The 57671-nt window shown below is 69.4% G+C and carries 58 protein-coding genes, 1 other RNA gene and 1 pseudogene (2 of these 60 running past the window's edge); 49 read left to right on the forward strand and 11 right to left on the reverse strand.

Translation table 11 applies throughout. The annotated features are described in order from the left end of the window. From metZ to V9G19_RS18015, 3 genes are all read left to right on the forward strand, one after another. Positions 1-74, forward strand: partial view of an O-succinylhomoserine sulfhydrylase gene (gene metZ / locus V9G19_RS18005; protein WP_462286917.1) — the 3' end only. It extends 1126 nt beyond the left edge of the window; only the last 74 of its 1200 coding nucleotides appear in the window; the start codon falls outside the window, past its left edge; the stop codon is at positions 72-74. Between the two features lie 72 nt (positions 75-146). Further along, entirely contained in the window at positions 147-380 is a 234-nt protein-coding gene (locus V9G19_RS18010) for an AbrB/MazE/SpoVT family DNA-binding domain-containing protein (protein WP_462286791.1), read from the forward strand. Next, positions 364-792 (forward strand): PIN domain-containing protein, encoded by a 429-nt coding sequence (locus V9G19_RS18015; protein ID WP_462286792.1) that lies wholly within the window; start codon positions 364-366, stop codon positions 790-792. Before V9G19_RS18010 ends, V9G19_RS18015 begins: the two co-directional genes overlap by 17 nt. A gap of 1 nt (position 793) precedes the next feature. Here V9G19_RS18015 and V9G19_RS18020 read toward each other — a convergent pair whose 3' ends face one another. The 5 genes from V9G19_RS18020 to V9G19_RS18040 all read right to left on the reverse strand — a co-directional run bounded on the left by V9G19_RS18020 (position 794) and on the right by V9G19_RS18040 (position 5031). Then, entirely contained in the window at positions 794-2026 is a 1233-nt protein-coding gene (locus tag V9G19_RS18020; protein WP_462286793.1) for a hypothetical protein, read from the reverse strand. After that, on the reverse strand, positions 2023-2526 hold the full coding sequence (locus V9G19_RS18025) for a SigE family RNA polymerase sigma factor (RefSeq protein WP_462286794.1): 504 nt from the start codon (positions 2524-2526) through the stop codon (positions 2023-2025). The genes V9G19_RS18020 and V9G19_RS18025 overlap by 4 nt, the downstream gene beginning before the upstream one ends. Before the next feature lie 140 nt (positions 2527-2666). Next, on the reverse strand, positions 2667-3419 hold the full coding sequence (locus V9G19_RS18030; RefSeq protein WP_462286795.1) for a YaaA family protein: 753 nt from the start codon (positions 3417-3419) through the stop codon (positions 2667-2669). Between the two features lie 40 nt (positions 3420-3459). Continuing rightward, positions 3460-4260 (reverse strand): hypothetical protein, encoded by an 801-nt coding sequence (locus tag V9G19_RS18035; protein ID WP_462286796.1) that lies wholly within the window; start codon positions 4258-4260, stop codon positions 3460-3462. 264 nt (positions 4261-4524) lie between these two features. Beyond that, positions 4525-5031 (reverse strand): alpha/beta fold hydrolase, encoded by a 507-nt coding sequence (locus V9G19_RS18040; RefSeq protein WP_462286797.1) that lies wholly within the window; start codon positions 5029-5031, stop codon positions 4525-4527. A 168-nt stretch (positions 5032-5199) separates the two neighbouring features. On the opposite strand from V9G19_RS18040, the gene V9G19_RS18045 reads away from it, so the two are divergent. The 5 genes from V9G19_RS18045 (at position 5200) to V9G19_RS18065 (ending at position 10883) form a co-directional block, all read left to right on the forward strand. Continuing rightward, positions 5200-5712: a winged helix-turn-helix transcriptional regulator gene (locus V9G19_RS18045; protein WP_462286798.1), complete on the forward strand. Its 513-nt coding sequence runs from the start codon at positions 5200-5202 to the stop codon at positions 5710-5712. A gap of 10 nt (positions 5713-5722) precedes the next feature. Beyond that, complete coding sequence (locus tag V9G19_RS18050; protein WP_462286799.1) at positions 5723-7204, forward strand: RNB domain-containing ribonuclease; 1482 nt, start codon at positions 5723-5725, stop codon at positions 7202-7204. A gap of 543 nt (positions 7205-7747) precedes the next feature. Beyond that, the gene (locus V9G19_RS18055; protein ID WP_462286800.1) at positions 7748-8233 is read left to right on the forward strand and encodes a hypothetical protein; all 486 of its coding nucleotides are present in this window, start codon (positions 7748-7750) and stop codon (positions 8231-8233) included. Positions 8234-8360: 127 nt separating this feature from the next. After that, the gene (locus tag V9G19_RS18060; RefSeq protein ID WP_462286801.1) at positions 8361-9098 is read left to right on the forward strand and encodes a transposase; all 738 of its coding nucleotides are present in this window, start codon (positions 8361-8363) and stop codon (positions 9096-9098) included. Between the two features lie 279 nt (positions 9099-9377). After that, entirely contained in the window at positions 9378-10883 is a 1506-nt protein-coding gene (locus tag V9G19_RS18065) for an IS1380 family transposase (protein WP_462286802.1), read from the forward strand. 345 nt (positions 10884-11228) lie between these two features. Here the strand turns inward: V9G19_RS18065 and V9G19_RS18070 are convergent, their stop codons facing one another. Together V9G19_RS18070 and V9G19_RS18075 are read right to left on the reverse strand one after the other, a co-directional pair. Continuing rightward, the gene (locus V9G19_RS18070; protein WP_462286803.1) at positions 11229-11603 is read right to left on the reverse strand and encodes a transposase; all 375 of its coding nucleotides are present in this window, start codon (positions 11601-11603) and stop codon (positions 11229-11231) included. 17 nt (positions 11604-11620) lie between these two features. After that, on the reverse strand, positions 11621-12334 hold the full coding sequence (locus tag V9G19_RS18075; protein ID WP_462286804.1) for an IS110 family transposase: 714 nt from the start codon (positions 12332-12334) through the stop codon (positions 11621-11623). A 522-nt stretch (positions 12335-12856) separates the two neighbouring features. On the opposite strand from V9G19_RS18075, the gene V9G19_RS18080 reads away from it, so the two are divergent. The 10 genes from V9G19_RS18080 (at position 12857) to V9G19_RS18125 (ending at position 21507) form a co-directional block, all read left to right on the forward strand. Next, positions 12857-13291, forward strand: a complete 435-nt coding sequence (locus tag V9G19_RS18080) for a hypothetical protein (protein ID WP_462283544.1) — start codon at positions 12857-12859, stop codon at positions 13289-13291. A gap of 87 nt (positions 13292-13378) precedes the next feature. Then, positions 13379-14854 carry a DDE-type integrase/transposase/recombinase gene (locus V9G19_RS18085; protein ID WP_462283670.1) on the forward strand — a complete coding sequence of 492 codons (1476 nt, stop codon included), beginning with the start codon at positions 13379-13381 and terminating at the stop codon, positions 14852-14854. Beyond that, positions 14851-15666, forward strand: a complete 816-nt coding sequence (locus V9G19_RS18090; protein WP_462283669.1) for an ExeA family protein — start codon at positions 14851-14853, stop codon at positions 15664-15666. The genes V9G19_RS18085 and V9G19_RS18090 overlap by 4 nt, the downstream gene beginning before the upstream one ends. A gap of 393 nt (positions 15667-16059) precedes the next feature. Further along, a complete protein-coding gene (locus V9G19_RS18095; protein WP_462286805.1) occupies positions 16060-17106 on the forward strand; it encodes a hypothetical protein in 1047 nt (348 codons plus the stop codon). Between the two features lie 198 nt (positions 17107-17304). Next, positions 17305-18237: a metal ABC transporter substrate-binding protein gene (locus tag V9G19_RS18100; protein WP_462286806.1), complete on the forward strand. Its 933-nt coding sequence runs from the start codon at positions 17305-17307 to the stop codon at positions 18235-18237. Then, positions 18230-19039, forward strand: coding sequence for a metal ABC transporter ATP-binding protein (locus V9G19_RS18105; RefSeq protein ID WP_462286807.1), 810 nt, complete (start codon positions 18230-18232; stop codon positions 19037-19039). The genes V9G19_RS18100 and V9G19_RS18105 overlap by 8 nt, the downstream gene beginning before the upstream one ends. Beyond that, positions 19039-19986, forward strand: a complete 948-nt coding sequence (locus tag V9G19_RS18110) for a metal ABC transporter permease (protein ID WP_462286808.1) — start codon at positions 19039-19041, stop codon at positions 19984-19986. Before V9G19_RS18105 ends, V9G19_RS18110 begins: the two co-directional genes overlap by 1 nt. Beyond that, positions 19973-20422 carry a Fur family transcriptional regulator gene (locus V9G19_RS18115; RefSeq protein ID WP_462286809.1) on the forward strand — a complete coding sequence of 150 codons (450 nt, stop codon included), beginning with the start codon at positions 19973-19975 and terminating at the stop codon, positions 20420-20422. The genes V9G19_RS18110 and V9G19_RS18115 overlap by 14 nt, the downstream gene beginning before the upstream one ends. Before the next feature lie 14 nt (positions 20423-20436). Further along, positions 20437-20818, forward strand: an RNA gene (gene rnpB, locus V9G19_RS18120) — RNase P RNA component class A. A gap of 29 nt (positions 20819-20847) precedes the next feature. Beyond that, entirely contained in the window at positions 20848-21507 is a 660-nt protein-coding gene (locus tag V9G19_RS18125; protein ID WP_462286810.1) for an MBL fold metallo-hydrolase, read from the forward strand. Between the two features lie 17 nt (positions 21508-21524). Here the strand turns inward: V9G19_RS18125 and V9G19_RS18130 are convergent, their stop codons facing one another. Beyond that, positions 21525-21707, reverse strand: coding sequence for a methionine aminopeptidase (locus tag V9G19_RS18130; protein ID WP_462286811.1), 183 nt, complete (start codon positions 21705-21707; stop codon positions 21525-21527). A 56-nt stretch (positions 21708-21763) separates the two neighbouring features. Here V9G19_RS18130 and map point away from each other — a divergent pair, with 56 nt between their 5' ends. Continuing rightward, on the forward strand, positions 21764-22627 hold the full coding sequence (gene map / locus V9G19_RS18135) for a type I methionyl aminopeptidase (protein WP_462286812.1): 864 nt from the start codon (positions 21764-21766) through the stop codon (positions 22625-22627). A gap of 4 nt (positions 22628-22631) precedes the next feature. Here map and panB read toward each other — a convergent pair whose 3' ends face one another. After that, the gene (panB, locus tag V9G19_RS18140; protein ID WP_462286813.1) at positions 22632-23501 is read right to left on the reverse strand and encodes a 3-methyl-2-oxobutanoate hydroxymethyltransferase; all 870 of its coding nucleotides are present in this window, start codon (positions 23499-23501) and stop codon (positions 22632-22634) included. Between the two features lie 253 nt (positions 23502-23754). On the opposite strand from panB, the gene V9G19_RS18145 reads away from it, so the two are divergent. The 18 genes and pseudogenes from V9G19_RS18145 to V9G19_RS18230 all read left to right on the forward strand — a co-directional run bounded on the left by V9G19_RS18145 (position 23755) and on the right by V9G19_RS18230 (position 40915). Then, on the forward strand, positions 23755-26079 hold the full coding sequence (locus V9G19_RS18145) for an immune inhibitor A domain-containing protein (protein ID WP_462286814.1): 2325 nt from the start codon (positions 23755-23757) through the stop codon (positions 26077-26079). 149 nt (positions 26080-26228) lie between these two features. Next, a complete protein-coding gene (locus V9G19_RS18150) occupies positions 26229-27566 on the forward strand; it encodes a glutamine synthetase family protein (protein WP_462286815.1) in 1338 nt (445 codons plus the stop codon). A gap of 104 nt (positions 27567-27670) precedes the next feature. Then, positions 27671-30715, forward strand: a complete 3045-nt coding sequence (locus V9G19_RS18155; RefSeq protein ID WP_462286816.1) for a bifunctional [glutamine synthetase] adenylyltransferase/[glutamine synthetase]-adenylyl-L-tyrosine phosphorylase — start codon at positions 27671-27673, stop codon at positions 30713-30715. Positions 30716-30778: 63 nt separating this feature from the next. Further along, positions 30779-32123, forward strand: a pseudogene (gene hisD, locus V9G19_RS18160) (histidinol dehydrogenase). Next, the gene (locus V9G19_RS18165) at positions 32120-33286 is read left to right on the forward strand and encodes a histidinol-phosphate transaminase (RefSeq protein ID WP_462286817.1); all 1167 of its coding nucleotides are present in this window, start codon (positions 32120-32122) and stop codon (positions 33284-33286) included. Before hisD ends, V9G19_RS18165 begins: the two are co-directional and overlap by 4 nt. A gap of 6 nt (positions 33287-33292) precedes the next feature. After that, entirely contained in the window at positions 33293-33892 is a 600-nt protein-coding gene (hisB, locus tag V9G19_RS18170; RefSeq protein ID WP_462286818.1) for an imidazoleglycerol-phosphate dehydratase HisB, read from the forward strand. A 3-nt stretch (positions 33893-33895) separates the two neighbouring features. Continuing rightward, entirely contained in the window at positions 33896-34546 is a 651-nt protein-coding gene (locus V9G19_RS18175) for a hypothetical protein (RefSeq protein WP_462286819.1), read from the forward strand. Continuing rightward, positions 34543-35187, forward strand: coding sequence for an imidazole glycerol phosphate synthase subunit HisH (gene hisH, locus V9G19_RS18180; RefSeq protein ID WP_462286820.1), 645 nt, complete (start codon positions 34543-34545; stop codon positions 35185-35187). Before V9G19_RS18175 ends, hisH begins: the two co-directional genes overlap by 4 nt. A gap of 280 nt (positions 35188-35467) precedes the next feature. Beyond that, positions 35468-36211: a bifunctional 1-(5-phosphoribosyl)-5-((5-phosphoribosylamino)methylideneamino)imidazole-4-carboxamide isomerase/phosphoribosylanthranilate isomerase PriA gene (priA, locus tag V9G19_RS18185; protein WP_462286821.1), complete on the forward strand. Its 744-nt coding sequence runs from the start codon at positions 35468-35470 to the stop codon at positions 36209-36211. After that, on the forward strand, positions 36208-36987 hold the full coding sequence (locus tag V9G19_RS18190) for an SseB family protein (RefSeq protein WP_462286822.1): 780 nt from the start codon (positions 36208-36210) through the stop codon (positions 36985-36987). The genes priA and V9G19_RS18190 overlap by 4 nt, the downstream gene beginning before the upstream one ends. A gap of 363 nt (positions 36988-37350) precedes the next feature. Next, positions 37351-38055, forward strand: coding sequence for a translation initiation factor IF-3 (gene infC / locus V9G19_RS18195; RefSeq protein WP_462286823.1), 705 nt, complete (start codon positions 37351-37353; stop codon positions 38053-38055). Positions 38056-38137: 82 nt separating this feature from the next. Beyond that, on the forward strand, positions 38138-38332 hold the full coding sequence (rpmI, locus tag V9G19_RS18200; protein WP_462286824.1) for a 50S ribosomal protein L35: 195 nt from the start codon (positions 38138-38140) through the stop codon (positions 38330-38332). 60 nt (positions 38333-38392) lie between these two features. Continuing rightward, complete coding sequence (gene rplT / locus V9G19_RS18205; RefSeq protein ID WP_462286825.1) at positions 38393-38782, forward strand: 50S ribosomal protein L20; 390 nt, start codon at positions 38393-38395, stop codon at positions 38780-38782. Between the two features lie 56 nt (positions 38783-38838). Then, positions 38839-39600 (forward strand): TrmH family RNA methyltransferase, encoded by a 762-nt coding sequence (locus tag V9G19_RS18210; protein WP_462286826.1) that lies wholly within the window; start codon positions 38839-38841, stop codon positions 39598-39600. Between the two features lie 25 nt (positions 39601-39625). Continuing rightward, positions 39626-39871: a hypothetical protein gene (locus V9G19_RS18215; RefSeq protein ID WP_462286827.1), complete on the forward strand. Its 246-nt coding sequence runs from the start codon at positions 39626-39628 to the stop codon at positions 39869-39871. 89 nt (positions 39872-39960) lie between these two features. Further along, positions 39961-40536 carry a hypothetical protein gene (locus V9G19_RS18220; protein WP_462286828.1) on the forward strand — a complete coding sequence of 192 codons (576 nt, stop codon included), beginning with the start codon at positions 39961-39963 and terminating at the stop codon, positions 40534-40536. Beyond that, the gene (locus tag V9G19_RS18225) at positions 40536-40733 is read left to right on the forward strand and encodes a GntR family transcriptional regulator (RefSeq protein ID WP_462286829.1); all 198 of its coding nucleotides are present in this window, start codon (positions 40536-40538) and stop codon (positions 40731-40733) included. Before V9G19_RS18220 ends, V9G19_RS18225 begins: the two co-directional genes overlap by 1 nt. Continuing rightward, entirely contained in the window at positions 40730-40915 is a 186-nt protein-coding gene (locus tag V9G19_RS18230) for a hypothetical protein (RefSeq protein ID WP_462286830.1), read from the forward strand. The genes V9G19_RS18225 and V9G19_RS18230 overlap by 4 nt, the downstream gene beginning before the upstream one ends. 31 nt (positions 40916-40946) lie before the next feature. On the opposite strand, the gene V9G19_RS18235 is transcribed toward V9G19_RS18230, so the two are convergent. Both V9G19_RS18235 and V9G19_RS18240 read right to left on the reverse strand, forming a co-directional pair. Continuing rightward, the gene (locus V9G19_RS18235; RefSeq protein ID WP_462286831.1) at positions 40947-41123 is read right to left on the reverse strand and encodes a hypothetical protein; all 177 of its coding nucleotides are present in this window, start codon (positions 41121-41123) and stop codon (positions 40947-40949) included. A gap of 36 nt (positions 41124-41159) precedes the next feature. Then, complete coding sequence (locus V9G19_RS18240) at positions 41160-41945, reverse strand: lipoprotein ABC transporter permease (RefSeq protein WP_462286832.1); 786 nt, start codon at positions 41943-41945, stop codon at positions 41160-41162. Between the two features lie 70 nt (positions 41946-42015). Between V9G19_RS18240 and V9G19_RS18245 the strand changes: the two genes are divergently transcribed. The 12 genes from V9G19_RS18245 to pheT all read left to right on the forward strand — a co-directional run. Next, positions 42016-43422 carry an FAD-binding oxidoreductase gene (locus tag V9G19_RS18245; protein WP_462286833.1) on the forward strand — a complete coding sequence of 469 codons (1407 nt, stop codon included), beginning with the start codon at positions 42016-42018 and terminating at the stop codon, positions 43420-43422. Then, complete coding sequence (locus V9G19_RS18250; RefSeq protein ID WP_462286834.1) at positions 43419-44696, forward strand: class I SAM-dependent methyltransferase; 1278 nt, start codon at positions 43419-43421, stop codon at positions 44694-44696. The genes V9G19_RS18245 and V9G19_RS18250 overlap by 4 nt, the downstream gene beginning before the upstream one ends. A gap of 111 nt (positions 44697-44807) precedes the next feature. Further along, entirely contained in the window at positions 44808-45878 is a 1071-nt protein-coding gene (locus V9G19_RS18255) for a LacI family DNA-binding transcriptional regulator (RefSeq protein ID WP_462286835.1), read from the forward strand. Between the two features lie 3 nt (positions 45879-45881). After that, complete coding sequence (locus tag V9G19_RS18260; RefSeq protein ID WP_462286836.1) at positions 45882-48170, forward strand: alpha-galactosidase; 2289 nt, start codon at positions 45882-45884, stop codon at positions 48168-48170. Between the two features lie 13 nt (positions 48171-48183). Beyond that, a complete protein-coding gene (locus V9G19_RS18265; RefSeq protein ID WP_462286837.1) occupies positions 48184-49113 on the forward strand; it encodes a carbohydrate ABC transporter permease in 930 nt (309 codons plus the stop codon). Positions 49114-49129: 16 nt separating this feature from the next. Then, on the forward strand, positions 49130-50071 hold the full coding sequence (locus tag V9G19_RS18270; protein WP_462286838.1) for a carbohydrate ABC transporter permease: 942 nt from the start codon (positions 49130-49132) through the stop codon (positions 50069-50071). A gap of 40 nt (positions 50072-50111) precedes the next feature. After that, on the forward strand, positions 50112-51494 hold the full coding sequence (locus V9G19_RS18275; RefSeq protein ID WP_462286839.1) for an ABC transporter substrate-binding protein: 1383 nt from the start codon (positions 50112-50114) through the stop codon (positions 51492-51494). A 155-nt stretch (positions 51495-51649) separates the two neighbouring features. After that, positions 51650-52204 (forward strand): RNA polymerase sigma factor, encoded by a 555-nt coding sequence (locus V9G19_RS18280; RefSeq protein ID WP_462286840.1) that lies wholly within the window; start codon positions 51650-51652, stop codon positions 52202-52204. Next, positions 52197-53111 carry a hypothetical protein gene (locus V9G19_RS18285; RefSeq protein ID WP_462286841.1) on the forward strand — a complete coding sequence of 305 codons (915 nt, stop codon included), beginning with the start codon at positions 52197-52199 and terminating at the stop codon, positions 53109-53111. The genes V9G19_RS18280 and V9G19_RS18285 overlap by 8 nt, the downstream gene beginning before the upstream one ends. 255 nt (positions 53112-53366) lie before the next feature. Further along, positions 53367-54083 carry a hypothetical protein gene (locus V9G19_RS18290; protein WP_462286842.1) on the forward strand — a complete coding sequence of 239 codons (717 nt, stop codon included), beginning with the start codon at positions 53367-53369 and terminating at the stop codon, positions 54081-54083. Between the two features lie 234 nt (positions 54084-54317). Beyond that, the gene (gene pheS / locus V9G19_RS18295) at positions 54318-55412 is read left to right on the forward strand and encodes a phenylalanine--tRNA ligase subunit alpha (protein WP_462286843.1); all 1095 of its coding nucleotides are present in this window, start codon (positions 54318-54320) and stop codon (positions 55410-55412) included. Between the two features lies 1 nt (position 55413). Next, positions 55414-57671, forward strand: the 5' portion of a protein-coding gene (gene pheT, locus V9G19_RS18300) for a phenylalanine--tRNA ligase subunit beta (protein WP_462286844.1). The gene runs 295 nt beyond the window's last position; the window shows 2258 of its 2553 coding nt (coding positions 1-2258); the start codon lies at positions 55414-55416; its stop codon lies off the right edge, out of view.

Below are 57671 nucleotides of genomic sequence, written 5' to 3' on the forward strand. Positions count from 1 at the left end.
TGTCGGTGGGCCTGGAAGACCCGCAGGACATCATCGCCGACCTCGCGCAGGCTTTCGCTGCTTGCTGCCCTTGAAGATGACGGCGTCGCGGCCGGCCGAGCTGATCTCGCTCGTCGTGCGTGGCAGTCCGCTGGTAGCCTGCTGGTATGCGGACGACCATTGACAAGGCAGGGCGCATTGTCATCCCACGTGAGCTTCGCGCGAGCGTGGGGCTGCTTGCTGGGGAAGTAGAAGTGCGGGTCGTGGGTTCTGCCGTGATCATCGAGGCGATCGCGACCGACGAGGTGGTCGAGGAGGACGGGTTTCTCGTCTTGGCCCATCCGGGCCCGAAACTGACGGTCGACATCCTCCGGGACCTGCGCCTTGGCGACCAGCGCTGACCTTGTCCTCGACTCCAGCGTCGCCCTGGCGTTGATCATCCCCGAGCACGAGGCTAGATTGGCCGCGCTGGCGAGAACGCGCGGCCTGAACTTGGGCCTCAGTGGCCACGCCGTATTCGAGACCTTTTCCGTGCTCACGCGGCTGCCCCCGCCGCATCGCTTGAGCGCCCACGTCGCCCGTATTGTCATCGAGCGGGACTTCCCGGCCACGGTTCACCTCGACCCGGACAGCGCCATCAGGGCCCTGTCGCGGTTGGAAAGCTCGGGCATCGTGGGCGGCGCGGTCTATGACGGGCTGGTCGCTCTCGCCGCCGCCAGCCATCAAGTCCTTCTGCTGAGCGCTGACCGCCGAGCCGCCGCGACCTACGCCAGCCTGGGAATTGCCTTCGAGCTCCTTGCCTTCGGCGCCTGAATCAGCCGAGGATGCCGCGGAAGAACTTCTGCACCGCCGGCTCGATGTCCGCGCCGCCGCCGACCACATAGGCCTTGACGCCGCCGGAGTCCTTGGCCCACGGCGCGGTGTTGGCGACTGTGGCCGGGGTCATGACGACCGACTTCCCATCCGGTGAAACGATGCTGGTGGGGGAGTATCGATCCCACCTGACCCGGTTGTCGTCCGCGGCGCCCAACGAGCGCAGTCCGAGATAGACGGCGTCCTGATCTCCGGTCCAGCGCTCCGGGGGTCGCGCGCGATGGGCCCCCGCCGTTCCGAGGCCGACCGCCGCTGCATACGCGGTGGCCCGATCCGCGCCGACCTGCCCGGACCAGAGCAGGGTGGCGCCGGTGTTGGAGTAGACGCACACCGACAAGGCGCTGGGCTCCAGTCCCTCGGTCCAGGTCGAATCGACCTGTTGGTTCGGTGGGCTCGTGGGACAGCCGTTGGCGTCGATGTCGACCCGCTGCGCCGAGCCCAGAATCCGCTCGCGCAGAGCGGGATCCGAGCTGAAGACGCTGACCGTGACGTCGCCGATGATGCGGGTCTCGCGGACGACGCCGTCGGCATACGTCTGGGTTCCGGGCTCGATCCCGGCGGCGTCGAACCACACCGCCTCCACGCTCGGCCGCGCCTCAAGAGAGCCCCCGCAGGCGTCGGTCATCATCACCGGCCGTCCGACATAAGGGGTGTCGGGCACGAACTCGTAGTCCGAACTCCCGGGGATCGTGAACGCCCGGCCGCCGGAGCAGTCCAGTGGCTGGTCGCCGTTCCAGTCGGCGCGCATCGGCGCGCCACCCCAACCCCAGGTCGGAGGGACCCAAAGCTGCACTCCGTCATAGGATTCCGGTCGCCAATTCGCCGGTATGCCGCTCGGCCGCGCCCCTGTCCCGATGGTCCGGTGCGCGTCGCTTGACGGGCTCGACGAGGCGGTTGCCGAGGCGGACGTGGCCGTCGAGGGGCCGCCGGCGAGCGGGGGAGTGCCCGCGTCGGATCCGCCACCGCGGGCGAGCTGGTAGCCGACCGGAACCGCCAGCGCCACCACGGCGGCGGCCGCGGGCAGCAGCCAGCGCCGGCGGGCGCGGTCGCGGGTCGTCGAGGTCGAATCACCCTGTGCGGCAGGCAGTTCGACCGGCGCGCTCTGGGCGTGGTGAGCTAGGCCAGCGCGGGTGATCCGCTCGAGGTCGTCATCGGCATACGGCTGCTTGGTCATGGGGTGTCCTGGGTCAACTCGGTCCGCAGCCGGATCAACGCGCGGCGGATGTGCGAGCGGGCGGTCGCCTCCGGGCAGCCGAGGAGCGCGGCGATCTGGGCATAGTCGAGGTCCTCGTAGAACCGGAGCACGACGGCCGCCCGCTGCTTGGGCGGCAGTGCCGCGCACATCCGCCAGACGGCGTCGTGCTCGGCGATGTGTTCGGCGTGGCCGGGTGCGGTGTGGTGGGGCGTGACGGTGTCGGCGCGGACCTCGGCGACCGGCGTCTGCCGCTTGCCGAAGCGCCGCCAGCCGGAGACGTGGGCGTTGACGATCGCCCGCCGCACGTATGCCGCCGGGTCGCCCTCGCGGGACAGGCGCGGCCACGCCGCGAAGGTGCCGGCGAGCGCGGTCTGGACGGCGTCCTGCGCGCTCTCCCGGTTGCCGGTGACCAGATAGGCGAACCGGAGCAGATCGGGCAGCCGGGCGCGCACCCACGGCTCGTAGTCGACCTCGCTCACACCGGTCACCATGCCCTACTCACGCCGCAGCCGGCTGCCGCGTTGCACTCGGTCGGAGGTCGACGCCGGCGGGCCGAGGCCGTCCTGCAGAAGGTGCCGTATACCTCACCTGTTGCAGGTCACCCCGGGGTCGGCGAGGTTCATGTTGCGCGAGCGGTGGCTTCCAGGACCCACGGGCGGCCCGGGCGTTCCGGCTCGTGCAGGGCCAGGCGGAAATCATTCTCCAGCAGGGGCAATAGGCCGGCCGGCCGGCGAGGGTCACCCGCAGACTCGCACAATGCGCGCGTGACCAGCCCGCGGGTGTGCTTGGCCATGTGGCTCGCCCCGGGAACGCGGACGGCGACCCAGCGTTCGGCGAGCGGGCCGCGGGGAGTCCAGGTGGCGGCATAGCAGCCGGAACGGCAGTCGATGATCAGCCCGGGGCCGGCTGCAGCCGAGAGCACCGGGTCGAGGGACTCCTTCCAGCGCGTGGACAGCTTGCCGACGCCGGGGAGTTCGGCGCCGATGGCGGTGCGGTAGGGCGCGATCCGGTCACCTGGCCGCAGGGCGCCATACATGGCGGAGGAGATCACCACGCGCCTGGCCAACCGCCGCCGGCCGCCGGCGGATAGCGTCGCGGCGGCCAACGCGTCATACAGGACACCGGTATAGACCTCGATGGCCGGGCGTGCCGGGGCCGAGCGCAGGCGCAGGTTGGCGTCCACCTCGGCGCCCAGCGTCGACGGCACCCCCAGGACCCGCAGCGCATCCGGCAGTGCCGAGGCCTCGATGAGCCCGTCGACGATCTCCTCGCGCCGGCCGGTCAGCTCAGGGAAGGACAGCGCCTCGATCCGCATCGGTGCGCCCCGCTTCGGCCGGAACTTCGTCTCCGAGGGCGGCAACAGGATGAGCACGCCGCCACTGTAGGAGGATCAGGTCAGTATCGGGATCAGATCAGTCCCAGGGGTTGGCGTTGGTCTGGTCGTTGGCGACCCAGGCCCGGCCGAGGTTCTTGGTCGCGCCCCAGGCATACCAGCCCCAGGCGTCGTGGAACTCGGCCATCCGCCACCCGGTCCCGAATTGCGCCGAGCAGACGGCATTGGCGCTGGCCAGGCTGATCAGGGAGGCGCCGACCACCTCGCGGCTGGCCGCATAGTCGCCCCTGGACCACGAGTTCGTCTCCGCCGGGTAATACGCGTGCAGCCCGGGGGGCTCGCTCTCGCCGGTGCGGTGGAAGCACAGCACCGGGAGCTTGTTCGTCACGAGAGTGTCGCCGTAGTGGGCCCCACGGCCTTTCCAGGTCATCACGCGGACGTAGTCCGAATTGGTTTCGTTGGCTGCGACCGCCCAGGTCAAGGCCCGGCCCGTGGTCGTGTTCCACGGGTTGGCCCGCTGGTCGTCGATGGAGACCCACATCGTCATCGGGTTCCCCTGACCCAAGTAGCCGGACCCGTCGGTCCCGTTCTCGTGAGCTTCGGCCATGCGCGCGTTCTCGCCGAACCTGCTCTTGCAGACCCGATCGGCGGCTGCCCGGCTCGTCAACGACGTGCCGGGCACCGCATAGGACGCGCGGAGCTTCTTGCCTGACCAGGCCGGCCACTGAGAGGTCCACCAGGTCGGCTTCGGCACGTCAGCGACCGCGCACATGACCGGCAGGGTCGTCGTGCAGGGCGTGTCGCCGGCCACGGCGTCGGTGCGGTAGTCGGGCCGAATCCAGGGGAAGCCCAGACCGCGGTATTCGTGCTGGTAGCGCATCGACCAAGTCATGCCGGTGCAGGCTTCCGCGCTTGCGGTCGTTCCGGCTCGCGGGCTCGAGGCGAACTGAGCTGCTGCTGGCAGCATCGCGGTAGGCAGCAACGCGACTGCCGCTGCAGCGGTGAGCGAGATTCTCCGCATGGCATTTCCCTTCTCTCCAGGGCACCGCCGGGTCGCTGTGCCCGTGCTTCTGAGCGTCCTCCCGGCTCCGTGCGTGCGCAATGGAGTGAGCGACCCATCGGGCATCGAAGTTGGCGGACGTGCTCAGCTTGCGTGGGCGGTCGCGGCGATCGCGTCGGACAGCCCGGCGAACTGATGGCCGCCGCGCGGGTATTGGCGCACTGTGGCCGAGGGCAGCCGGGCCGCGTTGCGCGCGAGGTGGTCGAACGGCACGACGTCGTCGTCGCGACAGTGGTGCAGCGTCAGTGTGGCGTTCGGCTCCGGTCCGGTCACGGCATACTCGGTCACGTCCCAGCCGTCCGGGCCCCAGTCCGGCATGGCCAGCAGCACCGCCCGCCGGGGAGCGGTGGCCATCCCGCTGAGCACGTGCAGGAGCACGGAGGCACCGAAGGAGTGTCCGACAAGGACATCGGCGGTATCGAGGGTGGCCAGGGCGCTGCGCACCGACTCGGACCAGGCGGTGAGCGACATGTCCTCGTTGGGCATCCGGGGCATCACCAGGTCGGCGCCGAGCTGCGCGGCGATCCCGGCCGCCAGGGACCCGTCCTCGGCGTAGCCGCCGGCGCCGTGCACGAATAGCAGCCGGGTCACGTCGCATTCACCGCCTGCCCCCCGTGGCGGAGGGCAACCACCCCGCCGTCCTCGGCCGTCGTGAAGCCGTCCAAGGAGACGAGCATCGAGTAGATGAGCCTGGCATGCCGAACCTCCGAATCTGATTGCGTTATGCAACCAGGTATGACGCTAGCCTATTCTGGTTGCATGTCGCAATCAGAGTGGCTGCCGCTTCCTCCGGGCCGCTCGGGCTGCCCGATCAACATGACCATGGAGGTCCTGGGTGACCGCTGGAGCCTGGTCGTCCTGCGCGACATCATCTTTAGCCCACGCCGACACTTCCGCGAGTTGCTCACTGAGTCGCTTGAGGGAATCGCCTCGAACATTCTGGCCGACCGGCTCGCCAAGCTCGTCGCGTCCGGGCTGCTCTCCCGCACTCCCGACCCGTCGCACAAGCAGAAGGTGACCTATCGTCTCACCGAGCCCGCCATCCAGCTGGTGCCCGTGCTCGCCGAGCTGGGCGCCTGGGGCGCGCGGTGGTTGCCGACGACCCCCGAGTTGCGCATCCGGGCCGAACTGCTGGCCCAGGGTGGGCCGACGACGTGGCAGGCGTTCATGGACGAACTGCGCGACGAACACGTGCACGGCCGGCCACCGTCGCCGTCCGGGGTCGTCCACCAACTTGCCGCGGCCCACGACCGCGTCGCCGGGTCCGGATAGGTTTGGCCGTATGCCGGAGCAACGGGTGCGGGTGCGCTACAGCGACGAGGGCCTCGCCGACGTCCTCCAGGACGACCGGCTGCGAGCGCGATTCGCGGCGACCCGGCGCGAATTCGCTGTGCCCGAGTCGTTTCCGCCCGAGGCGCTGGCCGAGGCCGACGCGGTCGCGGCGCAGCCGATCGACTGGCCCGAGCGTGACGAGACCACGATCCCCTTCCTGACGATCGACCCGCCCGGCTCGATGGACCTCGACCAGGCGCTGCACATCGAGCGCGACGGTGACGGCTTCCGGGTCCGCTACGCGATCGTCTATCTGCCCGCCTTCGTCGCGCCTGGCCAGGCGATCGACGGCGAGGCCCGCAAGCGGGGTCAGACGATCTATGCCCCCGACCAGCGCGTCCCGTTGCACCCACCCTCGGTGAGTGAAGCGGCGGCGAGCCTGCTGCCGGGACAGGAGCGCGCGGCATACATGTGGGATATGCATGTCCAGGACGACGGCGAGGGCACCGCGGTCAGGGTCTATCGGGCGCGGGTCAAGAGCGTCGATCGGATGGACTATGAACAGGTCCAGAAGCTGATCGACGAGGGCACCGACGACGAGCGCCTCATGCTGCTGAAAGAGGTGGGGGAGAGGCGGATTCGCTTCGAGCAGCGCCGCGGTGGCGCCAGCCTGCCGATGCCCGAGCAGCAGGTCACCCAGGACGAGGCCGGGCATTTCGTCCTCGGGTTCCGCCCGCCGCTGCCTGCCGAGGAGTGGAACGCCCAGATCTCGCTGATGACCGGCATGGCCGCGGCCGAACTCATGGTCGGCGCCAAGATCGGCATCCTGCGCACCCTGCCCGCGCCCGACCCGCAGGCGGTCGACCGGTTCCGCCGCCAGGCCAAGGCGCTCGGGATCGAGTGGCTGCCCGATGAGCCGTATGGTGCTTTCCTGCGCCGCCTGGATCGCACCAACCCCAAGCACCTCGCGTTGATCTATGACGCCACCGCGCTTTTCCGCGGCAGTTCGTATGCCGCCTTCGACGGCTCGGTGCCCGAGCACCCGGAGCACGGCGCGCTAGCCACGATCTATGCCCACGTCACCGCTCCGCTGCGGCGCTTGGTGGATCGCTTCGGACTTGCTGTGGCGGAAGCGATTTCGTCGGGCGGCGAGATCCCCGCGTGGGCGCGCGAAGCCCTGGCCAGCCTGACCGAGATCATGGCGGCCTCGGGCCGGACGGCGAGCGGCGTCGAGCGAGCAAGCACCGACGCGGTCGAGGCGGCGGTGCTGGGCGACCGGGTGGGCGAGTCGTTTCCCGCGGTGGTGGTGGACCAGGGCCAAAAGGGCCGCTGGGTGGTGCAGTTGACCGAGCCCGCCGTGGTCGCCCAGGCTGGCACCGCCGTGCGCGTCGCGGTCGGGGACCTGGTCGCCGCCCGCCTGGTCGAGGCGAACGTCGAGACCGGCGTCGTGCGCTTCGAGATCATTGCAAACGCCACCGCAGCGCCCCGCTGAGCGCCCCGCTCGAGCGCCCCGGCCGAGCGCCCCGGCCGAGCGCCCCGGCCGAGCGCCCCGGCCGAGCGCCCCGGCCGAGCAACTTCTGCTAGCAGCAGTTAGCGCGGATTTCCAGGTGGCCGGTTGACCTCAATACCTGAGCGAGGCGGATTGATCAGGTGCGGATGGAAACCACGCTGCAGGTCAGGCCCATCGCGGGATCCCGCTACGCCCACGTGGGAGTCGATAGTTGTGTCGGTCATGCTGTCATGCACCGTCCCGGTGTGTGAACTGCTGATCAAGAAGTGACGCGCTCAGCGATACCAGACAGCCGAACTATCACCAGTACAGACGAATCCAGCTCCAGCGCGTCGCCCTCGTCGACAACAGATGATCTGACATCATCGGCATATAGCAGCGGAATCACCTCAACGACCTGGAGCGGAAGCGTTCACCGCGCCCGACCAGATCAACCAACGCCGCTACGAAGCGATCCGCGCCTACTACGTCGAGGGCCTGACCTACCAGCAGGCCGGCGACCGCTACGGCTACACCCGCTGGGCGATGATCGACCTGGTCCGCCAATACAAGGCCGGAAAGCTAACCCTGTTCGCCCCACCCCGCAAACCCGGCCCGGCGGCGGGCACCGCGCCGGCCAAGGACCGCGCCCGCGCCCGGGTCATCGAACTGCGCCGCCAGGGCCTGTCCACCTACGAGATCTCCGCCCGGCTGGCCACCGAAGCCACCCCGCTCAACCGCACCGGGGTCGCCGAGATCCTCGCCGAAGAAGGGTTCGGCCGACTCCTGCGACGACCCGAACCCGAGGCCAGCATCAACCCGGCCACCCCAGGCCGCGACACCCACCTGCCCCCCGCCCGAGTCATCGACCTGTCGGCCTGGCCCGAACGCCTCGAGTCCACCCGCGCCGGGCTGCTGCTGGTGCTGCCCGACCTAGCCACCTTGGACCTTCCCGACCTAGTCAAGCAGGCCGGCTACCCCGGCACCCGGATCATTCCCGCCATCTCCTGGGTGCTGACCCTGCTGATATGAGGCTTATTCAGGGGGAGGAACGTAATACAAACGCGACATTCTGACCGGAGCGCCTAACAAAGCGACAGCCCGCCCTTAGAGAGAATTGGGTTAGCACACTCAAACACTCCAGAACGGACTGTCGCGAATGTATGCTACCACCGGTTTCACCAGGGGCCAGATCGGCCGTCTCGTCCTCCTGATCCGCGACCTGCAGAACGCGGGATATCCAGTGGCTTACCCACCGTCGCTGGGGCTGCGAAAGTCGATCATCATCACCATGACCTATTTGCGGCGAAACAGCACCCAAGCAGACCTGGCCGACCGGTACGCCACCTCCCAGCCCACGATCTCGCGGACCGTCGCCGCGATGACCCCCGCCCTCGCCGACGCCACCGCCGACTGGATCCCGGTCGCGGACGACCTCGACCCCGACGTCCCCCTGATCATCGACGGAACCCTGCTCCCGTGCTGGTCCTGGGCCGACATCCCCGACCTGTACTCCGGCAAACACCACACCACCGGTGTCAACGTCCAAATCGCCGCCACCCTCTCCGGCCGGCTGCTGTGGGTCTCCGATCCCCTTCCCGGGTCCACCCACGACCTGACCGCCCTGCGCACCCACGGAGTCCTCGACACCGAGGACCTCCTCACCATCGTCGCCGACAAAGGCTATATCGGCGCCGGCCTGATCACCCCGATCAAGAAACCACCCGGTGGAGAACTCACCGACGACCGGAAGCAATTCAACAAAGAACTCAACGCGATCCGCGCCACCATCGAACGAACCATCGCGCATTTGAAAACCTGGCGGATCCTCCACACCGACTACCGGCGGCCCTACCACACATTCGCTCAAACCATCACCGCCGTCCTCGGGCTATAATTCCTGAAACTAGCCTCGTGAATAAGCCTCTATGTAGGGCCCGTTTGTCAAGTGGCAGGGTGAAGCGGGGTCCTCTCTGGCCGGAGGGGACCCCGCTTCGTCGTTCATCGGAAAGTGGTGGCCGGGAGACAGCGTGTCAATCGACGCGCGGTCAGTCTGACCCGGATCCGCGAGTAGTGGTGGGGTGATCGGCGTGTGATGTGACGAAGGTGCTTGTCCTGCTGGGAGAATCGGGGTTACGAAGCCTTCGATTGGCCAGCGAGGAGAAGCACCTTGTCGGTGAAGAGAGTACGTGGTCGTGGCCGGGTTCGGAAGCGGGTGCGGATCGGCGCGCCGGATCCGTCGTTGACCGGGATCTCGGGGGTGGCAGCGCTCGCGGAGTTCATCGAGAAGCTGGATCTGGTCGGGCGCCTGGACCGGGGGATCGGTGCGATCAAGGAGCGGGAGCGGGGCGCGACGGCCGGGCAGGTGCTGGTGTCGCTGGCGCAGTGCCAGTTGCTCGGCGGGGATGTGCTGGCCGCGTTGGACCGGCAGCGCCAGGATGTGGCCGGGTCCGCGTTGTCGGCGGTGCCGGTGTTGGCCTCGACCACGGCGGCGGGGTTGGCCCGCCGGTTCGGGCCGGCGCAGCTGGCCGGCCTGGAGGGTGCGGTCGCGGACCTGACCGGTCATGCGGTCGGGTTGTTGCCGGCGTCCCGCCGGGCGGTGTTGGCCGCGGCGGTGACGGTGGACTTGGATTCCACCGATGTGGAGGTGTACGGGGCGAAGAAGCAGGGTGTGGCCTACAACTATCACGGTCAGCGCGCGGGCCGTCCGCATCTGGGGACCTGGGCCGAGGCCGGGTTGACCCTGGCCGCGGAGTTGCTCGCGGGGAATGCGGATGTGAGGCCCCGGGCCGCTGACCTGTTGCGCCGGGTCCTGGCCGGGATCCCCGAGGACATCCGCTCGGCCGCGGCCGACTGGGATCGGTTGCGGGTGCGCGCGGATGCCGGCTACTTCACCGCCGACCTGGCCCACGCCGCGGTGGCGGCCGGGTGTGACTTCGCCATCGCCGCGAAACGGAACACCGCGATGTGGCGCGCCTACGCCGCCATCCCCGAGGACGCCTGGGGTGCGGCGGAGGGGATGCCCGGCGCGCAGGTCGCCGCGGTCGACTACGCCCCGCAGGGGTGGCCGCCGCACACGTACACCATCGTGCGCCGGGTCCGCATCGAGGCCGAGGACATCTCCGACGACCCCCGCTCACGGCGCCGGCGCACCATCGAGAAGAACCAACTCACCCTCGCCTTGGAGGGCGCGGCCACCCACGCCCACGCGGTCTCCTTCATCGTCACCAATATCCCCGCCAACGACCACCCGGCCAACCCCACCGAGCCGGCCGAGCCGGCCGAGCCGGCGGAGCCGGCGGAGCCGGGTGAGGCGGCCGCACCGGTTGCCTCGATCACGCAGGTCGAGTCCTGGTTCCGCCGCCGCACCGACATTGAGGACCGGATCCGGGAAGCCAAACTCGGGGCCGCGCTGCGGCATCTGCCGTCGGGCGACCACGCCATCAACACGGTGTGGATGTGGGCTGCCCTGCTCGCCGGGAACATCTCCGTTCTGCTGCAAGCCCTGACCGGGATCGACCAGCGTCACCGCGCCCACGGCGCCCGCCTACGCCACGAACTGCTCTGCGTCCCAGCCCGCATAGTCCGCCACGGCCGCCAGCTGATCCTGCGGCTGCCGCCCGACCGCCAGCTCCTGCCCACCGTCCTGGCCCGGATCCGGGCCTTACCCACCGCGGCCTAACCCGCGAATCCCCCGTCCCGACGACCCAGGACCCCGAAGACCCGCCCACCCGAGCGCCACCGGGCCATCCGCGCTGCCCGCACCCAAAAACACACTGCCACAACACAAAATCTATCCGCCGTTCACTGGCCGCCCAACCCACACGCAAGCTACTCGCGGATCCGGGTCTGATATACGCGGGTTGGTTACCGCTGGGCCCTGGTTTCGGCTGGAGAGTCTCGGCTGGTCTAGGGTCGAGCGTCGCCCCGGCAAGGCTCGGGGTTACTCATAGCAGGTTCGCTGGTTCTCTCCTCGCGCTGCTGCCCGGACACCAGGGGTGTTCCGTGAACGAGGCGTGGTGTGCGGTTAGGTGTCCATGGTGGCCAAAGACCAGCACCAGCCGGCCAGTTCGCGGGCGATGGCGGTGTTGGCGACGGTGTGCCGTTTCTTGTGTGCGGTCATCCGCTGCCAGGACCGGTGCAGCCGCCGGTTGCCGGCGTCACCGCGTTCAGCGGCCACGGCCGGTGCCAGCGCCCACCGTTGCTGCATGGTTTTCCCGGGGGTGTAGGCCTTCTTGTGGTGCCAGGCGGCCTCGATCAGCAGCCGCCGGGCGTGGCTGTTGCCGGTCTTGGTGATCCCTCCTTGGACCCGGCTGGCGCCGGAGGACGACTCGGACGGCACCAGCCCGAGGTAGGAGCCGATCGAGGACCCGGTCAACTGGTGCCAGTCCCCGATCTCCACCGCTAACGCGAACCCCGTCAGTGTCGAGATCCCCCGCAGGCACCCCAACCGTCGGGTGATCGCGGTGTACTCGCTGTCCGCGGCCAACGCCAGGATCTGCTCATCGAGCCGGTCGCGGCGGGCCAGGAGCTGGGTGACCGCGGTGTAGCCATCATCGAACGCGGCCCGTGTCCCCACGCCGTCAGCCCCAGCTCGTGCGTGCCGATCCGGCGCAGCCACCGGTCATGGCCACCGGTCCAGGCCTTGCCCTGCAGGTAGACATAGCCGTGCCGCAGCAACAACTTCGACAGCTGGTGGCGGGCGCTCATCAACGCCGCCCGGACATCCTCGCGGGCCCGGACCAGATCCCGGGCCGATTCCTGCGCCGGCGTCGGGATGGTCACCGCGACGATGTCGTCATTGCGGGCCAACCGCGCCAACAACATCGCATCCCGCCGGTCGGTCTTAACCCGCTCCCCGCTCGGACGCAACAACTTCGACGGAGCCGCCACCTGCGTGCGGTGACCAGCGGCTAGCAACCCCCGCGCCAGGCCATACCCGGTCGGGCCCGCCTCATAGGTCACCAGCACCGGACCATGCTGCCGCGTCAGATCCGTGACGAACCCGACCACATCCACGGTCCGCGGCCAGACCACCCGCTCGATCACCTCACCGGTCCTCGTGTCGATCGCGGCCGCCCGCACCGACCGGGCGTGGACATCCAACCCAAGACTTGTACGCTCGGTAAACACCGGAGCCTCCTATCCATCGGCCACCAGCCAGCCCTTCTGGCCAGGTGATCCCCGAGTTGTGGCATACGCGAGGCTCCGGCCACAACCCCCACAAGATCATCCACTCACCGGACCCGGGTGTTGACCGTCGCTCTGGGTGACGACGTGGGGGCCGTGATCTGTCATCGAGGTTGCCGACGGGCGGTCGCATTGGTTTGAGTGTGGTGTTCGTGGTCCTCGGCGCCATCACTGTGCCGGGCTCGGGCAAGATGGGTGGGGTATTGGACGTTCACGGCCCTCGCGCGTGAGGTGTCGTGGAAGACGTCGCGGGAGGGCCGTGCCGGATGCGCGGAGGCATCGGTGCTCACAGTAGAAGGTGATCAGGCTCGGGTCGAGTCGCGGTTGGTGTCCGGACAGATCGGTTGTCCGGGGTGTTCTGGAGAGCTGCGCCCGTGGGGGTGGGCGCGGCCGCGGCGGGTGCATGGCATCGAGGCGGTGGTGCGTCCGCGGCGGGCTCGCTGTCCGGGGTGTTTGCTGACGCACGTGCTGTTGCCGGTGACGCTGTTGTTGCGGCGGGGGTACGCGGCCGGGGTGGTCGGTGCCGCGCTGACCGCTCGCGCGAGGGGGTTGGGACACCGGCCGATCGGGCAGGCGTTGGGGGTGCCGGGGGCGACGGTCCGAGGCTGGCTGCGGGTGATGGGCTCCCGGCTTGACCCGGTCCGGTCGTGGTTGCTGCAGGTCGCGGCCCTGGCCGGGGTGGACTGGGTGGTGCCCCAAGCGCAGGGGTGTCGGTGGCGGGACCTGTTGGCTGCCCTGGCCGCGGCGAGCGAGGCGGTCACGGGCCGGTTCGGCCGGGATGGGGTGCTCGGCCCGGTGACGGGCTGGCAGGTCGCCGTCGCCTGTTCCGGTGGTCGGCTGTTGGCGCCGGGGTGGCCGCCGGTCTGGCCGGGGCGGGGCGGCAACACGAGTTGCCCCTGACGCCTGGCCCGGGCAGGCGGCATCGTCGTAAGGGTTGTCCCTGACCGTGCCGCGGTCAGGTATTCCCCTTGCTTCAGAGGAGTTGTCGTGGAGTGCACACCCGAGCAGGAGGCGCACAAGCGGCGTGAGCGCGCGCAGCTGGTGGCGTTGTTCCGCTACCAGCTGATTAGTCCGGCCCTGGATCCGGGCTTGTCGCGCAAGGCCCGCGGGAAGGTGGTGCGCGCGATCGCGGCCCGCAGCCACGTCGGCCCGTTCGGTGGGCAGCACACCTACTCGCGGGACACATTGGATCGGTGGATCCGCCGGTACCGCGCCGGCGGGTTCGAGGCGTTGACGCCCTCGCTGCGTCAGCCGGGTTCCCGGATCGACACGGCGGTGCTGGAGCTGGCGGTCGCGCTCAAACGGGAGAACCCGGCCCGGACAGCGGCGCAGGTCGCGCGGATCCTGCGGGCTTCCTCGGGGTACTCCCCGTCCGAGTCGACGCTGCTGCGGCTCTTCCACCGGCACGAGCTGATCGGCCCAGCGACCGGGCAGGCGCCGGTGTTCGGCCGGTACGAGGCCGACGCGCCGAACCAGCGGTGGGTCGGGGACGCGTTGCACGGGCCGAAGATCGGCGGGCGCAAGACCTACCTGTTCGCCTTCTTGGACGATCACTCCCGCCTGGTGGTCGGCTACCGGTTCGGGTTCGCCGAGGACGTGATCCGACTGGCCGTCGCCTTGGAGCGCGCGTTGGCCTGCCGCGGGGTGCCCGGCGCCTGCTATGTCGACAACGGCTCGGCCTACGTCGATGCGTGGCTGCTGCGAGCCTGCGCCAAGCTCGGTATCCGGCTGATCCACGCCACCCCACACCGACCCCAAGGCAAAGGCAAAATCGAACGATTTTTCCGCACCGTACGCGAGCAGTTCCTCGTCGAGGTCCCCGACACCAGCGCCGCCGACCTGGCCGAACAGGCCACCACCGCCGCGGCGGCGCTGCTGGAACTGAACGCGCAGTTCACCGCCTGGGTCGAGTCGCTCTATCACCACCAGGTGCACTCCGAAACCGGTCAGAGCCCACTGACCCGCTGGAACGACGGCTGGCAGGCCGCCGGGCACGGCCCGACCATGCCAGCCGCGGACGCGTTGACCGAGGCGTTCTTATGGTCCCAGCTGCGCACCGTCACCAAGACCGCCACCATCAGCCTGCACGGCAACACCTACCAGGTCGAACCCGCCCTGGTCGGACGCAAGGTCGAACTCGTCTTCTCCCCGTTCAACCTCGAACAGATCGAGGTCCGCCACAGCGGACGCTCCTACGGCCAAGCCGTCCCACACGTGATCACCCGACACACCCACCCCAAGGCCCGACCCGAGACCCCCGAACCAGCCCCCGCCACGACCGGGATCAACTACCTGAACCTGCTCACCGACACCCACCACACCCACGTCGCCGACGACGAACGGATCGGCTTCCACGCCCTCTACGCCAACAGCCCCGAAGCCACCACCGAGCAGATCCCCGGGCAACTGTCCCTCGATGAAATGCTCACCGACACCACCTCGCGGCAGGACGCGGCCCGGTGAGTATCCAACGCCTGCAATCCTACTGGGGATTCACGGCCATGCCGTTCGGCCGGTCCCTGGCCCCCTCGATGCTGCACCGCCACGCCGGGCACGCCGAGGCCATGGCCCGCATCGACTGGTGCATCAGCCAACACGCCCTCGGGGTGATCACCGGCGAGGTCGGCGCCGGCAAGACCGTCGCCATCCGCGCCGCCACCGCCGCCCTGGACACCTCCCGACACGTGGTCATCTACCTGCCCAACCCCTCCGTCGGCGTCCGCGGCATGCTGCACCACATCACCTCCGCCCTCGGGCAAACCCCCACCTTCTACACCGCCACCCTGGTCCCCCAAGCCGCCGAGGCCCTCGCCGCCGAACACGCCGAACGCGGCCGCACCCCCGTCCTGGTCTTCGACGAAGCACACCTGCTCGACAACCCCCAACTCGAAGCCGTCCGCATGATGACCAACCACGGCATGGACTCCGGCGCCCCGTTCGCCGCGCTGCTAGTCGGACAACCCACCCTGCGCCAACGACTCCGCCTCGGCGTGCTCGCCGCCCTCGACCAACGCATCGCCGTCCGATACACCCTCACCGGGATGACCCCCGACGAAACCAGCGACTACATCACCCACCACGTCAAGATCGCCGGACGCACCGACACCCTCTTCAGCAACGACGCGATCACCCTGATCCACAACGCCTCCCGAGGATACCCACGCGCCATCAACAACCTCGCCGTCAACGCCCTGATGGCCGCATTCGCCAAAGACACCAACATCGTCGACGAGAAAGCCGCCCGCATCGCGATCTCCGAAACCGGCGCGGACTAACCAACCCCCGTCACCACGCCGAGCACCCCGTCACCACGCCGACCACGGCCCCGCCCGCCAACCGCGGACGGGGCCGTTCCACACCCAGACCATCGGCAAACCCGATGACGCCGCCATCCGCAGAATGAGCGACGGTCAACACCCGGGCCAAACCTGCCAACGCGCCAGAGGAGTCAACGTGGAGCACGCGCAGCGCAGCGAGCATGAACGACGTTGACACCGACAAGCGATGGCAGACAATCAGCCGCGCCGGCGAATGGAACCTTGCCGAGACCGAACACCCGGAACACTCGCCAACCCCCATAGGGTCTAGCCCTCAAACTGACCCGCACCCGACGGGTCTCCCACGTCGACGACCTGATCGCCGACCCGGCCGCCGCCCTACTGACCGGGATGGCCGCACTGCCCAAGAAGTCCGCGCTGACCAGCTACTCCTACCGGCTAGCCCACGACCACCAGCAACGGTTCCTAGCCGCCTTGGACACCACCATGATCGCCCACGGGCTGGCCACCAGTGACCAGGCCATCTTCGACTTGGACTTCCACGCCGTCATGCATTGGGGCCACGACCCCGTCCTGGAAAAGCACTACGTGCCCAAGCGTTCCCAACGAGCCCGGTCCGTGCTGACGTTCTTCGCCCAGGACACCGACACCCACAACCTGGTCTACGCCAACGCCGACACCTCCAAAGCCACCCAAGCCCGCGAACTCATCGCGTTCTGCGACCACTGGGCCAGCGCCAGCGGCCACGACCCGGCCATGCTGATCATGGACCAGAAAGTCACCACCCACCGCGTCCTCGGCGAACTCGACGCCCGCGGCGTGAAATTCCTGACCCTGCGGATGCGCTCACCCGCGCTGCTGCGGCACATCAACGCCCTACCCACAGCCGCCTACAAGACCATCACCTTGGACCGGCCCGGCCCGCACAACAAACCCCGCGTCCACGAAGACCCCCACACCACCTTGACCGACTACCCCGCCACCGTCCGGCAACTCATCGTCACCGGCCTCGGCCGGGAAGCACCCACCGTCATCATCACCAACGACACCACCTCAACCACCCGCGAACTGGTCAGCCGATACGCCCGCCGGATGACCATCGACCAACGTCTCGCCGAGATCATCCGCGCATTCTGCGCCGACGCCCTATCCTCAACCGTCAACCTCAACGTGGACCTAGACATCATGCTCACCGTGCTCGCCCAAGCCCTGCTCGCCGCGCTCCGCGCCCGCCTACCCGGCTACGCCACCATCACCCCGGACGTCATCCAACGACGCTTCCTCGAAACCCCCGGCACCATCACCACCACCAGCCAGACCATCACCGTCCGACTCGAACGCCGCGCCTACACCCCAGTCCTCCGCGCCGCCCAGCTACCCACCAACACCCCCATCCCCTGGCTCGGCAACCGAACCATCAGCTACCAACTCGACTAACCCCTTGCGCCGAACCCCCTGCGTGGAAATCCGCGTTAGTCGGCCTCCCAATACCTTGCAAGCTATTGGGCAGCAAGGAACTTGTGCTAGCAGAAGTTCCTTGACGGCCCGGTTCCTCGACGTCCCGGTTCCTCGACGTCCCGGTTCCTCGGCGCCGCGGAGTTGACCGCCGCACCCTCCATTATTGATAATGATTCTATGAAGCGGTTACGTCTTGCCGCCGGCCTGGCAGCCGGAATCGTCGCGCTCACGCTGACCGGATGCGGCGGGGACGAGCCGACCGACAAACCGAACGGCACGCTGGCCGTGGTCGCCAGCTTCTATCCCCTCCAGTTCGTGGCCCAGCGCGTGGGCGGCGACGCCGTCAGCGTGGCCAACCTGACCAAGCCCGGCGGCGAGCCGCACGACCTCGAGCTGGCCCCGGCCGATGTCGCCGGCCTAGCGCGCGCCGATCTCGTTGTGTATCAGGCCGGATTCCAGCCCGCGGTCGACGACGCGGTCAAGCAGGAGGTCGACGCCGCCAAGGCTATCGACGTCGTCCCCGCGGCCAAGCTGGAGCCCGTCGGTGAGCCGGTCCTCGGCAAGGGGGACCACGCCGAAGATCGGGACAGCCTCGACCCGCACTTTTGGCTCGACCCGACCCGGCTAGCCGACGTCGGGGATGCCGTCGCCACACGCCTGGCCGAGATCGACCCCGCCCGCGCGAGCAGCTACAGCGCCAACGCCGACGAATTGCGCGCCGACCTAGACGAACTCGACGGGCACGTCGCCGGGATCCTGTCCAGCTGCCGGTCACGGGAGCTGGTCACTGCCCACGACGCCTTCGGCTATCTCGCCCGGAGTTACGAGCTCACCGAGGTCGCCATCGCCGGACTTTCCCCGGACGTCGAACCGAGCGCGCAACACCTCGCCGAGGTCGCCAAATATGTCAAGGATTACGACGTCGGCACGATCTTCTACGAGACCCTCGTCAGCCCCGAGGTCGCCGAGACGGTGGCCGCCGAGACCGGTGCGAAAACCGCCGTCCTCGACCCGATCGAAGGCATCACCGACACCTCCGCCGGCAAGGACTATCTGGCCGTGATGACCGCCAACCTCGACGCGCTGGAAAAGGGCCTGCGCTGTGACTGACGCGCTGAGGCACGACGCACTCGATGGACGCCCGTCCCCACCCGCGATCCGGCTGCGCGAGGTCAGCGTCGGCTACGGCGAGCGACCCATCGTCCAAGGCCTCAACCTCGACGTCCGCGCCGGGGACGTCATCGCGATCCTCGGACCCAACGGCTGCGGCAAAAGCACCCTGATCAAGGGCATCGTGGGGCTGGCGCCCGTGCTGTCCGGGACCATCGAGCTGTTCGGCATCCCCGCCGCCCGCTTCAAGGACCGCTACCGGATCGGGTATGTCCCGCAACGGCATACCGTCGGAGGCGCGATCCCCTCCACCGTCAAGGAGGTCGTTGCGTCCGGTCGGTTGCCGCGCCGCCCGCTGCTTCACCGCGCCACCGCCGCCGACCGGCACGCCGTCGCTGCGGCGCTTGACGTCGTGGGTCTCGGCGACCGGGCCGGCGCCCCGGTCGGTGAACTCTCCGGCGGCCAGCAGCGCCGCGTCCTGATCGCCCGGGCCTTGGCCAGCGAGCCGGACGTCCTGGTGATGGACGAGCCAACCGCGGGGGTGGACGCCGCCAGCCAAGCCGCCCTCGCCACCACCTTGCAGCGACTCGCCGACGGTAACGTCCCGCTCGTCATCGTCACCCACGAACTGACCGCCCTCGCCAGCCTGGTCACCAGGGCGGCCTTGATCCGCGAGGGGCGGATCGCCTATCACGGCGCGCTCGAGGGCCTCAATCGCGCCGCATACGAGCACGTCCACCACCTCGACGAGGATCGACCCGCCCCGGCCTCGTGGCCGCCCGATGTCCGGCTCGGTGGCTGATGCTCGCGCTGGAGTTCATGCAACGCGCGCTCCTGGCCGCGCTCCTCGTCGGGCTGGCCGCGCCCGCGGTCGGCACCTTCCTCGTCCAACGCCGGCTCGCGCTGGTCGGTGACGGCATCGGGCACGTGGCCCTCGCCGGGGTCGCCGCCGGGGTGTTCACCGCGACCAGCCCGATCGGGACCGCGCTCATCGCTGCGGTCGCCGGGGCGGTCCTCGTCGAGCTGCTGCGTGCCCGCGGGCGCACCGGCGGCGATGTCGCGCTGGCCGTGCTCTTTTATGGGGGGATCGCGGGCGGGGTCGTGCTGATCAGCCTCGCGCCGGACGGCCGCGGCGCCAACCTCACCGGCTACCTCTTCGGCGCGATCACGACCACCAGTTGGACGGATCTCGCGATCTTCGCCGTCCTCGGGGTCGTCGTGCTCGGCACGATCGCGCTGCTCGGGCAGCGCCTCTTTGCGGTCAGCAACGACGAGGAGTATGCCCGCGCCAGCGGCATGCACGTCCTCGCGCTCAACATCCTGCTCGCCGTCCTCGTCGCCGTCACCGTCGTGGTCTCGATGCGCGTCGTCGGCCTGCTGCTGATCAGCGCGCTGATGATCATCCCCAACGCCGCCGCCCAGCAGATCGCCCGGAGCTTCCGCGCCACCGTGCTCGTGGCGATCGCGGTCGGTGTCACGACCAGCGTGGCCGGCGTCGCTCTCTCGTATGCCGCGGGCACCCCTTCCGGCGGAACGATCGTCCTGCTCGCCATCGCCTTCTTCCTCCTCGCGGTCGTCGGCTCCCAGGTGCGGGCGGCCGCTCACCGGCGCCGCGGGGGACTGCCCGACCATCCGCACGAGCATGGCCCCGGCTGCGGCCACGAGGCGCTGACGCACGAAGGGCACGTCGACTATCTGCACGACGGAGAGCGGCACGCCGCCCACGGAGGCCACTATGACCAGCACTGATCCGCCCATGACCGGCACCGACCCGGCGACCGGCACCGACCCGGCGGCCCCCGCCCGGCGCCGCTCGCGGCAACGCGACACGCTGCGCGCCTACCTCACCGAGCAGGACACGTTCCGCACCGCTCAGGACATCCACGCCGACCTGCGCGCTCGCGGCGAGACGATCGGCCTGGCCACCGTCTATCGGGCGTTGCAGCGACTGGTCGACGACGGCGACGTGGACGTGCTGCGCACGCCCGACGGCGAAGCCGCCTATCGCCGGTGCGCCACCCCTCGACATCACCACCATCTCGTCTGCCGCGACTGCGGCCGCACCGTGGAGGTCAGCGACCCACCCGTGGCCCGCTGGGCCGAGCAGGTCGCCCGGGATCACGGCTTCACCGACGTCGAGCATGTCGTCGAGGTCTTCGGCACCTGCGCCGGCTGCGGGTCGTAGAATCAACGCCGAGAAGAGTCGGCCAGGCGGTCGCGGCCCCGGGCAACCGGGTCGAGGAACGTCCGGACTCCACCGGGCACGGTGGTGGCTAACAGCCACCCGGGGTGACCCGCGGGACAGTGCCACAGAGAGCAGACCGCCGCATGCGGCATCCGCCGGATGCGGTCAGGGTGAAAGGGTGGTGTAAGAGACCACCAGCGGCCTGGGTGACCAGGTCGGCTCGGCAAACCCCACCGGGAGCAAGTCCGAGCAGCGTGCGGTTGAGGGCGGCCCGTCCGAGCACGCGGGTAGGACGCTCGAGCCCGCCGGCAACGGCGGGCCTAGATGGATGATCGCCACCCGGCGCGCGGCGACGTGGGCCGGGGACAGAATCCGGCGTATCGGCCGACTCTTCTCACCACCGCCGTTCGCTAGCGTGTGTCCGTATGCGGATCACTCACCTGGGCCATGCCTGCGTCCTCATCGAGATGGCCGACACGCGCATCCTCACCGACCCGGGAGTCTTCACCCCGGACCTGTCGGCGGCCACCGACCTGGACGCGGTGATCATCACCCACCAGCACCCCGACCACTATGACAAGGACCGGCTGCCGCAGCTGATGGCGGCCAATCCCGATGCCCGGCTGATCGCCGACCCCGAGACCCTGCCCAAGATCGCCGACCTCGGCCTTGGGGCGAGCGGACACGACGAGAGCACCCGGCAGATCGGGGGAGTGACGCTCACACCGGTCGGCAGCAAGCACGCGCTGATCAACGAGGCCATCCCGATCATCGCCAACGTCGGCGTGCGGCTGGAGGCGGCGGGGGAGCCGGTGCTCTATCACCCCGGCGACACCCTCGCCGAGGAGCCCGGCGACGTCGACGTGCTGCTCTTCCCGCTCAATGCGCCCTGGCAGCTCAGCCGCGAGATGACCGCCTTCCTGCGCCGGATCGCGGCCGGGCACGCCATCCCGATTCACGACGGACTGCTGTCCGCCAATGGCCGCGGGATCTATCTCGGCCAGGCGCGCGACCTTGGCTGCGCCGACACCGAGATCGTCGACCTCGGCGGCGGGGAGTCGCGGGAGTTCGCGGCTCCCGCCTAACCTGCTGGCCTGCCCCGTCAGTCCTCGCCCTCGTTCCAGCGGCGGTCTTCCTCATCCCACTGGCGGGTCTTCTCCGCTGCGGTCTCGAGCGCGGCGCCGGCCTCCTCCATGGTGTCGTAGGGGCCCATCAGGTCGGCGCCCGGGCTCTTGTTGTCGTCGCTCTCGACCTGACCGCTCGACACGTTGTACCAGAACGCCATGGCTGCTCCTTCGCCGGGTCGGCGCGTTCTCGCGCGCCGTGCTTAGACTCCACCGTATGCCGATCGCCTATGCAAGTGTGACTCCGGGCGCGGTCTCCGCGCGTCGGCCGGTGCCGGCCGCCATTGCCCGGCCGGAGTATGTCGACCGGCCGGCGCCGCGGCCCTTCACCGGCCCCGAGGTCAAGGACGCCGAGACGATCGAGAAGATGCGGATCGCCGGCCGGATCGCCGCTGAGGGGATGGCCGCGGCAGCCGCGCTGATCGCGCCCGGGGTGACCACTGACCGGCTGGACGCCGTTGCCCACGAGTTCCTCCTCGACCATGGCGCCTACCCCTCCACGCTCGGCTACCGGGGCTTCCCGAAGTCGATCTGCACCTCGGTCAACGAGGTGATCTGCCACGGCATCCCCGACAACCGGGAGCTGCAGGACGGCGACATCGTCAATATCGACATCACGGCATACATCGGAGGCGTACACGGCGACACCGACGCGACCTATCTGTGCGGAGAGGTCGACGAGGAGTCCCGGTTGCTCGTCGAGCGCACCGAGGAGGCGATGCTGCGCGGTATCAAGGCGATCGCCCCGGGCCGCCCGATCAATGTCGTCGGGCGGGTCATCGAGTCCTTCGCGCGCCGGTTCGGCTATGGCGTCGTGCGGGACTTCACCGGGCACGGTATCGGCAGCGCGTTCCACTCCGGGCTGATCGTGCCGCACTACGACGCGGCCCCGGCATACGCGACCGCGATGGAGGTCGGCATGACCTTCACCGTCGAACCGATGTTGAACCTTGGCACGCCCGACTGGGACATGTGGGACGACAAGTGGACGGTGGTGACCAAGGACCGGCGCCGCTCGGCCCAGTTCGAGCACACACTTCTGGTCACCGAGCGGGGTGCCGAAATCCTCACCCTCCCGTAGAGGGTTATTCCATAAAGCTATGCTCGGCGTCGGGGAAGCTGCCGTCGGCGACCTCGGCGGCATAGGCCTTGGCGGCGTCGCCGAGGGTGGTGCGCAGGTCGGCATACTTCTTGACGAAGCGCGGGGCCCGCCCGCCGCGCAGCCCGGCCATGTCCTGCCAGACGAGGACCTGGGCGTCACAGTGCGGCCCGGCGCCGATGCCGATCGTCGGGATCGTCAGCGCCCGGGTCACCTCGGCCGCGGCTTGCACCGGGACCATCTCCATGACGATGCCGAAGCATCCCGCGGCCTGCAGGGCCAGCGCGTCGTCCATCAGCCTCTCGGCGCCGGCCCCACGACCTTGGACCTTGTAGCCGCCGAGCACGTGCTCGCTCTGTGGGGTGAACCCGATGTGGCCCATGACCGGGATGCCCGCCCGGACGAGCAACTCGACCTCCGGCACCATCGGCGCCCCGCCCTCGAGTTTGACGGCGTGCGCCATGCCCTCCTTCATAAACCGGGTCGCGGTCGCCAGCGCCTGCTGCGGGCTGGCTTGGTAGGAGCCGAACGGTAGGTCGGCAACCACCATCGCCCGCTTGGCCGCCTGGGTCACAGCCCGGCAGAGCGGCACCAGGTGGTCGACGGTCACCGGGACCGTGGTCTCGAAGCCATAGACGTTGTTGCCCGCCGAGTCCCCGACGAGCAGCACCGGGATGCCTGCCTCGTCGAAGATCTCCGCGGCATACATGTCGTATGCCGTGAGCATCGCCCACTTCTCGCCGCGCTCCTTCATCTGCAGCAAGTGGGGAATCCGGACGCGGCGCTGCGGCGCGGCTTGCACACCGGTGCCATAAGGGGCGGTCGACTCGGGTGCGGGGGCGACTGATTCGCTCATGAGCGTGATCGTAGGACGTCACCGGCCGGCCGCATCCGGTGGCGGCCTACCGCGTCGGTCACGGGACGACCGGACGAGCGCGTTATCAAATCGTTATGGACGTCGGGAACGCGCCCAAGACCAGGAATTGCGATGAGGGAGCGGATCTGGCGAAATTCCTCGCGTCGCAAACCTGGTCTTGCCCGCGGAATCATGCTTGCCTTGCCCTGGGTCGCCACCAGCGGACCCGCAATCAATCCTGGGAGGACACGTAGTGAAGAGACGTCATGTGGGTCTCGTGTCGGGCGTGGCGGTCGCTGCGCTCGCCGTGACACTGGCCCCAACGACCGCGCAGGCCGGGTCATCGCCCGCGCCGACCAACGAGAATGCCGGCACCCGCAAGGGCGGCGACAGCCTGCCCAACCCACTCGGGGACGCGCAGACCAAGCTGCGCGAGGACGCCGTCGCCAAGCTGCTCAACGGCAAGGCGTCGCTGCAAGGCAGTGGGTCCAGCCGCGTCATCAAGATCCCGGGCAGCACCCGGCCCGAAGCCCGGGGCACGGCGGCGGCGCGCACGCGGTGGGTGTGGTATCCGACCGAGCGGACCGAGAGCATCTTCTCGGTCCTGACCGACTTCGGCACGCGGACCATGCCCGCGACCGGGGGAGCTCCGGGACCGATACACAACCAGATCCCCACGCCGGACCGCAACTGGAATGGCGACGCGACCGACGACAACTCGACCTACTGGGTGCGCGATTTCAACCGGGCGCACTTCATGAACCTGATGTTCGGCTCCGGCGAGTCCTTCAAGGACTTCTACCAGAAGCAGTCCCAGGGTCGTTTCCTCGCCAAGGGCGACGTCTCGAACTGGGTCAAGGTCCCCTACAACGAGGCCCGCTACGGCAGCAACGACATCTCCGAGGCGGACGGCTACTGGAATTACATCAAGGACACGGCAGCGTCCTGGTATGCCGCCGAGCGTGCTGCGGGCAAGAGCAACGCTCAGATCCGCAGCTACCTGGCCCAGTTCGACAAGTGGGACCGCTACGACTACGACGGCGACGGCAACTTCAACGAGCCCGACGGCTATATCGACCACTTCCAGGCGATCCACGCCGGAATGGGTGAGGAAGCCGGCGGCGGCGCCGAGGGCACGGACGCCATCTGGAGCCACCGGTGGTACGCCTTCTCCACGAACATCGGCCAGACGGGACCGTCGTTCAACAAGCTCGGCGGCGTGCCGCTCGGCGACTCCGGCATGTGGATCGGTGACTACACCACCGAGCCCGAGAACGGTGGCCTCGGCGTGTTCACCCACGAGTTCGGGCACGACCTGGGTCTGCGGGACTACTACGACACCGCTGATGCCACCGGCATGGGCAATAGCAGCGCCTTCTGGACCCTCATGTCGGCCGGTTCGTGGCTCAACCGCGGCGGCAATGCCATCGGCACCACGCCCGGTTATATGGGCCCGCACGAAAAGCTGCAACTCGGCTGGCTAGACTACCGGTTGATCCGCCACGGCCAGACCGACCCCAACGTCTTGCTCGGCCCGGCCGACAAGGACGGTCAGGGGATGGTGCAAGCGGTCGCTGTGCTGCTGCCCGACAAGGCCCACACGGTTGAATACAACGAGCCCTACCAGGGCAACTATGAGTGGTGGACCGGCTCGGGCGACGACCTGCAGAACACGCTCACTCGCGACGTCGACCTGCGCGGTGCGTCGACCGCCTCGATCAACGCCCAGGTCTGGGCCGAGATCGAAGAGGACTACGACTACTTGTACGCCGAGGTCTCGACCAACGGCGGTAGCACCTGGTCCCAGGTTGGCGACCCCGTCACGGGAGTGGATCCGCAGTGGCGCCAGCTGTCCTGGAACCTGAACGCGTACGCCGGGAAGAACGTCAAGTTCCGCTTCCGCTATGCCACCGACGGGGGCTTGGCCGAGGCCGGCGGCTTCCTCGACATGATCCAGGTGGTCAAGAACGGCTCGACGGCGTGGACCGACGACGTGGAATCCGGGGACAACGGCTGGACCGCCGACGGCTTCACCCGGATGACCGGGACGACCACCGAGATGAAGCAGCACTACTACCTCGCCGAGCTGCGCTCGTACTACGGCTACGACGCGACCTTGCGGACCGGCCCGTACAACTTCGGCTGGGCGAACACCAAGCCGGACTGGGTCGAGCGCTTCCCGTTCCAGAACGGCATGGTGGTGTGGTACGTCGACACGTCCTACAACGACAACAACACCTATGCTCACCCCGGCGGCGGCTTCGCCCTTCCGGTTGACGCGCGGCCGGGTCCGATCAAGGTCGGCACCGGGCAGCTGACCAACCGGCGGACATCCTTCGACGCCTCGTTCGGCCTCGAGCGCACCGACAAGGTGACCTTCCACCTCAATGGGGTGCCCGCGACTGTGCCCTCGCGCGCGGCGATGCCGACGTTCAGCGACACCTTCCCGAACCAGTACTGGACCTCGGCCAACCCGCAGAACTCGGTCAAGGTTCCCGGCTCCGGCACCAAGATCACGGTCAAGTACATGCATTCGCGTGGCTGGCCGATGCGGCTGTCGGTCAGCTTCACTCGCTAACGGAAATCGCGCTGAACCGAAAGCGCGGACGGGGCCCGAAGTCACCACTTCGGGCCCCGTCCCGTTGTCCTGCCGGGGAATACCCCGGGACGGCCGCCGCGGGCATACCGTTAACAGACCCGTAACACGGGTGCGCTTGGATGCCGGGCATGGATCGTCAGCAGGAGTTCGTCCTGCGCACCCTCGAAGAACGCGACATCCGGTTCGTCCGGTTGTGGTTCACCGATGTCCTCGGAACGCTGAAATCCGTGGCCATCGCCCCGGCCGAGCTCGAGGGCGCCTTCGCCGAGGGGATCGGCTTCGACGGGTCGGTGATCGAGGGATTCGCCCGGGTCTTCGAGTCGGACATGCTGGCCAAGCCCGACCCGGCGACCTTCCAGGTGCTCCCGTGGCGCAGCGACGGCCCGGGCACGGCGCGGATGTTCTGCGATATCGCCCTGCCCGACGGGGCGCCCGCGCTGGCCGACCCGCGGCATGTGCTGCGCCGCACCCTGGCCAAGTGTTCCGACCTCGGCTACACCTTCTATATCCATCCGGAGATCGAATTCTTCCTGCTCAAGCAGGGCTGGACGCCCGGGCAGGTTCCCGAGCCGATCGACCAGGGGGGATATTTCGACCATGTCCCCAAGGGCGAGGCGCACGACTTCCGGCGGGCGGCGATCACCGTGCTCGAATCGATCGGGATCTCGGTCGAGTTCAGCCATCACGAGGGCGCACCCGGGCAGCAGGAGATCGATCTGCGGTATGCCGATGCGCTCACCACCAGCGACAACATCATGACCTTCCGCACGGTCATCAAGGAGGTCGCGCTGGAGCGGGAGATGTATGCGACGTTCATGCCCAAGGTATTCGCCGAGTACCCCGGCTCGGGGATGCACACGCACATGTCGCTCTTCCAGGGCGACGCCAACGCCTTCTACGAGGCCGGCGCCCCCTATCAGCTGTCCACCACCGCCCGGCAGTTCATCGCCGGGCTGCTGCGGCATGGCGCCGAGATCAGCGCGATCACCAATCAGTGGGTCAACTCCTACAAACGGTTGTGGGGCGGCGGCGAGGCGCCGGCGCACCTGACCTGGGGGCACAACAACACCTCGGCGATGGTGCGCGTGCCGATGTACAAGCCGCTCAAGGGCCAGTCCAGCCGGATCGAGGTGCGCACGATCGACCCGGCCTGCAACCCCTATCTCGCGTATGCCGTCCTCCTCGCCGCCGGCCTGAAGGGCATCGAGGAGGAATACGAACTCCCCCCCGAGACCGAGGACGACGTCTGGAGCCTGACCCGCAAGGAACGCGCCGCCGCGGGCATCGAGCCGCTCCCCGGGTCGCTCTCCGATGCGATCGCCGCCATGGAACGCAGCGAACTGGTCGCCGAGACCCTCGGGGAGCACGTCTTCGATTTCTTCTTGCGCAACAAGCGCCGCGAGTGGGAGGACTATCGCCACCAGGTCACCGCCCTTGAGCTGGAGCGCCTGCTGCCCCGCCTGTGACGGCACTTGCCCCCCGGTCGCCAACATGAACACGCCAGATCTGGTGGGTTGATGTTGATTTGGCGTGTTCATGTTCTGGTGCGGCCACCTCTACGCTGAGGGATGTGTCCACAGCCCGGGTCGAGAGCACGGCGGCGGCATTCGCCCGCTTGGGCTTCGCCGACCCGGTCAAGGCCGAGCGGCTGCTCGCCGAGCCGGCCCTAACCGGGCTGCTCGACCCACTGGACGACTCCTTCGCCGACGGGGTCCTGCCTGCGCTCGGGTTGGTCGCCGACCCAGATTTGGCGCTGCTGGTGCTCGTGCGGCTGATGGAGGCCCTGCGCATGCGGATCGATAAGGAGCCCGACGACTCGCCGCTGCGCCGGGAGCTTCCCGCGCTGATCGCCGAATTGCGCCGCCCCGGGGTCGGCCGCCAGCGGCTGTTGGCCGTGCTCGGCGCCTCGATCGCCCTCGGTGACCACCTGGTCGCCCACCCCGAGCATTGGCGCAGCGTCGCCGAGGCCCGGCCGCGCACCGTCGCCGAGCGGATCCAGCGGCTGGTCGGCGCGGTCAGCGACCCGCCGGACGGGCTGAGCCCCGACGACGCGCTGCGCGTCTACTACCGGCGTGGGCTGCTCGGCATCACCGCGATCGACCTGACCGCGCCCGACCCGCTGCTCGCGATGCCGACCACCGCGGCCGCGCTCGCGGATCTGGCCCAAGCGGCGCTGGAAGCGGCATACACCATCGCCCGGCGAGAAGCCGGCGAGAGCGCGGCGTCCTGCCGACTGGCCGTCATTGCGATGGGCAAGACGGGTGGCCGCGAACTCAACTACATCAGCGACGTCGACGTCATCTTCGTGGCCGAGCCGGCGGGCGGGGCCAGCGAACAGGAGGCCATGGCCGTCGCCACCACGATGGCGACCCGGCTGATGGCCGCGTGCGGCAAGTCGACCTCGCACGGCAGCCTGTGGCAGGTCGACCCGGCCCTGCGGCCGGAAGGCAAGCAGGGCCCGCTGGTGCGCACCGTCGAGAGCCACCGTGCCTACTACGAGCGCTGGGCCAAGACGTGGGAGTTCCAGGCCCTGCTCAAGGCGCGCGTGGCCGCCGGTGACCGGGAGGTGGGCGAGGCCTACCTCGATGCCGTCCGGCCGATGGTGTGGGAGGCCGCGTCGCGGGAGAACTTCGTCGACGAGGTCCAGGCGATGCGCCGCCGCGTGGAGGCCAACATCCCCAGCGCGGAGGCCCAGCGCCAGCTCAAGCTCGGCCCAGGAGGGCTGCGCGACATCGAGTTCAGCGTCCAACTACTGCAACTGGTCCACGGCCGGACCGATCCGAGCCTGCGCTCGGGCACCACGCTCGACGGGCTCGCGGCTCTGGCCGCCGGCGGCTACGTCGGGCGCGAGGACGCGGCGGTGCTCGGCTCGGCATACCGGCTGTTGCGGACCCTGGAGCACCGCATCCAGCTGCTGCGGCTGCGGCGCACCCACCTGATGCCGACCGGACAGGCCGACTTGCGCAGGTTGGGCCGTGCCCTGGAGCTGCGCCAAGACCCCGCGGTCGCGGTCGAGCAGGCCTGGCGCGCCGAGGCGCGCGAGGTGCGTCGGCTGCACGAACGGCTGTTCTATCGTCCGTTGCTGAATGCGGTCGCCCGCCTCGGCAGCGACGAAGTCCGGCTGACCCCCGACGCCGCCGAGGCCCGCCTGCTCGCCCTCGGCTTCCGCGACCCCAAGGGCGCGCTGCGGCACCTGGAGGCCCTCACCGAGGGCCTGTCCCGGCGCGCGGCGATCCAACGTCACCTGCTGCCGGTCATGCTCGGCTGGTTTGCCGCCGAAGCCGATCCAGACGGTGGCTTGCTCGCCTTCCGCGATGTCAGCGAGGCGCTCGGCACGACGCACTGGTATCTGCGGTTGCTGCGTGATGAGCCGCAGGCGGCCGAGCAGCTCGCGCGGTCGCTCGCGCGCAGCCGCTTCGCCGCCGACCTGTTGCGCTCAGCGCCGGAAGCAGTGCAAATCCTCGGCGAGCAGGGCGGATTGCAACCGCGCGACCGGCCCGACATCGAGCGCCGGATGCGGGTGGCGGCCGGGTCGAAGAAGACCCCGGATGCCGCCATCGCGGCGGCCCGCCAGGTCCGCAAGGTGGAGTTGTTCCGGGTTGCGGTCGCGGATCTGGTGGCCGGGCTGGACTCGGTCGGCGTCGGCCACGGGCTGGCCGATATCACCGACGCGACCATCCAAGTGGCCCTCGACGCGGTGCTCGGGTCCTTCGCGCGCTCCGGGGACGGGCGGCTCACCGACATCCTCATCGTCGGCATGGGCCGGCTCGGCGGCCGCGAGTGCGGCTATGCCTCCGACGCCGACGTCATCTTTGTCCACGACCCGCACGTCGGCGTCGACGAGGGACGCGCCCAGGATCAGGCCCTGGAGATCATCAAGGAGCTGACCCGGTTGCTGTCGGTCCCCGGCCCCGACCCGGCGATCGGGCTGGACGCCGATCTGCGGCCCGAGGGCAAGAACGGCCCGCTGGTGCGCAGCCTGGACTCCTATCGCGGCTATTACGACCGGTGGGCGCTTACCTGGGAGGCGCAGGCGCTCGTCCGGGCCCGGCCGGTCGCCGGAAACCCCGATCTGGCGGCCAAGTTCCTCGACCTGATCGACCCGATCCGCTGGCCGGACAGCGGCTTGACCCAGACCCAGGTGCGCGAGATCCGCCGCCTCAAGGCTCGGATGGAGGCCGAGCGGCTGCCACGCGGGGCCGACCGGCGCACCCACTTCAAACTCGGCACGGGCGGGCTGTCCGACGTGGAGTGGACCACGCAGTTGCTCCAGCTCGAACACGCCCACGCCTACCCGACGCTGCGGACCACCTCCACGCTGCCGGCGCTGGAGGCGCTCGCCCAGGCGCGGCTGATCTCTGCCGCCGACCACGCCACGCTGGCGGCGGCGTGGATTCAGGCCGACGAGACCCGCGATGCCGCGATGCTCCACCGCGGACGCCCGGTCGAGACCATCCCGACCGACGCCCGCGAGGCCGACGGCACCGCGCGCATCCTCGGCCTGGCGCCCGGCTCGGGCCAGGAGCTGGCCGAAAACTATCGCCGCATCGGCCGCCGCGCCCGCGCCGTCGTCGACCGGCTGTTCTATGGCGAGCCGGGCGGCCCAGAATCGTGAGGACGCCGGCGCCGGGGACGGACGCCGCAGCGGCTCCTGAGCCGCCCGCCTAGAATCGGGCCCATGATGCGGCGACAGGATCTGCGCGGCCGGCCGCTGTCCCTGCGCGAGTTGCGCGACTGCTTACCCAGGGCACAGTTCGACATTGACGCCGCCCTGCATGACGTCGAGCCCATCTGCGCAGCCGTGCGGGAGCGCGGTGCCGAGGCCGTCGCCGAGTTCGCGGAACGCTTCGACGGGGTCCGTCCGCCGCGGCTGCGGGTGCCGCAGGAGGCCCTCGCCCATGCCCTCGGCGGGCTCGACCCCGACGTCCGGACCGCCTTGACGGTCAGCATCGCCCGCGCCCGCGCTGTGCACGCCGACCAGACCCGGGCCGAGGTCACGACCGCGGTCAGCGCCGGCGGCACCGTCACCGAGCGCTGGGTCCCCGTCGACCGGGTCGGGCTCTATGTCCCTGGCGGCCGCGCGGTCTACCCGAGTTCGGTGGTCATGAACGTCGTCCCCGCCCAACTCGCGGGCGTCGGCTCCCTTGCCGTCGCCAGCCCGCCGCAGCGGGAGAACACCGGCGCGCTCGCCGGCTATCCGCACCCGACGATTCTCGCGGCCTGCGCGCTGCTCGGCGTCGAGGAGGTATGGGCGATCGGCGGCGCCCAGGCCATCGCCGCCTTCGCCTATGGCCTGCGCGACGGTGAAGACCTCCTGGAACCGGTCAGCCTGGTCACCGGCCCCGGCAACATCTATGTCGCGGCCGCCAAGCGGCTGCTCAAGGGCCGGATCGGCATCGACGCCGAGGCTGGCCCGACCGAGATCGCCATCCTCGCCGACGCGGGCGCCGACCCCGACTTCGTCGCCGCCGACCTGATCAGCCAGGCCGAGCACGACCCGCTGGCCGCCTCGGTGTTGGTCACCGACAGCCCCGCGCTGGCCGACGCCGTCACCGCGGCAGTCACCCGCCGGGCCGCGGCGACCAAGCACAGCGAGCGCGTCCAGGAGGCCTTGCGCGGGCCCCAGTCGGCGATCGTCCTCGTCGACGACCTCGACCAGGGTCTGGCCGTCGTCAACGCGTATGCCGCCGAACACCTCGAGGTGATCACCGCCGGCGCCGCGTCGGTCGCCGCGCGGGTGCGCAATGCGGGGGCGATCTTCGTCGGCCCCTATTCCCCCGTCTCGCTCGGGGATTATGCCGCCGGCTCCAACCACGTCCTGCCCACCGGTGGCTGCGCCTGCCACAGCAGCGGGCTGTCGGTCCAGTCCTTCCTGCGCGGCATCCACGTCGTCGACTACACCCGCGAGGCCCTGGCCGAGGTCGCCGGCGCACATTGTCACGCTGGCTGACGCCGAGGACCTGCCCGCCCACGGCGAAGCCGTCACCGCCCGGGTTCCCGATGCCGGCCGGGGGAGCCGGTGACCGCACCCGCCGCCGCGGGTCTTCCCGCAGACGAGATCGTGCGCGCCCTGCTGCGCGAGGACTTGCGTGACCAAACGGCATACGGCGCACCGCAATTGGATGTCCCGGCCGCGTTGAACACCAACGAGAACTCCTATCCGGTGCCTGCCGACGTGGTCGCGGACATGCTCGCCGAGCTGGCCCGCACCCTGCCCGGGCTCAACCGCTATCCCGACCGGGAGTTCACCGCCCTCCGCCGGGCGCTCGCGAGCTATCTGTCCCGGTCGGGCACGGTGATCGGCGCCGACCAGGTGTGGGCCGGCAACGGCTCCAACGAGGCGCTGCTGCACCTCTTCCAGGCCTTCGGTGGCCACGGGCGGCGCGCGATCGGCTTCACCCCGTCCTATTCGATGCACAGCATCATCGCCGGCACGACCGCCACGCCGTGGGTCGCGGGCACGCGCAGCGCCGATCCGGGGCGACTGTTCACCCTTGACCCGGAATCCGTTGCCGCACAAGTCGAGTCGGCACATCCCAACCTCGTCTTCATCTGCTCGCCCAACAACCCGACCGGCACCGCCGTCGGGCTGGACGTGATCGAGGCCGCGTATGCCGCGGCGCCCGGGGCCGTTGTCGTCGTCGACGAGGCGTATGCCGAGTTCGCCCGCCCCGGCACGCCGAGCGCGCTGACCTTGTTGCCCGGCCGCGAGCGGCTGGTCGTGACCCGGACGATGAGCAAGGCCTTCGCCCTAGCCGGTGGCCGCCTCGGTTTCCTCGCCGCGGACCCGGCGCTGACCGCGGCGCTGCGGCTGGTGCGGATGCCCTATCACCTGTCCGCGCCGACGCAGGCGATCGCGGTGGCGGCGCTGCGGCATACGGACACGATGTTGGCGACCGTCGGGGTGATCAAAGAGCAGCGTGACCGGATTGCGCACGAGCTGGCCGTCACGGGCTATCACCCGGTCCCGAGCGACGCCAACTTCGTGCTCTTTGGCGGCCTCGCCGACGCCACCGCCACCTGGGCGGCGCTGTTGGAGCGCGGCGTCCTCGTGCGTGATGTGCAGATCCCGCACCACCTGCGGGTCACCGCAGGCACACCCGAGGAGACGACCGCCTTCCTGGAGGCCCTCGCCGCCCTCGGCCCCCGACACCAGGCCGTTGTCCCTGCCGCGGAAGGCGCGTGAAATCTGATGTCCCGCAAGGCTAAACGGCGTCGCGAGACCAGCGAATCGAGCGTCGAGGTCAAGCTCGACCTCGACGGCACCGGGGTCGCCTCGATCATCACCGGCATCGGCTTCTATGACCACATGCTGACCTCGCTGGCCCGGCATTCGCTCATCGATCTCGACATCACCGCCACCGGCGACACCCACATCGACGCCCATCACACCGTCGAGGACACGGCGATCGTCCTCGGCGAGGCGCTCGGCCAGGCCCTCGGCGACAAGCGCGGCATCGCGCGCTTCGGGGACGCGATCGTGCCGCTCGACGAGGCGCTCGTCCAGGCCGTCGTTGACGTCGCCGGCCGCCCCTATTGCGTCCACACCGGCGAGCCGCCCGGGCATGAATACGTCGTCATCGGCGGCAACTACATCGGTTCGCTCACCCGGCACGTCTTCGAGACCCTGGCCTTCCGCGCCGGGATCGCCCTGCACGTGCGGGTGCTCGCCGGCCGCGACCCGCACCACATCGTCGAGGCGCAGTTCAAGGCCGTGGCCCGCGCCCTGCGCGCGGCGATCGAGCCCGACCCGCGAGTCGGCGGCATACCGTCCACCAAGGGCAGCCTCTAAACCATGACTCCCGCCCTGCCCATCCCGCGCAGACCGGTCGGCGGCCTGCTGCTCGTGAACGACGAGTCCGGCAAACTGACCGCCTGGACCCGTCGCGGTCTGGTGGCAGTCCACGTGACCCCACTCGGCGGCTGGACGGGCATCACCCCGGCCAGCGACCGGTCCCGGGCCGCCGCCCCCTATGACGACCCGCGGATGGCGCTGGCAGCCAGGCCGCTGCCAGGTGCGTTGCGGCCGTCGATCGGCTTCTTCGTCGCCGGTCGCCGCGGCGTCGTCGTGGTCCAACCGGCGGGATGGCGGGCGGTCACCCGATGGGTGGTGTGGCTACCCGAGGCGGGCGTGGTGCACGCTCCCGGCCTGCGGGCCGCCGAGCCGGAGGATCTGCTCGCGTTCGCCGGAGCCGGCCCGCGCGCTGCGCCCGGGCTGCAGGACGCGCTGGCGGCGACGCCCGGCGACGCGCTCAGCTGGCTGGTCGGCATACATGCCGCGCTGGGGCTTCCCGGCCGCGACCTGCTGATGGCCCCCGAAGCGCCGGTGGGGACCCTGGTCGAGCCCGACGACGATTCGACCGCCCGGTTCGACGCGCTCATGCGTGAGGAGGCGGCCCATCTCGCCGAGGTGGCCCACCCGAGCCGGCGCCCGGGAGGTTCATGATGGGCCCCGATGTGGTCGTCCTCGACTATGGCAGCGGCAACGTGCGCTCGGCGGTGCGTGCCCTAGAACACGTGGGCGCGAGCGTGCGGCTGAGCGCCGATCCGGCCGCGGTCCGCGACTGCGCGGGGCTGTTCGTGCCGGGGGTCGGCAACTTCCATGCCTGTATGGCCGGGCTCGACGCCGTCGACGGGCCTCGGCTGATCGACGTCCGCCTCGCCGGCGGGCGCCCGGTGCTCGGCGTGTGCGTGGGCATGCAGGTGCTCTTCGACGGTTCCATCGAGCCGAGCGACGCCCCGGTCGCCGGGATCGGGGAGTGGCCGGGCATGGTCTCGCGGCTGACCGCCCCCGTCGTGCCGCACATGGGCTGGAACTCGGTGGCCCCTCCCGCCGGCACGCGCCTGTTCGCCGGGGTGGAGCACCAGCGCTTCTACTTCGTCCACTCGTATGCCGCCCGCACCTGGGACCTGCCCGTGGCGGACGGGCACATGGCCTCCCAGACGCCGCTGGTGACGACCTGCGACTACGGCGGCAGTTTCGTGGCCGCCGTCGAGAACGGCCCGCTGTCGGCAACCCAGTTCCACCCGGAGAAGTCCGGCGCCGCCGGGCTGCGCCTGCTCGCCAACTGGGTGCGCTCCCTGTGACCCCAGCGTTGGTGTGGGTCGGTGCCGAGGTGTGGGTCGGTGCCGAGGCGTGGGTCGGTGCCGAGGCGTGGGTCGGTGCCGAGGCGTGGGTCGGTGCCGAGGCGTGGGTCGGTGCCGAGGAACTTCTGCTAGCAGCAGTTAGTCGACCTCCCCATACCTTGCTGCCTATTGGTCAGCTTGGAACTTCTGCTAGCAGAGGTTGCACGAGTCGCCGCCGACGTCGCCGGAGCCCGCGAACCGCCGCCGCGACCACCATCACCACCGTCACGCGAAGGACGCCATGAGTCTGCCCCGCCTCGAACTGCTGCCCGCCGTCGACGTCCGCGACGGGCGGGCCGTCCAACTCCAGCAGGGGGTATCCGGCAGCGGCTGGGAGTTCGGCGACCCCGTGGACGCCGCGCTCGCGTGGCAGGAGCAGGGCGCCGAATGGATCCACCTCGTCGACCTCGACGCGGCATTCGGCACCGGCTCCAACGCCGACCTGCTCGCCGAGATCGTCGGGCGGCTGGACATCCATGTCGAGATGAGCGGCGGCATCCGGGATGAGGAGTCGCTGCGACGTGCGCTGGCCACCGGCGCTCGGCGGGTTAATGTCGGCACGGCCGCCCTGGAAGACCCCGACTGGACCGCCCAGGCAATTGCGTCGTATGCCGATCGGGTCGCCATCGGCCTCGACGTGCGTGGCGAGACGCTCGCCGCGCGCGGCTGGACCCGCGAGGGCGGCAACCTCTGGGAGGTCCTCGCCCGGCTCGACTCGGCCGGTTGCGCTCGCTACGTGGTCACCGACGTCAACAAGGACGGCATGCTCGCCGGCCCGAACCTGGAGCTGCTGAAATCGGTTGCGCAGCATACGGATGCGGCGTTGGTGGCGAGTGGGGGAGTGTCCAGCCTCGCCGACATCGAGGCGATCCGGGCGCTCGTGCCGATCGGGGTCGAGGGGGCGATCATCGGCTCGGCGCTCTATAAGGGCGCGTTCACCCTCCCCGAGGCGCTCGACCTTGCCGGGCGGCCAGTCGCGCGGTGAGCAGCCAGGACAATCCGCGCGATCACGCCCACCACCCGCTGCGCGCCGCGCCGGGAACCGCCACCGACACCGCGGGCGTGCCCTGGGCCAGACGCGACCTGAGCCCCTCCGGTTTCGAGGAGGACGCCGGCGCCAGCGACCCGGCGCTGCTCGCGGCGCTCGCCGACGAGGGCGGGGACGAGGCGCGCCTGATGGAGCGGGTCGCCGCCGGCCGCTTCGTGGTCGCCGTGGTCGCCCACGCCGAGGAGACCGTGACCGGCGCGGACGGCCTCGTTCAGGACGCCAGCGTCGAGATGGCCCTCGTCACGCTCGTCGCGCCCGACGGCCGCCGGGCGCTGCCCACCTTCACCGGTGTCGCCGAACTCACCGCCTGGGACCCGGCCGCCCGGCCGGTCCCGGTCACCGCCGACCGGCTCGGCCAGGCCGCGATCGCCGAATCCTGCGAGGTCATCGTCGTCAACCTCGCCTCACCGAGCCCCCGGGAGCTGCGGCCGAGCCAGGTGTGGGCGTTGGCGATGCGCCGGACGTGGACGCCGCCGCACGCCGACCCCTTCGTCGCGGACGCCGTCGCCGCTGCCCTCGCCGCAGTCCCGGACGTCACCGGCCACACGCTGTATGCCGCCGACCCCCCCGGAAGTCTCGGGGTCGAGGTCGCGTTGCGGCCGGGGCTGGGGCCGCGGGAGGTCGAGGCCCTGGTGACCGGCGTCGGCGAGCGGCTCGCCGCCGACGGCGAATTCCGCGCCCGGATCGACGGCCTCGCCTTCCGCCTGCGCTGATGCCTCCGCCTGGTGATTTCCTGGGCCTGCGCTGATGCCTGCGTGCTGCCTGCACGTGCGGTGTCGCCGTGACCGTGGCAGAGCAGCCGCGTCCTAGTAACGGCGTCACGCCGATTCCGGGGAAGCGGCCTACCCCTGGTATCCTTGGTGGCAACCGGTCATGCCTGCCCGGACCCGCCTCGCGAGTCCAGGTGGACGTGATGCTCAAGAGAAGTCGACGGCAGTCAGCTTCCACCCGCGACCACCGCCACAGGTGGCCGGGTCACCGGCCCCGGGCGCGACCCGGCCACGGCGCCAGCCGTGGCCAGCAGCGCTTGTGCGCGGCTGCGGCATACGTGCCTGCGTATGTTTGCGGCTCTGGTCGTGACTGCCAGCGACCTCTCGCGAGCCACTGCGGGAGGCCGTTTCCGTTGTGGGGCAGGCGTTCCGGGGTGCAGCACCACCCGCCGAACGAAGGAGCACCACATCAGCGAGCCTCGCATCAACGACCGCATCCGCGTCCCCGAGGTGCGTCTGGTCGGACCCAACGGTGAGCAAGTTGGCATCGTTCGGGTCGAGGACGCCCTCCGCCTGGCCGCCGAAGCCGATCTCGACCTGGTCGAGGTCGCCCCGATGGCCAAGCCCCCCGTCGCCAAACTCATGGACTACGGCAAGTACAAGTACGAAGCCGCCATGAAGGCCCGGGAGGCCCGCAAGAACCAGGTCAACACGGTCATCAAGGAGATCAAACTCCGGCCCAAGATCGACATCCACGACTACGGCACCAAGAAGGGCCACGTCGAGCGGTTTTTGAAGGCGGGGGACAAGGTCAAGGTCACGATCATGTTCCGCGGCCGAGAGCAGTCCCGTCCCGAGTTGGGCTTCCGCCTGTTGCAGCGGCTCGCCGAGGACGTCCAGGAACTCGGTTTCGTCGAGTCCCAACCCAAGCTCGACGGCCGCAATATGGTCATGGTGATCGGCCCCACGAAGAAGAAGTCCGAGGCCCGGGCCGAGCAACGCCGCCGGCAGGCCGAGAGCGCCGCACCAGCCGTCCCAGCCGGCGACGCGGCGCCCCCAGCCGGCGCGTAGCTCACCCGCCTCACCCGTCTTTCGCGGTGGCGCCCAGACCGGGCTCCACCCTGCCCACGCACAGCAAAGGAGATCGGCTGTCATGCCGAAGAACAAGACGCACAGCGGCGCCAAGAAGCGCTTCCGGGTCACCGGCAGCGGCAAGATCATGCGCCAGCGCGCCAACCACGTCCACAAGTTCCACGAGAAGAGCCCGCAGCACGCGCGGCGCCTCGCGAGCGACGTCGAGGTCGCCCCGGCGGACACCAAGGCCGTCAAGCGCCTGCTCGGCAAGTAGCCGCCTCCTGCCCCACCGGGGTAACCCTCTCGTCGAACGTTAACCAGCAAGGAGAATCACGTGGCACGCGTGAAACGGGCAATCAACGCCCACAAGAAACGCCGGGTCGTCCTCGAGCGCGCCAGCGGCTACCGCGGTCAGCGCGGGCGCCTCTACCGCAAGGCCAAGGAGCAGCTCAACCACTCCCTGACCTACAGCTACCGCGACCGCCGGGCCAAGAAGGGCGATTTCCGTCGCCTGTGGATCCAGCGGATCAACGCCGGCGCCCGCGCCAACGGCATGACCTACAACCGTTTCATCCAGGGCCTGCGCGCCGCCGAGATCGACGTCGACCGGCGCATGCTCGCCGAGCTGGCGGTCAATGACGAGGCCGCGTTTGCGGCGCTGGTCGAGATCGCCAAGGCCAATGTGCCGGCGGCCGCCGCCGGTGAGGCGAAGGCCCAGGCCTGACCCGCCCGTCGCGTGAGCGCCGGATCGGCGCGCTGACCAACCCCCGATCGGATCGGGTGCGGGGGGTCGCCGCGCTGGCCCGGCGCTCGGTGCGTTCCGACACCGGCCGCTTCCTCGTCGAGGGCCCGCAGGCGGTGCGCGAGCTGATCCGGTATGCCGCTCCTTCCGTCGTCGACGTCTATGTCACCCCCGACGGGCGGGCCCGGCACGCGGAGATCTATTCGGCCGCGTATGCCGCCGGCTGCTTCGTCCACGACGTCACCGACGAGGTGCTCGCCGCCATGGCCGACGCCGACACCCCGCAGGGGATGGTCGCTGTCGCCCAGCAGCCCGTGGTCGGTTTGGCAGACGTGCTCGATGGCGCCCGGCTGCTCGTGCTGCTGCACGAGGTCCGCGACCCGGGCAATCTCGGGACGGTGATCCGCGGCGCCGACGCCACCGGCGCGGACGCCGTGCTCGTCACCGCGAACTCGGTGGATGCCTTCTCGCCCAAGGTGATCCGCTCCGGCGCCGGGTCGCACTTCCACGTGCCGGTCGTGAGCCGGCTCGACGTCGAGGCGACGCTGGCCGCGCTGGGGGAGCGCGGCATACGGACCCTGGCGACGCAGGGCGACGCACCGCTGGCGCTACCCGACGCGGACCTGACTGGCCCGCACGCCTGGGTGCTGGGCAATGAGGCGCATGGCCTGCCCGACGCGGTCGCGGCGGCGTGCGATGAGCGAGTGGCGATCCCGATCTATGGCGCCGCCGAGTCGCTGAACTTGGCCATGGCCGCCACCGTGTGTCTCTATGCGTCAGCCTTCGCGCGGCGCGGGTGAACGCGGGCGGGCAGAAGGGGTGATGGTGTCCATCGGCACGCGGTGGACGACTGCCGGCGCCGTGATGGCGTTGGCCGGCCTGGTCACCAGTCGTGTCCGGACGGGGACGGTTGTCCATTCCGCCGCAGGGCTTTCGGAGCGCGCCACCCGCGAGCGGCTGGCCAGCGCCGCCGATCGGTATGCCGCCCAGTCGCGCACGCTCGGCATCGACCTGGACACCGCAGTCGCCATGCTGCGGGCTCGGTGGCCGGCAGGGGAGCCTTCGGCGTGACGGGGCTAAGCCGTGGGAAAGCAGCGGCGCCAGGCGTCGACGTGCTCTTGTCGCAATGACGTGCGACATCAATTCATTGAGGTGGTGGGATGTCCGGCTCCGTGGTGACCGTCCTGGTCTATCTGCTCGTCCCCCTCGCCGTGCTGGCGGTCGCCCTGTCCGACTCGACCACGGCCCGCGCGGCCCGGCTCGCCAACTTCACCAGGCACCAAGGCGTTCCGGTGACCGAGGCCAATGCGACATGCGTCTCGGACAGCCTCGGGCGCAGCCGGCGCTGGCGCCGAGTCGGTGTGGCGGTGACCCTGCTCAGCGGTCTGCAGATCTCGATCGCGTATGGCAGTTGGGAGCCCACCGAGGCGCACCAGTCCACGTCGACGGGCTGGCTGACGCTCTTTTGCGGCTGGTTTGCCGGGCTGCTCCTGGCCGAATGGCGGGCGGGCCTGACCTGGCTCGGTGCCGGGATGCTCTCGCTCATCGGCACGACCTACGACCCGTTCCGCGGCGGCGCGTTCGGGCACAACGCCGGCGGCTGGGGTGTGCTGCTCGCGCTCGGCGGATGCCTGCTCGGCCTGCGGATCGGCACGTCCCCGACCCCACGCCTAGCCGCGACCGAAACTCCGGCCCCCACGGCGACGCCCGTGGTGGGCGCCGGCGGCGCGAGCTGATGGTCCTCGATGTCGACCTGGGCAGCCCGGTGCCGCCATACGAGCAGCTCCGGGCCCAGCTCGCGACGATGATCACCTGTGGGACGCTGCCGGCCGGCCACCGGCTGCCGCCGATCCGCCAACTCGCCGCCGACCTTGGCCTGGCCACGGGCACGATCGGCGGGCCTACCGCGAACTCGAAACCGCGGGTCTGGTGACCAGCCGGGTGCGCACCGGGACGGTCGTCGCCCCCCGCCAGGCCATGCCGGCGCAGGCCAGCCGCGAGCAGCTCGCCGATGCCGCCCGCGGGTATGCCGCGGCCGTCCGCCGCCTCGGCCTCGACCTCGACGCCGCGGTCGCCGGGGTGCGGGCCCAATGGAGTCACCTGCCCGGAGAATGACGTCGGCAGGTATGGGGGCCGGGTCAGGTCATCACGGGGTGCGCAGCTCCCTGAGGGGATCGCGACGGGAGGCAATTACGGCGGGTATGACGGCACCGACGGTTGCCGCGATGAGGCTGAGATATCCAGTGGCAAAGAAGAAGTCCCAGCCGGGTAGGGGTTGGTCGCGCAGCCGGAACAGGGCCAGGGTCGCGGCGATGCCGAGCATCTGTCCCCCTAGGACGAGTAGGGCGACTTGGGTCAGCTATAGCGTGATGATCAGTCCCCTCGTGGCGCCGAGTGCTCGGCGGCGACCGAAGTCCCGGCGCCTGAGTTGGACCAGCGCCACCAGGACGAGGGTCACCAGCGCAGTGCCAGCGGCGAGGATGAGAAGTAGGAGGCCTCGGCCGAAGCTCGCGAGGTTGTCGTCGACGCGGGCGCGCAGGTTCGCGAGCCGGGTGCTGGATTCGAGCGTAACCTTGGTGGGGTCCGGCGTGACGGCCATCCGTGCGACGGCGCTCACGAGCGGAGCGACCTGGTCTTGTGCCGAAGCTTGCACGGTCAACCCTACGAGGGGTGCTTTCGCGGTGGGGATGTCGGGAATGAGCACAATCGGTTCATCCCGGGTTAGATTCTCGGGCGGAAAGGTGAGCCCGACGATGGGGTAGGTGCGGCCCGGGCCAACAGACACGGCGCCTGCCGGATCGGCGAGGCCCAGGAGGGTCCGTCCGGCGGGGTCGACGTACGCGGCGTCGGGCAGCGGCGAGCGGGTACTCAGGTGCAGTGGTGTGAGGGTTGTGGCGTAGACCCGGCGGACGCCGACGGCCGGACCATTGGCGCGGAGCAGGTTATAGCCGTCCTGGGCGGGACCAACGCCGAGTGCCCAGTCGACGCCGGACAGGCCTCCGACGGCTGTTACTAAGTCGGCAGTGAGCCCCGCGTCCGTGGTTGCTCGGACGACTATGTTGCGGGTGCCCTCCAAATCGATCACGTGCAGCACCTCGCGCTGCGCAGCGGCGGCCCGGCCCATCGTGCTGGCGATGGCGACCACGACGCCGGCGATGATAAGGACCCCTTAGAGCGGTGACGACGGCTTGGTCGCGCACAGTAGGGTGCTTGGCGTGACGTGGCGTACCCAGCAAGCACCGGCGATCGTGGGCTGGCAGCGGCATACGGTTGCCGCCGAGCGGGTGCGGGCCCAACTGGCAGGCATTCCGGGAGGGAGCCCGGTGCGGCTGGCCAAGCGCACGTCCAATCTCTTCCGGCCGCGCGCCGACACGGGCAGCCCCGGCCTGGACGTCAGCCGGCTCGGCGCGGTTATCGAGGTCGACCCGGCCGCACGCGTTGCCCAGGTCCAGGGGATGTGCACCTATGAGCACCTCGTCGAGGCGACGCTCGCGCACGGGCTGATGCCCTATGTCGTGCCGCAGCTGAAGACGATCACCCTGGGCGGGGCGGTCACCGGCCTAGGCGTCGAGTCCAGCAGCTTCCGCAACGGCCTGCCGCACGAGTCGGTGCGCGAACTCGACATCCTCACCGGCAGCGGCGAGATCGTCACCGCCACGCCGACCAACGAGCATGCCGACCTCTTCCGCGCCTTCCCCAACTCCTACGGCTCGCTCGGCTATTCGGTGCGGCTGGAGATCGACCTGGAGCCGGTGCAGTCGTATGTCCGGTTGCGCCACCTGCGTTTCCACAGCATCGCCGCACTGGTGGGGGAGATGTGCTCCCTGCTGGCCGACCGGCAGTTCGAGGGGCGGGCACTGGACTTCCTCGACGGGGTTGTCTTCTCCGCCACCGAGTCCTATCTCACCGTGGGCTCGTTCACCGACACCGCGCCGGCCACCAGCGACTACACCGGTCAGCAGATCTATTATCGCTCGATCCAGCGCCAGACCACCGACCACCTGAGCGCCCAGGACTACCTGTGGCGCTGGGATACCGACTGGTTCTGGTGCTCGCGGGCGCTTTATGTCCAAAAACCGTTGGTGCGCCGGCTGGTTCCCCGCCGCTACCTGCGCAGCGACGTCTATGGCACGATCATTCGCTTCGAGAACCGCCATGGCTGGTATGCCGCGCTGCAGCAGCGCCGCGGCGCCCGCCCCAAGGAGCGCGTCGTCCAAGACATCGAGGTCCCGATTGAGCGCACCGAGGAGTTCGTCACGTGGTTCCTCGATGCCGTGCCGATCGAGCCGATCTGGTTGTGCCCGTTGCGCCTTCGGGACAACGATCACGGAGCTCGGCCCTGGCCGCTCTACCCGCTGGAGGCGGGCCGCGACTATGTCAACGTCGGCTTCTGGTCGGCTGTCGACATCGTGCCGGGCGCGCACGACGGCGACGTCAACAAGGCCATCGAGGCCAAGGTCGACGACCTCGACGGCCACAAGAGCCTGTATTCCGACGCCTACTACGAGCCGGAGGCCTTTTGGAGTCTCTACGGCGGAGAGGACTATGCCCGCGTGAAGAAGCTCTACGACCCCGACGGCCGGCTGCCCGACCTTTACGCCAAGGCGGTGGGCCGCCGATGAGCCTGACGATCGGCGAGATCGCCGACGAGGTCTTCGGCACCGAGGTCCCCTTCCAGTTGCGCGCGTATGACGGCTCGACCGGCGGCAACAAGAACGCCGGGATCAGCCTCGACCTGCGCACCGAGCGGGGCCTGCGCTATCTGGTCACCGCGCCTGGCGAACTCGGGCTGGCCCGGGCCTATGTCCAAGGCGACCTGGCCATCGACGGCGTCGATCCCGGCGACCCCTATGACCTGCTCGTCCAAGTCAAGGACAAGCTCGGCGCCAAGATCCCCGATCCGCGCAAGCTGAAGGACATCCTGGGCAGCCTCGGGGCCAAGATGTTCCTCCCGCCGGAGCTGCCGCCGCAGGAGAACCCACCCGGATGGCGTCGGCTCGCCGAGGGACTGCGCCACTCGATGACCCGCGACGCGCTGGCGATCGCCCACCACTACGACGTCTCGAACGCGTTCTACGAGTTGGTACTTGGTCCGTCGATGGCCTACACCTGCGCTTGTTATCCTCGTGAGGACGCCACCTTGGAGGAGGCCCAGGCGGCCAAGTTCGACCTCGTCTGCCGCAAGCTCGATCTCAAACCCGGTATGCGGATCCTCGATGTCGGCTGCGGGTGGGGCGGCATGGTCCGGCATGCCGTCAAGAACTACGGCGTCACGGCTCTCGGGGTGACGCTCTCGGCCGAGCAAGCGGCATACGGGCAGCAGTGGCTCGAGCGCGAAGGGTTGGCCGACCGCGGCGAGGTCCGTCACGGCGACTACCGCCACGTCACCGAGTCCGGCTTCGACGCGATCTCCTCGATCGGGCTGACCGAGCACATCGGCGTGAAGAACTACCCCGCCTATTTCGCCTTCCTCGCCGAGCGGGTCAAGGACGGCGGCCGGCTGCTCAACCACAGCATCACCCGGCCGAGCAACCACTTCAACCAGATCACCAAGGGCGGGTTCATCAACCGCTACGTCTTCCCCGACGGCGAACTCGCCCCGGTCGGCGTGATCATCAACGCGATGGCCGACCAAGGGTTCGAGGTGCGGCACGTCGAGGACCTGCGGGAGCACTATGCCCGCACCTGCCGCGCCTGGGCGCGCAATCTGTCGGGCAACTGGGACGCGGCGGTTGCCGAGGCTGGGATCGGCACGGCCCGGGTATGGGGGCTCTACCTCTCCGGCAGCTCGCTCGGCTTCGAGCGCAACGAGATCCAGCTGCACCAGGTCCTCGGCCAGAAGGTCGGGCCGGGTGGCGTGGCCGCTTATCCGCTGCGTCCCGACTTCGGTTCCTGACCCGATGAGGTCGTGCGTGCCGCGTTAGTTGCGGATCTTCCCCTTGCCGAGCGCGGCGGGCCGTGCCACCCTTGACGAATCGTTTCGGCACCGCAGCCGGGAGGCGAGCGTATGACGCATCCGACGATCCGCGATGTCGCCGCCCTCGCCGGTGTTGCGGCCTCCACGGTCAGCGTGGTGCTCAACGAGGTCGACGGAGCCCGGGTCAGCGATCCGACGCGGCAGCGGGTGCGCGAGGCCGCCGAACTGCTCGGCTACACCGGCAACGACGACGCCCGGCATTTGCGACGCGGGCGGCGCCCGACGGGGAACGTGGTGCTGGTCAACGACGTGATCGCCACCGGTCCGTATGGCGCCGCGCTGATCGAGGGTGCCCAGGCGGCGGCCTGGCGGGCCGGCGCGCAACTCGTCGTGCTCAACACCGCAGGCATCGCCGAGCGCGAGTCCGAGGCCCTGCGCGCCACGCCCACCCGCCACGCTCACGCCGTCGTCCTGGCGTCCTTGTCGTATGCCGCCCGCACCGTCCCGCAGGTCCGCGGGCTGGTGCTGGCCAATTCCAGGCCGCGCCGCGGAGAGCCCGTCGTTCCCCACGTCATTCCGGACGAGGCTGGCGTCGGCGCGGTCGCGGCCCGTGAGCTGATCGCGCTCGGGCACACCCGGATCGGGGTAGCCACGATCAGCCGGGCTGACGCGGCTGCCGCTCGGCTGCGCGGCTTCCGGCGGGAGTTGACGCGGGCGGCCGTCCCGATCGAGCTCGTGCTGGTGCGCCGCGTCAGCCGATTCGAGGCGACGGCCGAGGGCGGCCATGGGGTCACCCGGCGGCTGCTCCGTGAGCGACCGGATCTGACGGCGATCTGGTGCTTCAACGACCGGATGGCAATGGGCGCCTACCGGGCCGCAGCCGAGGCCGGCCGCGGCATACCGGACTCCCTGTCGATCATCGGGTGCGACGACCTGGAGCCGGTGGCCGAGTCGCTGTGGCCGTCCTTGACCACAATGGCATTGCCCTACTTCGAGATTGGCGAGCGGGCTGTCGAGATCGCTCTCGACCCCGAGCATCCCGTCCGGCGCGGGACCGGCCAGCGATTGCTGATCCCGGCAACCCTGGTTCGACGCTTCTCGGCCGGCCCGGCCCCCGTCGCGACCATGTCGCAGCCACTCACCGCATCCGAGAAGGGATAGACCGTGCCCGACGACGCATCCTCCGAACGTTTCGTTCACCTCCAAGGCGACGACGTCTCGCTGCTGCTCGACCTGAGCGAGGGCCGGTTGCCGATCGTGCTGCATTGGGGGCGCCTGCTGGACGACCTGGACGTGCGCCAGGCAAGTACGATCCGCTCCGCGGACTTCCCGCCGATCGGTCCCAACAGCGTCGATGTCCCGGTGCGGATTTCCGTTCTGCCCGAGCACCATACGGGCTATATCGGACGTCCGGGTGTGAGTGGCTCGCGGTCGGGACTGGCCTGGTCACCCGCGTTCACGACGACCACGGTGCACCTCGACGGCATCGACGTGGGGGAGTGGGCCGAGAGTGGACCGGCCCTGCTCGCGATCGCGGCCCTCGACCCGGAGGCCGGCCTGCACCTGGATCTCGACATCGAGCTGCTCCCCAGCGGGCTGATCCGCTCGCGCGCCACACTGACCAACACCGACCCGCAGCCGTATGCCGTGGAGAACGTCTCGCTCGCTTTTCCCGTCCCGGCCCACGCGAGCGAACTGCTCGACTTCGCCGGCCGGTGGGGCCGGGAGAAGGCGCCCCAGCGGCTGCCGCTCGGGCGCGGTATCCATCTGCGCGAAGGCCGCAAGGGCCGCACGGGCGCCGACTCGGCGACGATTCTCCACGCCGGCACACCGGGTTTCGGCTTCGAGCACGGCGAGATCTGGTCGGTGCACACCGCCTGGAGCGGCAACCATGTGCATTATGCCGAGGCGACCTTCGACGAGCACCGGGTCATCGGCGGCGGCGAATTGCTGCTGCCGGGGGAGATCCGGCTCGAGCAGGGCGAGGCCTATACGACCCCGTGGGTCTACGGGAACTACGCGGTGGGTCTGGATGCCCAAGCCCACCGCTTCCACTGCTTCCTGCGCGCCCGCCGCCGCCCGGTCGGCCCGCACCGGCCGGTGACGCTCAACGTCTGGGAGGCCGTCTACTTCGCCCACGACACCGACCGGCTGATCGACCTGGCCGAGCGGGCCGCAGCACTTGGCGTGGAACGCTATGTCCTGGACGACGGCTGGTTCGGCTCGCGCCGTGACGACTACTCGGGCCTCGGTGACTGGGTGGTCTCCCAGGAAGCCTGGCCCGACGGCCTGCACCCCCTGACCGACAAGGTGGCCGAGCTGGGGATGCAGTTCGGCCTGTGGTTCGAGCCGGAGATGGTCAACCCGGATTCCGACGTCGCCCGGGCTTACCCGGAGTGGATCATGAGCGCCCGCCGCGACTGGCCGGTCGAGTCGCGCCACCAGCAGGTCCTCAACCTGGCGATCCCAGCCGCCTACGCCCATGTCCGCGACCAAATCCTGGCGATCCTGGCCGAATACCCGATCAGCTACATCAAGTGGGATCACAACCGCGACCTGATCGAGGCCGGTGACCAGACCCAGGGTGGCCGGCCGGCCGTCCACGCCCAAACCACGGCGATCTACCGGCTGCTCGACGAGATCCGTGCCGAGCACCCCGACCTGGAGATCGAGTCCTGCTCCTCCGGCGGGGCGCGGGTCGACCTGGGGGTGCTGCAGCATATCGACCGGGTGTGGGTCTCGGATTGCATCGACCCGCTCGAGCGGCAGGCGATGCTGCGGTGGACCACCCAGTTGCTGGCACCCGAATTCCTCGGGTCGCACATCGCGTCCGGGCGCTCGCACACGACCGGCCGCGTGCACGATCTCAACTTCCGCGCCGCCACAGCACTTTTTGGCCACTTAGGCATCGAGTGGGATCTCGCGCAGGCGAGCGACCGAGCGCTCGGCGAGCTGCGCGCGTGGATCGGTTTCTACAAGGAGAACCGCGAACTACTTCTCACCGGGGACCTCGTCCGGATCGACGACCCGGGCGACGGCTTCCTCGCCCATGGCGTCGTCGCGCCGGACAAGTCGCGTGCCCTCTTTGCCTATGTCGCGGTGGCCAATCCGCTCGCCGACCCCGGCCCGGCGTTGCGGCTGCGTGGCCTCGACCCCCATCAAACGTATGCCGTGCGCCCGGTCCTCGTCGGAGGCGCGCCCTCCGGACTGGTCGCCCCGCTGTGGTGGGGTGGGGCCGCCGAAGCCGACGAACCCCTCGATCCCAGCCATCCATACCCGGGCCTACAGGCCCCGATCTCCTTCCCGGGCGCCGATTTCCGTGGGGACGTCCTCGCGGCCGTCGGTGTCCGGCCTCCGCGATTGCACCCCGATCAGGCGGTGTTGTTGCGTGCCGACGCGCATCCGGTGCCGGCGCTGTCCCCATCCGACGACGAACCCTCGTCGCGACCGTAAGAAAGGTCTCTCTATGGCCAGCACCACCTCAACCGGGACCGCAAGTCCCTCGGCACCGGTCCGTGCCTCATCCCGAGCACCGGACGACACCAAGCTCGCCCTGCTCTTCATCCTCCCCGCGTTCATCGGCTACGTCGCCTTCATGCTGTGGCCGACCTTGCGCGGGATCTACCTGAGCTTCACCAAGTACAACCTGTTGACGCCGCCGGAGTTCAACGGCTTGGACAACTACACCCGGATGGTGCAGGACCCGATCTTCTGGAACTCGCTCAAAGTCACCCTTTGGTATGTCGTTCTCAACATCGGGTTCCAGACGCTTTTCGCTCTCGTGATCGCCGTCATGATGCAACGGCTGACCCAGAAGACATGGCTGCGAGCGATCGTGCTGACGCCCTATTTGGTCTCGAATGTCGTTGCTGCGATGATCTTTATCTGGATCCTCGACTACCAACTCGGCATCGGCAACGCGGTCCTCGACTGGATCGGCATCGGGCGCATCGGGTTCCTATCGGACGAGACCTGGGCGATCCCGACGATAGCGGCGATCAACGTCTGGCGCCACGTCGGCTACACGGCGCTGCTGATCTTCGCCGGCCTGCAGACGATTCCCGAGACCGTCTACGAGGCGGGCCGGATCGACGGGGCGAGTGAGAACCGGATGTTCCGGTCAATCACGATTCCGCTCTTGCGCCCGATCCTCGCGCTCGTGCTGATCATCACGATTGTCGGCTCCTTCCAGGTCTTCGACACCGTGGCGATCGCCACCCAGGGCGGGCCGGGCAACGCCACCCGGGTGCTGCAGTACTACATCTATGACCTCGCCTTCGGGCGGTTCCAATTCGGTTATGCCTCAGCGCTTTCCGTGGGGCTGTTGATCGTGCTGATGGTGATCTCCATCGCGCAATACAAGCTCTCCCGCGCCGACACGAGCGATCTGGACTGAGGAAGGAGCAGACGCGATGACCACCACCGTGCAGTCAGACCTCGAAGTCACCCCGCAGCCACCCACCGCAGCTCCAGAGAAGCCGCGCTTCAACGTCGGCAAGGCGCTGGCGTGGACGTTCATGATCCTCGTCATCATCGGCAGCCTGTTCCCGTTCTACTGGATGCTGCGAACCGCGTTGTCCAACAACCGAGCCATCTATGCCGACCCGAGCAACCCACTGCCCGTGCAGTTCTCGACCGGCGGGTTCGAGCGGGTCTTCGGCATGCAAACCGGCGAGGAAGCACTCGCCGAGGGCGGTGCCGGACAGTCGATCAACTTCTGGCGCTACCTATTCAACTCCATCGTCGTCTCCACGCTGGTCACGGTCGGGCAAGTCCTCTTCTCGGCCATGGCGGCATACGCCTTCGCCCGACTGCGGTGGAAGCACCGCGAGAAGGTCTTCATGTTCTTCCTCATCGGGCTGATGATCCCCAGCATCTTCACGTTGCTGCCGAACTTCGTGCTGATCAAGCAGCTGGGGCTCGTCGACACTCTGCTGGGTGTGGCCCTGCCGACGATGATCATGACGCCGTTCGCGATCTTCTTCCTGCGCCAGTTCTTCCTCGGCATCTCCCGCGAGGTCGAGGAGGCGGCGCTGATCGACGGCGCGTCCAAGGTGCGGGTCTTCTATGGCCTGATCGTGCCGATGTCCGCCGCGCCGATCACCACGTTGGCGATCTTGACCTACATGGCCTCCTGGAACGACTACTTCTGGCCGTTGATGGTGTCCTACACCGACAAATCCCGGGTGCTCACCGTCGGCCTGGGAGTCTTTAAGTCCCAGACGCCGCAGACCGGTCCGGACTGGGCCGGGCTGATGGCCGCCACCTTGGTCGCCGCCTTGCCCATGCTCGTGCTGTTCTCGCTGTCGGCCAAGCGCATCGTCAACTCCATCGGCTTCAGCGGGATCAAGTGAGGTGCCCAAAATGAAATCCAGCGCAAGACGATCGTCACGTATGCCGCGGACCCGCCGCCGCACGGCGCTCACGGTTGCTGCACTGTCCATACCGGCTGTCGTGTTATCGGGCTGTGGCGGCGGCTCGGGATCGGCCAACGCCAACGAGATCTCCTACTGGCTGTGGGACTCGGGTCAACAACCGGGCTACCAGAAGTGCGCCGACGCCTTCGCCAAGGAGAACCCCGGGCTGAGCGTCAAGATCACCCAATACGGTTGGGGCGACTACTGGTCCAAGCTGACGGCCGGGTTCATCGCCGACACGGCTCCGGACGTGTTCACCGACCATCTCAACAAATTCGCCCAGTTTGCCGACCTGAAGGTCCTCCAGCCGCTCGACGAACTCGAACCGACCAAGGGCATCACCGACAGCGACTACCAGGAGGGTCTGGCCGAGCTGTGGAAGGGCCAGGACGGCCATCGGTATGGCGCTCCGAAGGACTGGGACACGATCGCGATCTTCTATGACAAGAAGAAGGTCAAGGAGGCCGGCATCACCCAGGAGGAGATGAACAATCTGTCGTGGAACCCCGACGACGGCGGGACCTTCGAGCAGGCGGTCGCGAAGCTGTCGATCGACAAGAACGGCAAGCGCGGCAACGAGGCCGGGTTCGATCCCAAGAACGTCGTGCAGTTCGGCTGGGCCTCCGACGGCGCAGGCGAGGGCTGGGGCCAGACCCAGTGGTCCCCGTTCACCGGGAGCATCGGCTGGCAGGCCACGGACAAGAACCCGTGGGGCACCAAGTTCAACCTCGACGACCCGAACTTCCAAAAGACCATCGACTGGTACTTCAGTCTGGTTGACAAGGGCTTCATGCCGACCTATGCCCAGCGCGGTGGCGCGAACTCGATCGGTCCGGACAAGCAACTCCAGACCGGGATGGCGCCCATGGGGTTCAACGGGTCGTGGATGATCTCCAGCTACGCCGCAATGGAAGACGCCGACGGCAACAAGATCGACGTCGGGATCGCGCCGGTGCCGACCGGACCGGACGACAAGCGATCCTCGATGTTCAACGGGCTCGCCGACTCGATCACAACGCAGGCGCGCAATCCCGAGGCCGCGGCGAAGTGGGTTGCCTTCCTGGCCGGCGAGACCTGCCAGGACATCATCGGCGAGTCCGGGGTGGTCTTCCCGGCCCGGCCCAAGGGCACGCAGTTGGCGATCGACTTCAACAAGTCCGACCGCGGCTTCGACGTCACCCCGTTCACCGATCTGGTCAAGAACAAGGAGACCTTCCTCTTCCCGGTGACGAGCAACGCGGCCGACATCCTGGCCCTGAACACCCCTGCCTTCGCCAAGATCTACCTCCGGGAGGCCGACGCGGCAACCCTGACCGATCTGAACACTCAACTGAACGATCTGTTCAAGGTTGCCGGCTGAGCTGGGCCCGCCCACCAGCCAGGCACCCATGAGCACACGGTGAGGCTTGATCCCCACCGTGTGCTCACGTGTGCGGTGCCGAGGGGCATGGGAACCTCGACCCGGCCCGTGGAGTATGAGGGGCAGGACGAGCGCTGGAGGATCGTGACGGGACCGTGACCGGCCTTCGGGCTGAAGCCGCTGAGGCCGCAGTCATTGCCCGCGTGCGCGCCGGGGAGGCGGCGGCATACGCGGAGCTGGTTGCTGCCCACGCGGGGGCAGCAACGCGCCTCGCCCAGCTCAGCGGTGCCGGCTCGGATGCGGATGACGTTGTTCAGGAGGCCTTCGTGAAAGCCTATGTGGCACTGGATAGTTTCCGCGAGGGAGCGGCATTCCGGCCGTGGTTGCTGCGAATCGTGCTCAACGAAAGCAGGAATCGGCACCGCGGGCGAGAGCGGCAATTGCGGCGTGAGGCGCGAGCTGGGCGGATGGACGAGCGGGCTGGGTCGCCCGATCCGGCGGAGCAGGCGGTGCTGACCGAGCGGCAGCGGCGGCTGCATGCCGGCATCGCTGCCTTGCCGGAGCACTATCGCGAGGTCGTCACCTGCCGCTATCTGATGGAGTTGAGCGAGGCCGAGACGGCCGTCGCCCTGGATCTCGCCCGCGGCACCGTCAAGTCCCGCGTCCATCGGGCGCTGGCACTGATGCGAGCGGAGTTGGGCGATGTCTGAGCAGAATCGGCCCGCTCCCGCCGACGGCCCCACGGGCGACATGTGGGCGGATGGGGATGAGGAGTTGGCCAGGGAACTGGTCGCCCTCGGCAGGGACCTCGACGTGGCGCCGCCCGCCGCCGACCTGACCGACCGGGTTATGGCGGCGGTGGCCGGACTCGCTGCCGGGGAGCGAATCGAAGTCCGGCGGGCCGAAACGGAGGGAGCCGCGACTGTGTCCCCGGCTCGGCGGCATACGGGATCGTGGCGTCGACGTCTGGCCGTCGCCGCGGTGATCGGCGGACTCGCGCTCGTGCCGCCGGTGCGGGCGGCCGTCCTGGAGTGGATCCGGGTCGGCGGCGTCACCGTCGATCGGAGCAGCAGCCCGACGGCGCCGAACTCCACTGCTTCCGTCCCTACCGCGGGAGGGAGCGTGGGGTCGTCAGCCACGGCGATCTCGCCGACGGGGACATCGAGCGCGCCGCCCAGCGACCGGGGCGTGCGAGTGGCCACGCTTGCCGAGGCACGCGAACGGGTGGGATTCCCGATCGGTGCGCCCGCAGGATTGGCCGAGCCCACCTCGATCGTGGTCTCGCACAGCGACCGAGTCGTCGAAATGCGTTGGGGGAGTGGGCCCAACATGGTTCGGCTCGACGTCTTCGCTGGGTCCCCGGACTACGGCTACGTCAAGTCCTCGCCGCACGTCGAGTGGACCGAGGTGGACGGGCATACGGGCATCTGGTTGCCCGAGTCGCACGAGCTTGCCTGGATCGACCGCTTGGGCAGCACGCAGACCTCCAGCCCCAGGATCGCGGGACCCACGCTCGTCTGGGTGCTCCCGCAAGCAGGCGGCGAGGTGACGTATCGGTTGGAGGGGGTTGGCAGTCGGGCCGCCGCGGTCAGGCTCGCCAGCACAGTCGATCCTTAACGATGCCCGGCGCGGCGGCGGGGCAAACCGGACATTCAAACGATCAATGGCCCCCGACACGCCTGCTTTGCACGTTCCAATCACCCGGATCGGCCGCTATTGATCGTTTGAGTGTTCGGAGGCGGGGACGTACGCGAGCGACATGCGGCTATCGCCGGAACCCCTAATCGGGCGGCCGGTGGAACCTCATCTCCCGGGGCGGTGTATGCCGTGCAGCCGGTCACCGGGAGCGGCTGAGCAACGCAGGAGGCAACCATGAGTGCAACGCCAACCATGTCCGGGCCGGTGCATCGGGTTCTGATCCGGGTGCTGCTGACCACATGGCTGATCCTCGGCGTCGGGGTCACCGGCGCCCCAGCCGCGGTGGCGGGCGGCCCGACATCGGTGCTTGCGACCAACTACGCGAGCGGCCTGGCGGGGGCCGCGATCGCCGGGAGCGCGGCATACGAGGATCTCGTCGATGCCCTGGAGGTGAGCGCCGTCGGCAGCAACCAGGTGGCGACGGCACAGACCGAGCCACCGGCCGGCGTGGACCTCGGCACCGCCGACATCCGGCTGACCTGGTTCATCCACGACGTGACCGCCTGGCGGCTCGACGAGATCCATGAGGTTGGCGCGGACATCTGGGTCTCCACTGCCGAGCAATTCGGCGATGGCAGCGTCCATGACGTCACGCCGGTCTGGCGGAAGGTGGCCAACGCCAAGAAGCTTCGGGCGACGCTGATCAGTATGGGCGCGATGGTCGGCGATGCAGACGCACGGTCGTCCACCACCCCCTCCGGCGTGGCCTCCGCCGCACCGGCGGCCCTCCCCACGGTGGCCCAGCCGTCGCCGCCGACCTCCCGCGCGCAGGCCAGCGAGGACGACACCGGGGGCTCGCGCGCGGGGCTGGCGCTGGCCGCGGGGGCACTCCTGCTCGGGTTCGTGGCCGGACGGATCCGGCGCCGTCCCCTCGCGGCGCGCCAAACCTGAGGCGCCGCCAGGCGCCGTGGGCTACCCTTGCCCGTATGCCGTCCGCTCGCCCCCCAGCGCCGACCCGCCGAAGCGGGCGATTTACCGCGCCTTCGGGCGCGGCCGCGTGCTGAGCACGCATACGGCATCCGGTAACTGATCGCTGTCGCGCGTCCGAAGGCTGGCAAGGCCACCTGACCGCAGCGGGCGCCACCTAGACTCGGGCGCGCCCACGAGACCAGCGAAGTGAAGACAATGTCCGGACCCAATACCAACTATGACCCGGTCGAGGTGGCCGCCCTCGCGCCGGAAGCCGTCGAGGCGGCGCGGCAGGCCGCGCTGACCGCCATCGCGGCCGCGCCCTCCCTGGACGCCCTGAAGGCGCTCCGTGCTCCTCACCAGGGCGATAAGTCCCCGCTGGCCACCGCCAACCGGGAGATCGGTGCGCTGCCGCCGAGCGCCAAGGCCGAGGCCGGCAAGCGGGTCGGCCAAGCCAAAGCCACTGTGGCGCAGGCGTTCTCGGCGCGCCAAGCCGAGCTGGAGGCCGAGCGTGATGCTCGCATCCTGGTCGAGGAGGCCATCGACGTCACGCTGCCCACCGGGCGCCGCCCCCTCGGTCGCCGCCACCCCATCGAACTGATGAGCGAACGCATTGCCGACATGTTCGTCGGGATGGGGTGGGAGATCGCCGAGGGCCCCGAGATCGAGGCCGAGTGGTTCAACTTCGACGCGCTGAACTTCGACGCCGACCACCCCGCCCGGCAGATGCAGGACACCTTCTATGTTGCTCCGCCCGGCTCCGGTCTCGTGTTGCGCACGCACACCTCGCCGGTGCAAGCCCGCTCGCTGCTCGAGCGTGGCGTGCCGATCGCAATCGCTTGCATCGGGCGGGTCTTCCGCACCGACGAGCTCGACGCCACGCACATGCCCGCCTTCCACCAGGTCGAGGGCCTGTGCGTGGACGAGGGCATCACGATGGCCCACCTGAAGGGCACGCTGGACACCCTCGCGACGCATCTCTTCGGCGACGGCATCACCACTCGGCTGCGGCCGTCCTACTTCCCGTTCACCGAGCCGAGCGCCGAGATGGACCTGCGCTGCTTCGCCTGCCGCGGCGAAGACCCGAATTGCCGGGCATGCAAGGGGACCGGCTGGATCGAATGGGGAGGCTGCGGCATGGTCAACCGGAATGTGTTGTCCGCCTGCGGGATCGACCCTGACCGCTATACCGGCTTCGCCTTCGGAATGGGCATCGACCGGGCGCTGATGTTCCGCACTGGCGTGTCGGACATGCGCGACATGATCGAGGGTGACGTGCGTTTCGACGCGCAGTTCGGGATGGTGATTTGAGATGCGCGTTCCCGTCGACTGGCTGCGCGAATACGTCGCGGGGCCGCCGGATGCTCGCGGCGTCGACATCGCGGCCGATCTGGTCAAGGTGGGGCTCGAGGAAGAGGGGCTACACACCAGCGGTGTGACCGGCCCCCTCGTCGTTGGTCGGGTCCTGACCAAGGAGCCCGAACCGCAAAAGAACGGCAAGATCATCGAGTGGTGCTCCCTCGACGTCGGCGCCGCCAATGGCAGCGGCGAACCGCAATGGGTCGTGTGCGGCGCGCACAATTTCGAGCCCGGTGATCTCGTCGTCGTCATTCTCCCCGGCGGCTCGGTCTCGACCCCGGACGGGCCGATGGTCGTCACCGCCCGCAAGACCTATGGTCACGTTTCCGCCGGGATGATCACCTCCGAGCGCGAACTCGGGATCGGTGATGATCACACCGGAATCATTGTGCTGGAGCGCTATTTCGCCGACCAGCCAGCGCTCCTGGCCACCCTGCAACCGGGCATGGACGCCATCCCGCTGCTCGGCCTGGACCGAGAAACGGTCGAGGTCAACGTCACCCCGGACCGGGGCTACTGCTTCTCGATCCGCGGGATCGCGCGGGAATACTCGCACGCGACCGGAGCGGCATACGTCGATCCGGTGGGTCCGCTCGCCGAGCGGTCCCCGGCGGTCAACGACAGCGGGTATGCCGTCCGGCTCGCCGACGAGGCCCCGATCCGTGGTCGCGCGGGCTGCGACCGGTATGTCGCGCGGATCGTGCGCGGCATCGATGTCGCGGCACCGAGCCCCGCGTGGATGACGCAGCGGCTGCGGGAAGCGGGAATGCGGCCAATCTCGCTGCCCGTCGACGTCACCAACTACGTCATGCTCGGCCTGGGTCAGCCGCTGCACGCCTTCGACCTGGCCACGCTCGTGGGTCCGATCGTGGTGCGGCGCGCTCGGCCGGGTGAACGGATGACGACCTTGGACGACGTCGACCGCGCGCTCGACCCGACCGACCTGCTGATCACCGACAGCGATGCCCAGCGCCCACTCGCGATCGCGGGCGTGATGGGTGGCGCCGAGACCGAGATCTCCGCGACGACGACCGATGTGCTCATCGAGGCGGCCCACTTCGACCCGGTGAGCATCGCCCGCTCGGCCCGTCGGCACAAGCTGCCATCGGAGGCCTCCCGGCGTTTTGAGCGCGGCGTCGACCCGCAGCTGGCGCCTGCCGCGGCCCAACTCGCCGTCGAGCTGCTCGTCGAATATGGTGGCGGCACAGCCGATCCCGGCGTCACCGATGCCGGCGAGCCGATTGCGCCGACCACGTTTAGCGTCGACCTGGGCCTGCCCGCCCGACTCGTCGGCGTCCCCTATGACGCCGATCGGGTCGTCGAGATACTCCGGGAAATCGGCTGCGCCGTTGAGCCCGAAGGGAACTCGGCGCGGGTGACGCCGCCGTCGTGGCGGCCCGACCTGCGCAATGGCCCCGACCTCGCCGAGGAAGTGGCCCGGATCGACGGCTACGACAAGATCCCGTCCATCGTCCCGAGCGCACCCGTCGGCTCCGGGCTGACCCACGGCCAGGGCGTGCGCCGGCTCGTCGCGAATACCCTTGCTGCGCAAGGGTTCGTCGAGGTGTGGAACGCTCCCTTTGTCGGCGACGACCGGCATGCGGCACTCGGCTACCCGGTCGATGGAGCGCGGCGGCGCACGGTCGAGTTGCTCAACCCGCTCTCGGACGAGGCGCCGCTCATCCGCATCTCGGTCCTGTCGACATTGGTGGATTCGCTGCGCCGCAACGTCTCTCGCGGCTTCAAGGACGTGGCGCTCTTCGAGACCGGTCTCGTCGTGGCGCAGGACGGCGAGCCGTCGACGGCGCCGACCGAGGAGGTCGGCCGCCGACCGGCAGACGAGGTCCTCGCGCAAATCCGGGCCGCCGTGCCGCCCCAGCCGCGCCACCTGGCGTTCCTCATGTGTGGCGAGCGCGACCGGGCGGGGGTCTGGGGCGGCGGCCGCGCCGCCGACGTCACCGATGCGATCGGCACGGCTCTCGATCTCATCGAATCGCTAGGCCTGACCGCACGGACGGTGGCCGACGATGCGATGGCCTTCCACCCCGGCCGGTGCGCCCGGATCGAGCTGGTCGGCGGCGAGTTCGTCGGTCACGTGGGTGAGCTGCACCCCAAGGTGGTCACTGCCCTCGGATTGCCAGCGCGCACCGTGGCCGGCGAGCTCGATCTCGACGTCCTCATCCGGGCAAGTGGTCGTCCAGCGGCGGCGGT

This window comes from Nostocoides sp., assembly GCF_037045025.1.
In the GTDB taxonomy this organism is placed as follows: domain Bacteria; phylum Actinomycetota; class Actinomycetes; order Actinomycetales; family Dermatophilaceae; genus Nostocoides_A.

Bases quoted from the DNA above. Each gene is read 5' to 3' on its own strand.
- V9G19_RS18010 (WP_462286791.1), top strand. From the start codon at position 147: ATGCGGACGACCATTGACAAGGCAGGGCGCATTGTCATCCCACGTGAG.
- V9G19_RS18020 (WP_462286793.1), bottom strand. From the start codon at position 2,026: ATGACCAAGCAGCCGTATGCCGATGACGACCTCGAGCGGATCACCCGC.
- V9G19_RS18035 (WP_462286796.1), bottom strand. From the start codon at position 4,260: ATGCGCTACCAGCACGAATACCGCGGTCTGGGCTTCCCCTGGATTCGG.
- V9G19_RS18045 (WP_462286798.1), top strand. From the start codon at position 5,200: ATGTCGCAATCAGAGTGGCTGCCGCTTCCTCCGGGCCGCTCGGGCTGC.
- V9G19_RS18050 (WP_462286799.1), top strand. From the start codon at position 5,723: ATGCCGGAGCAACGGGTGCGGGTGCGCTACAGCGACGAGGGCCTCGCC.
- V9G19_RS18055 (WP_462286800.1), top strand. From the start codon at position 7,748: ATGATCGACCTGGTCCGCCAATACAAGGCCGGAAAGCTAACCCTGTTC.
- V9G19_RS18060 (WP_462286801.1), top strand. From the start codon at position 8,361: ATGTATGCTACCACCGGTTTCACCAGGGGCCAGATCGGCCGTCTCGTC.
- V9G19_RS18095 (WP_462286805.1), top strand. From the start codon at position 16,060: ATGGCCGCACTGCCCAAGAAGTCCGCGCTGACCAGCTACTCCTACCGG.
- V9G19_RS18100 (WP_462286806.1), top strand. From the start codon at position 17,305: ATGAAGCGGTTACGTCTTGCCGCCGGCCTGGCAGCCGGAATCGTCGCG.
- V9G19_RS18110 (WP_462286808.1), top strand. From the start codon at position 19,039: ATGCTCGCGCTGGAGTTCATGCAACGCGCGCTCCTGGCCGCGCTCCTC.
- V9G19_RS18115 (WP_462286809.1), top strand. From the start codon at position 19,973: ATGACCAGCACTGATCCGCCCATGACCGGCACCGACCCGGCGACCGGC.
- V9G19_RS18125 (WP_462286810.1), top strand. From the start codon at position 20,848: ATGCGGATCACTCACCTGGGCCATGCCTGCGTCCTCATCGAGATGGCC.
- V9G19_RS18130 (WP_462286811.1), bottom strand. From the start codon at position 21,707: ATGGCGTTCTGGTACAACGTGTCGAGCGGTCAGGTCGAGAGCGACGAC.
- map (WP_462286812.1), top strand. From the start codon at position 21,764: ATGCCGATCGCCTATGCAAGTGTGACTCCGGGCGCGGTCTCCGCGCGT.
- panB (WP_462286813.1), bottom strand. From the start codon at position 23,501: ATGAGCGAATCAGTCGCCCCCGCACCCGAGTCGACCGCCCCTTATGGC.
- V9G19_RS18150 (WP_462286815.1), top strand. From the start codon at position 26,229: ATGGATCGTCAGCAGGAGTTCGTCCTGCGCACCCTCGAAGAACGCGAC.
- hisB (WP_462286818.1), top strand. From the start codon at position 33,293: ATGTCCCGCAAGGCTAAACGGCGTCGCGAGACCAGCGAATCGAGCGTC.
- V9G19_RS18175 (WP_462286819.1), top strand. From the start codon at position 33,896: ATGACTCCCGCCCTGCCCATCCCGCGCAGACCGGTCGGCGGCCTGCTG.
- hisH (WP_462286820.1), top strand. From the start codon at position 34,543: ATGATGGGCCCCGATGTGGTCGTCCTCGACTATGGCAGCGGCAACGTG.
- priA (WP_462286821.1), top strand. From the start codon at position 35,468: ATGAGTCTGCCCCGCCTCGAACTGCTGCCCGCCGTCGACGTCCGCGAC.
- rpmI (WP_462286824.1), top strand. From the start codon at position 38,138: ATGCCGAAGAACAAGACGCACAGCGGCGCCAAGAAGCGCTTCCGGGTC.
- V9G19_RS18220 (WP_462286828.1), top strand. From the start codon at position 39,961: ATGTCCGGCTCCGTGGTGACCGTCCTGGTCTATCTGCTCGTCCCCCTC.
- V9G19_RS18225 (WP_462286829.1), top strand. From the start codon at position 40,536: ATGGTCCTCGATGTCGACCTGGGCAGCCCGGTGCCGCCATACGAGCAG.
- V9G19_RS18235 (WP_462286831.1), bottom strand. From the start codon at position 41,123: ATGCTCGGCATCGCCGCGACCCTGGCCCTGTTCCGGCTGCGCGACCAA.
- V9G19_RS18250 (WP_462286834.1), top strand. From the start codon at position 43,419: ATGAGCCTGACGATCGGCGAGATCGCCGACGAGGTCTTCGGCACCGAG.
- V9G19_RS18255 (WP_462286835.1), top strand. From the start codon at position 44,808: ATGACGCATCCGACGATCCGCGATGTCGCCGCCCTCGCCGGTGTTGCG.
- V9G19_RS18265 (WP_462286837.1), top strand. From the start codon at position 48,184: ATGGCCAGCACCACCTCAACCGGGACCGCAAGTCCCTCGGCACCGGTC.
- V9G19_RS18270 (WP_462286838.1), top strand. From the start codon at position 49,130: ATGACCACCACCGTGCAGTCAGACCTCGAAGTCACCCCGCAGCCACCC.
- V9G19_RS18275 (WP_462286839.1), top strand. From the start codon at position 50,112: ATGCCGCGGACCCGCCGCCGCACGGCGCTCACGGTTGCTGCACTGTCC.
- V9G19_RS18285 (WP_462286841.1), top strand. From the start codon at position 52,197: ATGTCTGAGCAGAATCGGCCCGCTCCCGCCGACGGCCCCACGGGCGAC.
- V9G19_RS18290 (WP_462286842.1), top strand. From the start codon at position 53,367: ATGAGTGCAACGCCAACCATGTCCGGGCCGGTGCATCGGGTTCTGATC.
- pheS (WP_462286843.1), top strand. From the start codon at position 54,318: ATGTCCGGACCCAATACCAACTATGACCCGGTCGAGGTGGCCGCCCTC.